The following is a 57,671-nucleotide window of genomic DNA, read 5'->3' on the forward strand; positions in this document are numbered from 1 at the left end:
AAATAGATGATTATCAGTTAGTAGAGCTAAATAAGGAGATAAATAATTTGACAGAAGAAAAAGTTATATTTATCTCTAATTATGTGGGTTATCCGATTAATGAATATATGAAGATTACTATTTCTAATGACAGAATGGAAGCAAAAGTCAGATTTTATCCTCCAAGTAATGATGGTAAGAGAATGGATATAGATGAGATGAAAGGTGATTTGAAAGCGCTTGGTATTAAATACGGAATTGACGAAAGAGTATTTCAAGTTATAAGCAAAACACCTATATATTGTACAGATTTTATTGTAGCCAGAGGTAAGATGGTTAGAGAAGGTACGAATGCCAGTATAGAATATTTATTTAATACAGACAGAAGAATACGTCCTAAACATAATGACGATGGCTCAGTTGATTTCCATCAGCTTAATAATATAAGCCACATAAAAATTGGAGATAAATTAGCTATACTACATATGGCTGACAAGGGCGAAAGTGGAATAGACATCATGGGAGCATATATTAATCCAAAACCTGTTAAAGATGTTAAGTTAAAATACGGTAAAAACATCAAATTATCAGATGATGGATTGAGTATTATTTCAGAAGTAAATGGTCATGCTATTTTAGAAGGCGACAGGGTATTCGTATCGGATTGCTATGATGTGCCGGGTGATGTTGATAACTCCACAGGAGATATCGATTATGAAGGAAATGTAATAATACACGGCAATGTGCGAACGGGCTTTAAGGTCAAGGCAACAGGAGATATCGAAGTAAATGGTTCAGTAGAAGGTGCTGAACTTATTTCCGGAGGTCAGGTAATATTACACCATGGTATGCAGGGAATGGCAAAAGGAAAGATTATTGCAAAGGGAAATATAGTTACTAAATTCATTGAAAGTGCAAGTGTATATTCAGGTGGATATATAGAAGCAGCAGCAATAATCCAGTGTCAGGTATCGGCAAAAGGCGATATAAGAGTAAATGGACAAAGAGGACACATAATAGGAGGACATATAAGAACATTAACTACAGTTGAGGCTAAGACGATCGGTTCAGGGATGGAAATCTCAACAGTTGTCGAAGTAGGTTATGACCCTGAATTACAAGATAAAATAGCTAATATAAAGAAACAGCTGATAGATAAGAATAATGAATATAAGTTAAATGCCCAAAGGGCTGAGGTGCTTAATAAACGCCTTAAATCAGGTATGATTAAAGATGAACAGAAGATAGAACTAAAGACATCATTAGTTAATATGCAGACTCTTCAAAGTGAATTTAATTCATTACAGGAACAGTTAGCAGGACTTGAAGAACAGAATGATAATAATAGTCAGGCATGTATTAAAGTTCAAAATTATATATATCCAGGCACACAATTGATAGTAGCCGGTGAATATTATAATGTCACTAATGAAATAAGTTATTGCGAGTTCAGAAAAATAAATGGCGAAGTTAAAATGCAACCATTATAGGAAAGGATAAGGAAATGATTGGTCCATTAGAATTTAATGGTGTTGTACAAAGAGCACAGGATATTTCGATAATAAAGCAAAATGAGGATATTAAACCCCAGTATGAGCATATGAATGTGCAAAATCAGCAACAACAGAAGTCAATAATAAAACATGAGAATGTGAATAAAAAAGATAATGCTGATGCAAAAGAGAATAAATTCGATGCTAAAGAAGAGGGCAATGGAACATATTATAGAAGACAGTATAATAAAAAGAAAAAAGAAGATGAAGATGGTACTGTTGTAAGAAAACAGTCTGGTTCATTTGATATTACAGTCTGAGCAACATTGTATAAAAAATGTGTTATAAAGTATTTGATAAATCATATAATCTGAGAAATGAAGTGAACTGAAATCAAATCATGCAAAACTAAATCAAATGAAATATCAAAGTGTCAGGAAGCAGAAGAGGTGTTAAAATGGCAGGAATGGAAATTTTTCTCATAATCATAGGAGTTACTGCGATAATCGGCAGCTTTGTTTTTGAAAAAACATTAGAGAAAAATGATAATACTAATGAGAATAACAGTGGTGTAACGGAAGCAATGCTAGAAGAGCAAGTCAGTAAAGCTGTTGATCACATATTAGATGACAGAATTGAAGAAACAGAAGCAAAGATGGATAAATTATCGAATGAAAAGATAATGGCTGTCGGCGATTATTCAGATAATGTCTTAAAGGAAATTGATAAAAACCATGATGAGGTAATGTTTCTATACAGTATGCTTAATGAAAAGGAAAAAGAAGTTAAAAATGCTGTTAATGACGTAGAAAATATAAAGAGAAGTATAAATGTCATAACTGAGAATGAGAAAGCAGATAAAGCTGATAAATCAGAGACATTTGCAAATAATCAGATAAATAATAATATAAAAAATACAAGAGTGAGTAGGGAAACAATTTCAGATGTTTCAGATATGAAAGATGAATTATTGACTCTACAGGGAAAAAAAGCTGAAGAAACTATGGAAATTAATAATGTGAGTGTTAAAGATAATAATAATTCAAATCTAACAATTTCTACAGCAAAAGACAATAGAGATAAAACAGAAAAAAATTTTAATTTGAATACAGGTAAGAAGAATAAAGGTGTTGCAATTGCACATAAAGATGTGAAGAAAAACAACAATAATAAGATTCTTGAATTGTATTCAAAAGGTATGTCAAATATTGATATTGCTAAAAAATTAAACCTTGGAATTGGTGAAGTCAGATTAGTAATTGATTTATATAGGAATAAGAAAAGATAGAACAGAAGATAAATAATGAAAATATAAAATTATTAAGTAAATAAAAAAGTAATTAAAGATTTTATATATAAAATTTAAAAATAATAAAGGAAAAAGTTAAAAAGGTTGAATAGGAAAATGAAGTTTAAATATTATCTGCGAGGGTTTGGAACAGGCGTACTGTTTGCAACAATTATTTGTATGATAGGTATGGCAATCCATAATAATCTTGCATCAAATCAGAAAATACATACAAGTTCTTCAGGAAATGTTATTAAAACAGAGTCGAAAGATAATAAGGCTACAGATGAAAATAACAAAGGTAGTGAAACAAAAGACGAACAGAACAAGACAGAAACAACTCAGAATGAAACAACCACTAATATAGAGACAACTGCACAGAATGAGACAACAACTAAGATAGAATCAACTGATGTAACGACAGAAGGCGTTGCCGGTGGAGAGAATATGCCACAGGATACAACAGATGGTAATATGAATGATTCAGGTGATACAGTTACATTAGTTATAGAATCAGGTATGACATCTAATGAAGTAGCAAGGTTATTAGAAGAATATGGTGTAGTCGAAAGTGGTTATGATTTCAATATGTATATGTACAATAACGGATATGAAAGCAGACTTAGAGTTGGTACATATGAGATAAGAAAAGGTGCATCATATAGTGAGATTGTGACTGCAATTACAAGATAGGGATTGAATTAGATAAGTAAAATACAAGAACGTTTGAAAATGTGAGAAAAATATGAGAAAAAGTAGTAAAAATACTTGAAATCAAAAAAAAATTGTGATAAACTTATAAGGCTGTGTTATAGACACAAATAGCACATATGCTGATTTCTGTATTGGTGCCCATGCTCGGGGTGATACAGAAAGGTGATGTATATGAAAGATTATTAACCAATGGAGGTAGAAAAATGAGCGTTATTTCAATGAAACAGTTACTTGAAGCAGGTGTACATTTCGGACACCAGACAAGAAGATGGAACCCTAAGATGGCTCCATACATTTACACAGAGAGAAATGGTATCTATATCATCGACTTACAGAAATCTGTAGGTAAAGTAGATGAAGCTTATAAAGCAATCTCTGATATCGCAGCAGATGGTGGTACAATCCTTTTCGTAGGAACAAAGAAACAGGCACAGGATGCTATTAAGACAGAAGCTGAAAGATGCGGAATGTTCTATGTTAATGAAAGATGGTTAGGCGGTATGCTTACTAACTTCAAGACAATCCAGAGCAGAATTAAGAGATTAAAAGAAATTGAAAAAATGTCTGAAGATGGAACATTTGATGTTCTTCCTAAGAAAGAAGTTATTGAAATCAAGAAAGAATGGGAGAAACTTGAGAAGAATCTTGGTGGTATCAAAGACATGAAGAATCTTCCAGATGCAATCTTCATTGTTGACCCTAAGAAAGAAAGAATCTGCGTACAGGAAGCTCATACACTTGGTATTCCACTTATCGGTATTGCAGATACAAACTGTGATCCAGAAGAACTTGATTACGTTATTCCAGGTAATGATGATGCAATCAGAGCCGTTAAATTAATTGTATCTAAGATGGCTGATGCAGTTATCGAAGCTAATCAGGGTGCTGAAGCTGTTGAAACAGAAGCAGTTGCTGATGAAGCAGAAGAGAATACAGAAGCATAATTGTTAATTTAATAGTTTAGATTTATAAATATTTGAAATAATAAGAATATCTTGGAGTCGGACAGGCTTTACCTGTTCGACTTTGAACAAAAATAGAAAATATCGGTTCAGGAGGATTTACGTAATGGAAATTACAGCTAAAATGGTAAAACAGCTTAGAGAAATGACTGGCGCTGGTGTTATGGCATGTAAGAATGCTTTAGTTGAGACAGACGGTGATTTCGATGGCGCTATAGAATTATTAAGAAAAAAAGGTGAAGCTACAGCAGTTAAGAAAGCTGGAAGAATTGCAGCAGAAGGAACTGTATTAGCAGTAGTTAAAGATGATAAGACAGCAGCAATCGTTGAAGTTAACTCAGAGACAGACTTTGTTGCAAAGAATGATAAATTCAAGACATTTGTTGCTAATGTTGCGAATCAGGTATTAGCTACATCAGCTAAAGATATCGATACATTTATGGCAGAAAAATGGTTATTAGATACATCTAAGACAGTTAAAGATGAATTAGTAAGCCAGATTGCTGTTATTGGTGAGAACTTAACAATAAGAAGATTTGTAAAAATAGAATCAGAAGGAATAATCGTTCCATATATCCATGCAGGCGGAAAAATTGGTGTTTTAGTAGAAGCAGCAACATCAAATACAAGTGATGAAGCTAAAGAAGCTCTTAAGAACATCGCTATGCAGATTGCAGCTCTTAATCCAAAATATACAAGTAGAAATGATATTTCAGCAGATGAAATCGCTAAATTAAGAGAAATCACAGTAGAAAGTGCATTAAATGATACATTTACACTTCCAAAACCAATTTTAACAAAATTAATTGAAAAAGCAGTTGCTGATAAAGTATGGAGTGATGAAGATATTGCTATCTACGAAGAGAAGAAGAGCAATATGAATTACTTACCAAACTTCCTTTCTAATGAAGCAAAAGCTCAGTTAGCTGAGATTGCTTTAGCTGACAAGGCTGAAATCGCTGAAAACAAAATCTTCAATGGTCTTGTTGAAGGACGTGTTTCTAAACAGCTTAAAGAAATCTGCCTTCTTGACCAGACATATGTTAAAGCAGAAGATGGAAAACAGTCTGTAGCTCAGTATGTAGCTCAGGTTGCTAAGAACTTAGGTTCTGATTTCTCTATCAAGAGCTTTGTTCGTTACGAAACAGGTGAAGGTATCGAAAAGAAGCAGGAAGACTTCGCAGCAGAAGTTGCTAAACAGATGGGAAACTAATCTGCTAGCTTAGCTTAGAATATTTAAAGCCGCTAAATATATGGGAAACTGTGTATTTGGTGGCTTTTTTGTTTTGCCGGGAAATTTCGCTGAAATTGTCATGGTAAGTAAAAAATGCTCTGAGAGGATCGCACTGCGGCGGAGCAGAAAATGTTGCTATAGCAACCCGCCGCAGGCGGAGAATGTCGCGATTGACATTCTTTATTCTGGTGTAGATACTTAAGTTTAATTATGAGTTGTATATTAGCAATTTTTATAGTACAAGCAGAAATTATATGGTATTATATTTAACAGAACTAGTGAAATGGAGGATACAAAGATGAAATATGATGTAATTATTGTTGGTGCAGGTCCGGGTGGAATTTTTTCGGCATATGAATTAATGAAAAAGAAACCAGAGCTTAAAGTCGCAGTGTTTGAAAAAGGTTATTCATTAGAGAAGCGTAAATGTCCAATTGACGGAGATAAAGTTAAGTCGTGTATTAAGTGTAAATCTTGTGCCATTATGAGTGGTTTTGGTGGAGCAGGCGCATTTTCAGATGGAAAATATAATATTACAAATGATTTTGGTGGAACATTATACGAATATATTGGTAAAGAAAAGGCAATTGCTTTAATGAAATATGTTGATGAAATCAACTGTGCTTATGGTGGTGCTAAAACACGTATGTATTCTACAACAGATACAAAGTTTAAGAAGATTTGCATGCAGAATAAATTACAGTTATTAGATGCATCTGTAAGACATCTTGGAACTGACATTAATTATATTGTGTTAGAGAATCTTTTGGCAGATTTAAAAGAAAAGGTTGATTTCTACTTTAATACACCTGTTAATAGCATTGAGAAATTAGAGGCTGGATATAAGGTTATCTATGAAAATGGAGAAGCAGAATGTAGTGAATGTATAATTTCTGTTGGCAGAAGTGGAAGCAAATGGATGGAATCAGTCTGTTCAGACTTAGACATTCCTACAAAATCTAATCGTGTAGATATAGGTGTTCGTGTAGAATTACCGGCAGTAATTTTCTCACATCTTACAGATGAATTATACGAAAGTAAAATTGTCTATCGTACACAGAAATTTGAGGATAAAGTACGTACTTTCTGTATGAATCCATACGGAATCGTAGTAAATGAGAATACAAATGGCATTATTACCGTAAATGGACATAGCTTTGAAGATCCGGCAAAGAGAACGGAGAATACAAACTTTGCACTGCTTGTTGCAAAACATTTTTCAGAGCCATTCAAAGATAGCAATGGATATGGCGAGAGTATAGCAAAATTATCTAATATGCTTGGTGGAGGAGTTATTGTCCAGAGATTTGGAGACCTTGTAAGAGGCAGAAGAAGTAATGAAAACCGTATTAAAGAGAGTACGGTTCGTCCTACACTTGCAGCCACACCGGGAGATTTAAGCCTTGTACTTCCAAAACGTATCTTAGATGGTATTATAGAAATGATTTATGCACTGGATAAAGTAGCACCTGGCACAGCAAATGATGATACACTTTTGTATGGTGTTGAAGTCAAATTTTATAATATGGAAGTTGAACTTAATAATAATTTAGAAACTAAACACAAAGGACTTTATGTAATTGGAGATGGCAGTGGAATAACGCATTCGCTGTCACATGCGTCAGCAAGCGGAATTTATGTTGCTGATTATATCACAGAGTGCGTCTGAAATTACAAAAAAATACCCAAAAATTTTTAAAAAAACATCTAAAATTTTTAAAAAACATCCAAAATTTTTTAAAAAAATTGACAGAAAATATTTTCCTTATTATAATAGCAAAAAAAAAAATAGTGTATATATTTTTGGAGTGATGCAATGGCAGAAAAAGATTTGAAAAGGTTAGGAAGAGCAGAGCTGATAGATATAATTATAGAACTTCAGAAGGAAAACACTGTCCTTACGAATAAGAATAAGAAATTAACCCAAATGCTCAATGAGAAAAATATTATTTTAAATAATGCGGGTTCAATTGCGGAGGCAAGTCTGAAACTGAATAAAGTATTTGAAACAGCCCAGGCTGCTGCTGATCAATATGTAGAATCAGTTAAGAGTATGGCGAGGGAAGAGATAAGAGAATACATGAAGCGAAAAATAGACGGGTGATGACTATGGAGGAAAGTCGTAAGAATAAAAATTTAATACCTATTCCCACACCAGAGGAAGTGAATGCTGAAAAAGAACGCATAGAACATAGAAAGAAGCAATTTAGAATAATATTTAATATAATTTATATTTTAATAGTTATTGTAGCTATTGCCTCTCTTGTAGCTACGTTGGTGCTGCCTGTACTTCAGGTTTCGGGAAAAAGTATGGAGCCTAGCTTAGATGATGACGATATAGTTGTATTGTATAAAACAAATAAATTCAAAACAGGCGATATATGTGGTTTCTATTGGCAAAATAAGTTGTTATTGAAAAGAGTTATTGCAGGCCCTTTAGATGTTGTGGAAATTGACGATGAGGGTAATGTAAAAGTAAATGGAAAAGTAATTGATGAACCATATGTTAATGAGAAGGCATTAGGAGAAAGCAACATTACATATCCATTTCAGGTACCGGAAGATAAATACTTCGTACTCGGTGATAACAGATCAGTTTCAATAGACAGTAGAAATACTATAATTGGCTGCGTTGATAAAGATCAGATTGCCGGTAAGGTAATGATTCGAATTTGGCCTTTAAGAAAATTAGGAAAGGTTAATTAATATTAGTGGTGATAATATGAGAAATATAATTAATGAACAAATCAGTAAAAAGAAAGCTATTAATAGGAATAAACATAGAATTGCAATGTTTATATCAATGCTTGCAATTCTTATAGTAATTGGTGTTTCATGGAGATTGAAAATTATCGGTATATCGATGACTGATGATGCCTCAGCAGAGGAACATATACAAAGTGCTGCAAAAGCAGAATATTTAAGTGCAGTGAATCGTGTTCCACAGGCAGGAGATTCCATATGGCTAGATGTGTCGGGGACGACCTGGTTTACGGATAATGAATGTTATGCAAGAATGTATTATTATAATACTTCGGGTAATCAGGTATATATGGACTGTATAAATGCAGGCAGTAATGGACTATGGGAATTTGTTCTTCCTTCAGATTTTAATAATGGAAGAAAGATTAAATTTGTAAGAAAAAATTTAGCAGGTGAGTATAATTCTACTGCTGATATATCATTAGTGTCAGGAAGTAATTATGTTATATATGCTATGGATGGAGGCGCATTTACAACAGATAAATGGTATTTTGATTATGTAGATACTACTATTTATATAGATAGTGCATCCTTTGGAGATATTACAGATGCTAAGATTACTGTAAATGGTACAGAATATGATATTACAAAGTTAACACCTAATAAAGATGCTTTGGTATTCAGGATATTAGAAAGCTATAAGATTCTTAAAAATGCACAATTGACACTTACTTATGATGGCAAAAGCATAAGCTTCAGTCTGAATAATTTAAGTGGTAATCTTGTTAAACTTAGTGGTGGCAGTGTTGATGCAACTGCCGGTGATTATGTAGCCGGAAGCAGATATATTTATTTTGATGCAACTTATTCACAACTCAAATATTTCTCTACAGATTCAGCATATTGTTACCAGAATGTAATTCCTACATATGGTGTAGATAATAACTCTAGAAAAAATGTAATATGTAAAGCTACAAATTCATTGGGTACAATTACGGTTACAATGAAAGTGGTTGATGGATATGATTCATATGATGGACAACTTATTTATGTAACGAATGATAAGATAGATGCATCATATACTAAATTCCAATTTATGAGTGTGGGAACAAGCGATTGGAATAATAGTGCGAATACTATTATAAGCAGTCCGGATGATGTGACTCAGAACTGCTTCATAGCTGATACAAGTGATACAGTATTATATGATAATAGTTTGAGAGGTGGATATTGGGGAACATTTAATGAAGATACTAATACTTCACAGACAAAAGATGCAGAAAAGGATAGGAATGCTGAGATAGTTAACATAGGTACCGGAACAAAAAATACAGATGGTGGTATCTTATGGGTTAATTCATCAATGTATGACTATTATACAGATTATGAATTAAATGGAAACAACAGAGATGCATATTCTAGTGGCGCATTAGCTAATACAGATGCTAACAACAATCGAAGATATATGCCTTTTAGAGAGTTCAATCAGACGTTAAGTAGTGCATATTCGGATGCAAGTGTAAAATATCCAATATACACAGGACATTTCCAGCCAAGCATCCTTGATTTTGGAACTCCTTACTTTGCAGGACTTAATGATACATTGAATTTATATGGTTCAGATAAAGTTAGTAATTTACCTAATCATAATTTCCTTTCTCTGAATAACTCTATTGAGAATAAAAATGGAGATTATAGAAGTGTTTCTTCAGGATATTATGATTATGCAACACTTGGAATTGTTAAAAGTAATCTGATTAACGGATATCCAATGTTAGAGGGTACAACTAACGATATTATTGATCCACATTTTGATGAAAAATTTCTTAGTGGAAATAACTCTAAAAATGCAGTTGTTGGTAAGTATTATGAAAAAGTAGATTTTCCATTTACAAGAAAGCAGATATTTGATGAGCCTGTTAATTATTGGTGGTTTGATAGTGCTTCAACTTCGTTAGAGCTTAAGAAGAATAGTGAAGTTGAGGGAAGATATCTGTTAGACGGAACAGCAGGAACGGTTAATAATAACAGTTTAAACCTCGATTCAACAGGAAAACCATTAGAGAGCGGGTGTGAGACTAATTCAAATAGAAATAAATATGGTTTCTTCCCATTGAATAATGGCGTTGCAGATAATAACAGCTCATATTACAATTACGGTTTTGGTAATAAAATTACAATTAATTTTAAACTTAACAGCGATGGTACCGTACAGGGAACAGATGGAAACTTTTATTCATCTAAATTCAGATTCTCAGGTGATGATGATGTGTGGGTATTTATCGATGGAAAATTAGTATTAGATTGCGGTGGAGACCATGGATATGTTGCAGGTCTTATAGACTTTGGAACTAATAGTGCATATGTTACAAAAGCTAAAGCAGCAGCTTCAAATAATTCAACATATGATTCATCTTCCGCAAGCCAATATACAATAAATTATATTGCATCAGGTAATAATGCAAACAGAATTATAACAGATAATTATTATTACAGTACATCGAATGTCATAAGTGGTGAACATCCAACAAATTATGATACAGGTAAGACTCATGAAATGGTTATCTATTTTATGGAAAGAGGTCAGTGGGAATCGAACTTATCACTTGCATTCAGTATGAATGTAGTTGATACTCTTGAGGTATCAAAACAGGTTGATTCAACTGATGTAAATACAATATTTAAAGATTATTTCAATAGTAAAATATCATTTGATTATAATATTAAGAATTTGGCAACACATTATGGTGCATATGTTTCAACAGAAAATAGCTTATCAGATGTAACATTTGCAAAGAATTTTACAGGAAATATCACATTTGGAAGTAATATTAGTCAGGGAGTCGGAGAATATCAGACTACAGGAAAGATAAGCTCGTATGATTCACATAGCAATGTAATTAAGTGGACAGCAAGTGGAACGGCATCTGATAATCCAACAAGAAATCGAAGACTCATATCCGTAGGTTCTGATACTGGTGGAAACATAGATATTACGGGAAGAAATTACCTTACATTTGGTGTGGCAACAGAAGGCGGAAAGACAGGACAACTAAAGGATTCGATTTACATAGTTGTTGAAGATGCAAGTGGAAATAAAGCATATGGAAACTTAACAGATGATGTGTGTAGTGGTTCAATATCAGCAGTAGCTACATGGTATAATTTATCAGTGAACCTTACTAAATTAACTGGTTATAATTTGCTTGATACAACTAAGATAAAAACTATTAGTGTTGAAAATGATATTCAGACATATACGTTCTTTGACAATTTTGTATTTAAGAGTTTTTCATTACTTGATGCAGGAAGCCAGAAAGGAATTAAAGATTATGGCTCTGCAAAAAGTGGCAACCTCGAAAATGCTACAGGTGCTGAATATTCTATAGAAGATATTGTAAAGACTTCGAGTAGCTCATCAGGTATGGGAACTGTAGATGAAAACGGAACATTTAATCTGACAACAGGAAAAAAAGCTATATTTAATGAACAGTTTAGAAAGGGAAGTTACATACAGATTAATGAAATCCTTAATGACGCACAGAAAGCATTATATGATACAAATGTAACCGTAGTTAATAATAATACAGATATTACTGAAGGTTATACTTATAGTACACCTTCGAGTTTTGTATTACCATCAAATGGAGGCAACATAACTAAAAGTGTTATTTCTGATGGATTAAATACATTGTTAGGAATTGACGATGGAAGAATCGAAAAGATTCTAAATACGCTTGGTACTGAAACCGGTGCAAATGAAAGTCAATATTCAAAAAATGGTATAGAAGCAAAACCTAGTGATGCCAATACAATAGTGTTCAGGTCATATGATTCACCTGATAGTGATAATAGTGATATTTCAATCAGTTTAAATTACACCAATAAAGTACGAACAGGCAGTTTGAGTATAGAGAAAGCGGAACTTGCTTCTGCACCACTAAATGTTGGAGGAAAATATACATTTACAATTAAATTCAGTAATATTGGTGGAATTGGATTGACAACGGAATCAGGAAAGGCAGAAGTAACAGTTGTAATCGTTGCAACAAAGACTAATACAGGATTTACATATATGCTAGATGGCAGTCCGGTGGCTGGAATTCCGATAATTACGGGGATACCGGTAGGAACAGAATATACTGTTACAGAGTCAACTTCAGATGATACGGGAATCGTTAAAAATACGATACTTGTAGAAAAAAGCAATGGTGACGAAGTAAGGTCAGGAGAGATTACATTTACGAACAATACATTTAGTGGTGTAATCACATATGATGAGACACTTAATACAGGTAACAAAGATGCATATACGGTTGTAAATGCCAAGAAGCCTACAACATCAATTATAATAAAGAAGAATTGGTATAACGATGCCGGACAGATAAGACCTGATAATATATATGTAAAATTACAGGTGTCAAAGGATAAAGGTACAACCTGGTCAGATGTTAAAAATGGTAATTATACTCTTCAGAGTACAGAATCCTATAAAAAGCAGATTGATAATCTTGATGTTTATGATGATTATCTAAGTGTAGACAGAGTGAAGTTAATGTATAGGATTGTAGAATGTATTAAAAGTGGAGATGATTACTATGAAATAAATAATACTACATACAAGCTTAATAATTATGAATATAAGCAGGGAGATGTAGTAGTTGCAGACGAAAATGCTGCTGATGGCAATTCGGGTACTGCAACAGTTAATAACTATTATATAATGCGTTATAATTTACCGAAAACAGGTGGATTTGGCGCTGAAAAACTAGTGTATGCAGGATTTGCAATTATGATAGCAGGCTGTATATGCTACATATATTTGATAAAAGGTAAGAAAGGGAATGATTACAATGAGAATGAAAAAAGGAATTATTAAGGAAATTGTTACATTGGGATTAGCCGTTGTAACAACTCTATCAATGGGAATAGTTGCATCAGCCGCCGATGTAACTATTAAAGGACCTAAAAATGGACATACTTATGAGGTATATCAGATATTTACAGGAGATGTTGATTCAACTAATAAGCTTTCAAATGCTAAATATGGTACTGTAGCAAAGTTAACAGGCAGTGAAAAAGTAGGTGATGCAGTACCATCTGAAACACTTAATAATTTAGCAGGCGTAGCGAGTGCTTCATCTGATAGAGCAAAGTTAGAAGAGATTCTTAAATATGTTGATGAGTCAAAATTAGATGGTACAACCGATAATCTTGCTGCTACGATTACAAATGATAAATTTACTGCAACTGTACCATCTGGTTACTATTTAATTAAAGATAAAGAGAATAGTATTTTAGATAATAATAATAAAGCAGAAGCATATACATTATATTTAGTAGCAGTAGCAGGAACTACAATCACAATTAGTCCAAAGTCAGATGTACCTACAGTAGAGAAACATGTTAAAGAAGATTCTACAGATATATGGGGAAAAGATGCAGATGCAGAGCTTAATCAGAAAGTAGAATTCAAATTAACAGGTACCCTGCCAACAGATTATGCTAATTATGAGTATTATACATATGAATTTGAAGATACATTTACAGGAATGGACTTTGATTCAACAAGTGTAAAGGTAACAATTGATAGTGAAGATGGAACAGATATTACAAGTGCATTTACAGTTGATACATCAGTAACAGGAAAAGTAACAATTACATGTACAAATTTAAAAGATAATGCAGCAACAACAGGATTAACAAAAGACAATAAGATTATTGTAACATATAAGGCTTCTTTAAATGATGCAGCAGTAATTGGTAATCCTGGTAATCCAAACAAAGTTGATTTAGTTTATTCAAACAACCCAAATGTTAAAGCAGATGGTACTAAAAATACAACAGATAAAACACCAGAGGACAAGGTAGTAGTATTTACATACGAAATTGATGTAAATAAATATGATTCAAATACAAAAACTCAACTTGCCGATGCAGAATTTGTATTAATTAATTCAGCAGGTAAATATGCAAAATTAGATGCAAATAATAAAGTAACAGAATGGGTTGCTTCATATGAAGGCGTAACAGAATGTGTATTAACATCATCAGCAACTGAAGCGATAAAAATTATTGGTTTAGATGCAAAAGATGAATATAAATTAAAGGAAATTAAAGCACCAACAGGTGGATATCAGCAGCTTACAAAGGATATTACTATTAAAATTGATGCAACAATAACTGATGCTGCTATTACAGCTATTACAGCAACAGTTGATACACCTGCATCACTTGAGTCTACAGACTATACTAATGGTAAGGTAACAGTTAAAGTACCTAATACAAAAAAATCAAATCTTCCAACTACAGGTGGTATGGGCACAAAGATGTTCTATATCGGTGGTGCTGTTCTTATGGCAGTTGCAGCAATTGCATTGGTTGTTAAAAAAAAATTAAATAGAATATAATAAAAAACAAATAAAAGCAAATAACTAGGAGGCTAAGGTGAAAAAACATTTATCTACAATATTCTTCGGGATAATATTTCTAATTGGCCTCCTACTTGTTTTATATCCAACAGTAAGTAATTTTCTGAGTAATAGAGAACAGAAAAAAGTAATAAGAGAATATAGCAATATTGTAAACAACATGGATAAAGAAGAAAAAGAGGCCATGTATAATGAAGCAGTTGACTATAATAAGGAAATATATGAAAAAGGAATGATTGATTATAGTAATCCTGATGCGGTACAAGGATATAATGATATTTTAGATGTATCCGGCACAGAAATTATGGGATATATTTCCATTCCTAAAATAAATGTGGAACTTCCAATTTATCATGGAACAAGTGATGGTGTATTACAGGTTGCCGTCGGACATCTTGAGGGCTCAAGTCTTCCTGTGGGAGGCGAAAATACTCATTGTGTGCTATCGGGACATAGAGGACTTCCAAGTGCTGATTTGTTTACACATCTTGATAGATTAAATGTTCATGATATATTTACTATTAGTGTTTTAGATAAGACATTAGTATATGAGATTGACCAGATTAAGGTAGTAGCACCGGGGGATACACAGTATCTACAGATTGAAGATGGTAAAGATTATTGTACACTTTTAACGTGTACACCATATGGAATTAATACGCACAGACTTTTAGTCAGAGGTGTAAGAGTAGCAGATTCAGATGATAAAGATAATATATATGTATATGCAGATGCATATAAGATAGATACTAAGACAGTTACTGTATTAATGGCAGTACCACTTACGCTTCTGTTATTACTTGGTATGGTAGTACATATTAGAAGAAATAAAAAAAGAAAACAGGAAATTTTGAAGATAATTAAAGAAAATAATTTAAACATAACAAATGATAAGAAAACAGAAGATAGTTAAAGAAAATGATTTATAAACACAGTAATAGTGATTAAAGAAAGTAATAGTTAAATGAATTAAGTGAATATAGAAAACAATACAATAATGGAAATAAGGTGAATTGAATAATGAAAATAAAAAGAAATAATTTGAAATCGATAGTTATACTGATATTGTTAGTAGCATTTACAGGTAGTATGGTAAAGAACATAAATGCATTTGCAGTAACAGCTTCTGATATAGATACGGATATGAAGGGTAGTATTAATGTGAAATTTAATAGTAAAGGGGATAGGAAAGTATCTGGTGAACTTACTCTTATAAAGGTCGCAGATATCAAGGAAAATGGTGATAATGATTTAGAATATGTCTATACTTCCGAATTTGATAAATGCGGATTAAACATAGATGGTGATATAGATGATACATTTGTAAATGATTTAAAAACATATATTGAAGATAATGAAATTAATGGTTATACAAAAGAAATTGATTCAGATGGAAAGATAACTTTTACAGATTTGGAAATTGGTATGTATTTTGTAATGCAGACTAATACAGATAGTTATTATAAGATTAGTCCATTTGTTGTAACTGTACCGGAAGAAATTGATGGAGAAATCTATTATGATGTAGATGCAACTCCAAAAACTGAGGTATCTAGTGTAGAAATACCTACAGTTCCTGAAGAGACAGAAACACCAGTGGAGACAACAGAAAAGATACCAGAGACAACACTGGAGGAGAAAATTCCACAGACAGGTTTATTGGTATGGCCAGTCGTACTTTTAGTTTTGGTTGGTGCATTAATGATAGGTAGTGGTATTATGTTACAGAGCGGTAAGAGTGAAAGAAAGGAAAATATGGATGAAAAATAAAATTGGAAAGGCTTTAATTGGAATTGGAGTTTTTTTGATTTTGGCTGCATTTATATTAGTTTTATATAATTTTTACCGTGAGTATAATGCAAAGAAGAAAGTGGAAAAATATCTCCCTAAGCTTGAAAAGATAATTAAAGACCATAGTGGAGGGAATAACAATGCTGATAATGAGAAGAGTTCAAAGACAATGAATATTGACGGTATGAATTTCTTGGGAATCTTATCAGTGCCATCGAAGAATTTAGAACTTCCAATTCTTGCAGATTACAGTTACGAATTGCTTGATACAGCACCTTGCAGATATAGTGGTTCTTATGATTCAGATGATTTAGTAATTGGTGGACATAATTATAGAAGCCATTTTAGTAAATTAAAAAGTATTAAAAATGGTGAAGAAATATTTTTTACATCATTTAATGGAACAGTATATAAGTACAGTGTTTTAAGAGTTGAAATCTTAGAACCGACTCAGATAGAGGACTTAATAAATAAGCAAAATACAGATGATTGGGATCTTACGCTTTTCACTTGTACATCCAGCGGGGCAGCAAGATGTGTAATCAGATGTAAATCAGAATAAAAATATTATTGGAGATTATAATGGCAGAAGAACAGGTACACAAAAGAAGAGTCAGATATAAAGGGACTCATCCAAAAAATTATAAAGATAAATATAAAGAATTAAATCCTGAAAAGTATAAAGATGATGTTGAAAAAATAATGAAAAAAGGCAAGACGCCTGCAGGAATGCATATCTCAATTATGGTTAATGAGATTCTTGAGGTTCTACAGATTAAACCTGGTGAAACAGGATATGATGCAACGCTAGGTTACGGAGGTCACACTCGCAAGATGTTAGAACAGTTAAAAGGCGAGGGTCATATGTTTGCAACTGACGTTGACCCCATTGAATCTGTAAAGACTAAAAAACGTTTAGAAGAAGCGGGTTTTGGTGAAGATATTCTAACCATTAAAAATATTAATTTTGCTAATGTTGATGAGGTAAGTACTGATAAGAAATTTGATTTTGTATTAGCAGATTTAGGAGTTTCATCTATGCAGATAGATAATCCTGAAAGAGGTTTTTCGTATAAGATTGATGGACCATTAGACTTAAGATTAAACCCACAAAAGGGCGTATCGGCAGCAGAACGTTTAAGGAAATTATCAAAGGATGAATTTATCGCTATGCTTATAGAGAATTCGGATGAACCATATGCAAATGAGATTGCAAAGGAAGTATTTGATACATTTAGAAAAGGAAAAGAGATAAAAACTACAAGTGATTTAACAGAATGTGTTAAAAATGCTCTCAGGTTTTTACCAGAAAGCGAACAAAAAGAGGCAGTTAAGAAATCTTGCCAGAGAACATTTCAGGCTTTGCGAATAGATGTAAATAGTGAATTTGAAGTTCTATATGACTTTTTAGAGAAGTTGCCTGCGGTATTAAATAAAGGTGCAAGAGTTGCTATCCTGACTTTCCATTCAGGTGAGGATAGATTAGTAAAGAAAGCATTTAAACAGGGATTAAAAGATGGTGTATATAAAGAAATTTCAAAAGATGTTATACGCCCGAGTGCCAGAGAGTGCTTTGAGAATCCAAGGTCTAAATCTACAAAACTTCGCTGGGCAATAAAGAGTTAAGATAATAATTTGAATGGAGATTTTATATGGAAGAATATTTAATAAAAAATACAACCCGTGAACAACGTGAACGTATCGTAATGGAATCACTTGGTAATATAGATGCTTTGTGTGATGGCTGTGCATCAGGAATTATAGAAATGTATGAACCATATATAGAAGGAAAGATGGAATTAAGAGAATGTACAATGAAGTTCAATGCCAGATATGTTAAAGATATGGAAAGAGAACAGAAAAGCAGTTGTAATATGTAAAAAAAACTATTGACATGTATAAATATTATGCTAGAATTGTTAGGAAGCTAACAATTACAAATCATTAAAGTACATAAACATTGTTTTATGTACTTTAATTTATTGTATAATAAGCTTTAAAGGTTAGATAACATATTTGAGGGTACAGAATACCAAATTCAAAACTAAGAGGAGGTCTGGTCTTGAGAAACAATGAAATAGGATTTGAAATAAAGGCATTAAATAACCTTATCAAAAGGCGTGTGGAGATGTCAGAGACTAAGGAAGAAGTCGAACATCTGACAGGGGTACATGGTTTTGTGATAGGCTATATTAGTGACCATGATGATGAAGATATATTTCAGCGTGACATTGAGGAGAAGTTTGAAATCAGACGTTCAACAGCAACAGGTATAATTAATCTTATGGAGAAAAACGGGCTTATTATCAGAGAGAAGGTCGATTATGATGCCAGACTTAAAAAGCTTGTACTTACAGATAAGGCAAGGGAGATTAATAAACTTGTCGAGGATGATATAAGCAGGATTGAGAAGACGATTACGAAAGGAATTGATGAAGCGGACTTAGAAATATTTTGCAGAGTTGTGAATAAGATGAAAGACAATTTGAATAATGATATGAAGAAAAAAGGAGGCAGATGTAATGCTTAGGACATTAGGAAAACAGATAAAAGAATATAAAAAAGCGTCTATACTGACCCCTGTATTTGTTACCTGTGAAGTTATAATGGAACTTTTAATTCCTATACTTATGGCAAAAATCATTGATGATGGAATAGGAAAGGGCAATGACACACTCGTATATAAAGTAGGTGCGTTGATGGCGGTACTTGCGATGCTTTCGCTGCTATTTGGTATATTGAATGGAAAATATGCAGCAGAGGCAAGTACAGGATTTGCAAAGAATTTAAGAAAAGGAATGTATGAAAATATACAGAATTTTTCTTTTTCAAATATTGATAAATATTCTACGGCAGGACTTGTTACAAGAATGACTACAGATGTTACTAATGTGCAGAATGCTTATCAGATGATAATAAGAATGTGTGCGAGAGCACCAATGATGTTGATAATAGCTGTAATAATGTCTATATCAATCAGTCTTAAGTTAAGCATGATATTTATTGTAGCAATTATATTTCTAGGTGGATGCCTTGCACTTATAATATATTCTGCATTTGGCGTGTTTGATAAAGTATTTAAGAAATATGATAATGTAAATGCAAGTGTTCAGGAAAATGTAAATGCGATAAGAGTTGTAAAAGCATATGTAAGAGAAGATTATGAAAATAAGAAATTCAACAGGGCGATAGAAGAAGTATACAGATTATTTGTAAAGGCAGAATCAAGAGTTACACTTAATAATCCGGTAATGATGGTAACTGTGTATGGTTGTATACTTGCACTTTCATGGTTTGGCGCTAAAATGATAGTCGTAAATGAACTTACAACAGGTGAATTAGTCAGCTTATTCAGTTATATAATGAATATAATGATAAGTCTTATGATGATTTCAATGGCATTTGTAATGATTACCATGGCAAGAGCTTCAGCGGAAAGAATTGCGGAAGTATTAAATGAAAAGAGTGATTTAACTAATAATGATAATCCGGTTTATTCAGTAAAAAATGGTGATATTGATTTTAATCAGGTTAATTTTAAATATAAATCAACAAGCGAGGAAATGGTTCTTTCAGATATAGATGTTCATATTAAATCAGGTGAAACAATCGGAATAATCGGTGGAACAGGAAGTTCAAAATCAAGTTTCGTTAATCTTATTTCAAGATTATATGATGTTACGGATGGAGAAGTTAAAGTCGGAGGAATAAATGTAAAGGATTATGATATTGAAACACTTCGTAATGAGGTTTCAGTTGTACTTCAGAAAAATGTGTTGTTCAGTGGAACAATCAAAGAGAATTTAAGATGGGGCAATAAAAATGCAACTGATGAAGAGTTAGTTACAGCGTGTAAACTTGCGTGTGCAGATGAATTTATAGAAAAATTTCCTGACGGATATGATACTTATATAGAACAGGGCGGAAGCAATGTATCCGGTGGACAGAAACAGAGATTATGTATTGCCAGGGCATTACTCAAAAAGCCTAAGATACTTATTCTAGATGATTCTACAAGTGCTGTTGATACAGCAACAGATGCGAAGATAAGAGCAAATATGAAAAAGAGTATTCCGGGAACAACAAAGCTTATAATTGCACAGAGAATATCAAGTGTCCAGGAATCTGATAAGATAATTGTATTAGATGACGGACATATAGATGGCTTTGGAACACATGAGGAATTACTTGCTAATAATGAGATTTATAAAGAAGTATATTATTCGCAGACGAAAGGAGATGAATAATATGTCTGAAAAAGTTACTAAATCAAATGACACAGTCAAAACAGATAATATAACAAGTCACGCTAGTCCAAAACATAAAAATAATATGTCAGGTATGAAGAGAAGACCACAGATAAAAAGTGGCAAATCACCATTGTCAATTGCTAAAAGACTTATGGGTGAAATTCTTAAAGAATATAAATTACATTGTATAATAGTTCTTATATGTATATTTGGTTCAGCATTTGCAAATGTAAAAGGAACACTTTTTATGCAGAAACTTATAGATGACTATATTGTTCCAATGCTTAATAATTCATCTAAAGATTTCGGACCATTGGCGGCAGCGATAGGTAAAATTGCCATAATATACGGAATTGGTGTTGTTATGATGTATGCATACAACAGAATTATGGTAAATGTTACACAGGGTACGATGAAACGTATTAGACAGGAAATGTTTGAACATATGGAGAGTCTGCCGATTAAATATTTTGATACTCATGCACATGGTGATATTATGAGTATTTATACAAATGATACAGATACACTCCGTCAGATGATTGGACAGAGTTTACCGCAGTTGATAAACAGTGTGGTTTCAATCATAAATGTATTAATAAGTATGATAATTCTTAATATTCCACTTACAGTTATAACACTTGTAATGGTTTCGTTTATGTTATTTACAACGAAGAATATTGCTGGCAAATCAGGTAAATTCTTCGTCAAGCAGCAGAAAGATTTAGGCACTGTAAATGGTTATATAGAAGAAATGATGGAGGGACAGAAAGTAGTAAAAGTATTCTGCCACGAAGAAGAGAGTAAAGAGAGATTCAATGAATTAAATGATGAATTATTTGATGCGGCAAATAAAGCTAATGCCTATGCTAACATCTTAATGCCTATTAATGTCAATCTTGGTAATTTAAGTTATGTAGTATGTGCGATAGTCGGCTGCATATTAGGAATCAAAGGAATTTCAGGGATGACACTTGGAACACTTGCAAGTTTCCTTACACTTAATAAGAGTTTTAATCATCCTATAAGTCAGATTTCAATGCAGTTAAACAGTGTGGTAATGGCACTTGCCGGAGCAGATAGAATTTTCACGTTATTAGATGAAGAACCAGAAGTAGACAATGGATATGTAACACTTGTAAATGCTAAAGAGGATAGCAATGGTAACATTACAGAATGTGAAGAAAGAACAGGAATGTGGGCATGGAAACATCCTCATAAAACAGGCGAGACAACTTATACTAAACTTACAGGAAATGTAGTATTTAATGATGTTGATTTTGGATATGATGAGAAGAAGATAATTCTTCATAATATCAAATTATATGCAAAACCTGGACAGAAGATTGCTTTCGTAGGTGCAACCGGAGCAGGTAAGACGACAATTACTAACCTTATTAACAGATTTTACGATATACAGGATGGTAAAATCAGATATGATGAAATAAATATTAATAAGATAAAGAAGGCAGATTTAAGGCACTCACTTGGCATTGTATTACAGGATACACATTTATTTACCGGAACAGTAAAACAAAATATCCGCTATGGTAAATTAGATGCAACAGATGAAGAGGTTATAAATGCAGCAAAATTAGCAAATGCACATGGATTTATTAAACATTTGCCACAAGGCTATGATACAATGCTTACAGGTGATGGAACAAATTTAAGTCAGGGACAGAGACAGTTAATTGCTATAGCAAGAGCAGCAATAGCAGATCCACCAGTACTTATCTTAGATGAAGCTACATCTTCCATAGATACAAGAACAGAGAAGTTAGTCCAGGCAGGTATGGATAAACTTATGCAGGGACGCACAACATTTGTTATAGCTCACAGATTATCAACAGTAAGAAATTCAGATGCAATCATGGTATTAGAAAACGGAAGAATTATTGAAAGAGGTAATCATGATGAACTGATTGCACAAAAAGGTAAGTATTACCAGTTGTACACGGGAGCATTTGAATTAGAATAAATATAGACGATTAGGCAAAGGCGTCAGTTTATGATACACTCCCTCGTATTTCTTAATCAGGTGTGAATAAATGTCGTAACCTACAAAATTAATTGCAGTGCAGTAAATCAAAAGCGTTTCACTAGAACGGTAATTTGCTGCACTGACTTTTATATATTTATTTTTAGACTTTTCAATTTGTAAGTTGTGTGATAAAATACTATGCGTATTGTTATCGAACGAATAAAGAATCAGCAAGAGAAAAAACATTCAGCAAGTAATAATATGAAAGGATAAATATATATGGAAAAGTTAAACAGAGTATTACTTAAACTTAGTGGTGAGGCATTAGCAGGTGATAAGAAAACAGGTTTTGATGAAGAGACAGTTATTAAAGTAGCTAAACAGGTAAAAGTGCTTGTAGATAATGGAACTCAGGTAGGAATTGTCATCGGTGGTGGTAATTTCTGGAGAGGAAGAACAAGCGAGAAGATAGATAGAACAAAAGCAGATGCAATAGGAATGCTTGCAACAGTTATGAATTGCATTTACGTATCAGAAATCTTTAGAACAGAAGGAATGATGACACAGGTGCTTACACCATTTGAATGTGGTTCATTTACAAAGTTATTTTCAAAAGACAGAGCTAATAAATATTTTGGAAAAGGAATGGTATGCTTCTTCGCAGGTGGAATTGGTCACCCATATTTCTCAACAGATGTTGGAATGGTATTAAGAGCAATCGAGATAGAAGCTGACTGTATACTTGCAGCTAAAGCTATTGATGGCGTATATGACAGTGATCCTAATAAGAATCCTGATGCTAAAAAATATGACAGATTATCTATTTCAGAAGTTGTAGAGAAGAAATTGGGTGTTATCGATTTGGCAGCTTCAGTTCTGTGTATGGAAAATAAGATGCCAATGAAGATTTTTGGCTTAAATGAAAAAGATAGCATAATTAATGCTGTAAATGGTAATTTTACGGGAACAATTATAGAATAGAATTTAATATAGCAATAATAAGCAATATATGCGTTAAATGGAGGATTTTATGGAAGAAAAATTAGTACAATTTGAAGAAAAAATGAGCAAATCATTAGACAGCCTTTACAGTGATTATTCAACAATACGTGCAGGCAGAGCTAATCCACATGTTTTAGATAAGATAACAGTAGATTATTATGGAACACCATCTACATTACAGCAGGTTGCAAACGTATCTGTTCCTGAAGCAAGAATGATTCAGATTCAGCCTTGGGAATCAAGTCTTATTAAGGAAATTGAGAAAGCAATTCTTTGCTCTGATTTAGGTATCACACCTACAAATGATGGTAAATGCATAAGAATAGTATTTCCTGAATTAACAGAAGAAAGAAGAAAAGAATTAGTTAAAGATGTTAAGAAAAAGGGCGAAAATGCTAAAGTTGCAATCAGAAATATCAGAAGAGATGCTAATGATACATTTAAGAAAGAAAGCAAGGTAAATGAAGTATCAGAGGATGAATTAAAACAGATAGAAGACAAAGTCCAGAAATTAACTGATAAATATATTGCTGAAGTAGATAAGGCAATTGAAGAAAAATCAAAAGAAATACTTACAGTTTAGTAAGAAGATAAAAGGGAGGCTTAGTATGTAAGCAATCCCTTTTAGCATATATAGAAATGAGGATTATTAATGGCTAAAAAAGAAGAATTAAGTAATTTGAATATACCTAATCATGTGGCTATTATCTTAGATGGTAATGGAAGATGGGCAAAAAAGAGATTCATGCCTAGAAATTACGGACATATGCAGGGGGCAAAGGTAGTTGAACAGATTTGTGAAGATGCAGACAGTATAGGAATAAAATATCTAACTGTATATGCATTTTCAACTGAGAACTGGAACAGACCACAAGATGAAGTAGAGGCATTAATGAAGCTCCTCCGTAATTACCTTAAAGACTGTATTAAAAGAGCTAATAACAATAATATGAGAGTAAGGGTTATCGGTGAGAAGTCCAGATTAAGCGATGATATAAGAAGTAAAATCGAGGAACTTGAAGAATGCTCTAAAAATAATACAGGACTTAATTTTACGATTGCACTTAATTATGGAAGCAGAGATGAGATTGTCAGAGCAGTAAGAGAAATCTCTAAAGATGTTAAAGACGGAAAGATTAGTGAATCAGATATTGATGATAAGATGATTTCAGATTATCTTGATACCAGAGGAATACCTGACCCTGACTTACTCATAAGAACAAGTGGTGAAGAAAGACTTTCTAACTTTTTGTTATGGCAATTAGCATATACAGAATTCTATTTTACTGATGTATTATGGCCTGATTTTAATAAAAAGGAATTAATAAAAGCAGTTGAAAAATACAACGAAAGAGATAGAAGATTCGGAAAGGTTAAATAGGTGTTAATATGTCAGCAATTAAGAAGCTTATGACAAAATCGTTTTTAGAACGACTTATAAGTGGAATAATCTTAGTGATTATTGCACTTGTTACCATAATTCTTGGTAAAGATGTGTTACTTGTGACAGTTGTGGCAATATCAGTAATAGGTTTTTATGAACTTGCGAAAGTCTATGGACTTCAATGGAAGCTTCCAGGAATATGTGGATATATCGCAACAATTGGATATTATGCATTAATCAGAATGGATTACAAAGAATATATTATAGTATTCTTTATTGCTTATCTTATCGTACTTATGGGAACTTATGTATTTACATTTCCTAAATTCAAAGCAGAAGATGTAATGGTATGTTTCTTTGGAATGTTCTATGTAATATTGATGCTTTCGTACATTTATCAGGTAAGAATGATGCAGGACGGTGCATATATCGTATGGCTTATATTCTTATGCTCATGGGGATGTGATACATGTGCATACCTTGTCGGTGTAATGTTTGGTAAGCATAAAATGGCACCTGTACTTAGTCCTAAGAAATCTATCGAAGGCGGAATCGGTGGTGTAGCAGGAGCAGCACTTTTAGGCTTTATATATGCTACAATATTCAAAGACAAGATTACAATTGATAATGCTAATATTATCTTTCCTATAGTTTGTGCAGTAGGTGGAATTATTTCACAGATTGGTGACTTAACAGCCTCAGGCATTAAGAGAAACCATGATATTAAGGATTATAGCAGACTCATACCGGGACATGGTGGAATATTAGACAGATTTGACAGCGTAATTATTACAGCACCGATTATATATTATCTTGTTGCATTTTTAACAAAATAAAGATAAATGCTTAGAAATGAGGATTAGTATGAAAAATATAGCAGTTCTTGGCTCAACTGGTTCTATTGGAACACAGACTCTTGAGATAGTAAGAGCAAATGATGATTTAAATGTTGTAAGCCTTGCAGCAGGAAGCAACATAGAAATGTTAGAAAAACAGATAAGAGAATTTAAACCACAGGTCGTATGTGTATACAACGAGAAAAAAGCGGAAGAATTAAAGATAAAAGTAAGTGATACTGATGTTAAAATTGTAACAGGTATGGACGGTCTTATAGAAACAGCGGTAATTAAGACAGCAGATATTGTTCTTACAGCAGTTGTTGGAATGATTGGCATAAGACCTACAATTGCAGCAATTAAGGCGGGCAAGGATATAGCACTTGCTAATAAGGAAACACTTGTTACGGCAGGACACATTATTATACCGCTTGCAAAAGAATATGGAATTAGAATATTACCGGTAGACAGTGAACACAGTGCTATTTTTCAGTCATTACAGGGTAATAAAAAGAGTCAGTTAAGTAAGATCCTTTTAACAGCATCAGGTGGACCTTTTAGAAATACACCTAAGGAAGACTTGAAGAATGTAACTGTTAAAGATGCATTAAAGCATCCGAACTGGTCAATGGGAAGAAAAATAACCATAGATTCAGCTACAATGGTAAACAAAGGATTAGAAGTTATAGAAGCAAAGTGGCTCTTTGATGTAGATATTGATAATATTGAAGTAGTAGTCCAGCCACAGAGTCTTATTCATTCAATGGTAGAATATGTAGATGGTGGAATTATGGCACAGCTTGGAACTCCTGATATGAAACTTCCAATCCAGTATGCATTATTCTATCCTGACAGACGCACGTTAGATGGTAAAAGAGTAAATTTCTTCGATATAGCAAATATTACATTCTTTAAGCCTGACAGGGATAAGTTCAAAGGCTTTGATTTAGCATTCAAGGCAGGGAAGACAGGCGGCTCTTTGCCTACAATATATAATGCTGCAAATGAACTTGCAGTAAGCAAATTCCTTAATGAAGAAATAAGATTTCTGGATATTCCGGAATTAATAGAAACGGCAATGAATAATCATAAAGTTATAGATAATCCGTCTCTTGAACAGATACTTGAGTCAGAGAAGGAAGCATATGAAAGTGTAAACATAGCATTATCTAAGCGATAATAATGTTGTGTGTTTAGAAATAATGACATCATGTTAAATTTAAAATAATAACATATATTGGAGGGTAGATTTAGAATGAGTATTATTTTATCATTAATAGTATTTAGTGTGCTGGTTCTTATTCATGAATTCGGACATTTTCTGTTAGCTAAGAAAAATGGCATCGGTGTTACTGAATTCTCATTAGGAATGGGACCTAGAATTGTAAGTTTTAATAAAGGCGGAACCAGATATTCGTGGAAGCTAATTCCTTTTGGCGGTTCGTGTATGATGGTAGGGGAAGATGATGAAAGTGAAAGAGAAGATGCATTTGGCAAAAAGTCCGTATGGGCAAGAATTTCAGTAGTTGCAGCAGGACCAATATTTAACTTTATTCTTGCATTTGTGTTGTCAGTTGTATATATCGGATTAGAAGGATATGACCAGGCAACCGTAAATGTGGTAAATGAGGGTTATGCCGCTGAGTCAGCAGGACTTAAAGAGGGTGATGTAATTACAGAATATGATGGCAAGAAAATCGTAATATACAGAGATTTATGGTTGTACCAATACGTTAATCCTGTTGATAAGAATCCTGTGAAGATTAAATATGAGAGAAATGGCAAAGAATATTCTACAACCATAACTCCTAACGAATATTACAGCATAGGTGTATCATATTATGCTGATGATAACGAGTGTAAGATAACAGTTGTCAAAGATTCACCGATGGCTGATGCAGGTATTGAAAATGACGATATTATCACGGCCGTAAATGGTGAGAAGATAGGTTCAGGTAAAGAGCTTAATAAATATATGGCAGCTACTCCTATGGATGGTTCTGACATTAAGATAACTGTTAAACGAAACGGGGAAGAACACGAATATACTGTAACTCCTAAGAAAGCTGGATATACACAAGGCTTTGATTATGGAAAACGTGTGAAAGCTAATCCATTACAGGTTATCAGATACAGTTTTACAGAATTAAGATATGATATGGAAGCTACATTTACAGGATTTAAGATGTTATTTACCGGTAAAGCAAGTAAAGATGATGTATCAGGTCCTGTGGGAATTGTTAAGATAGTTGGAGATTCGTATGAGCAGACTAAAGATTATGGTGCATATTATGTATTTTTACAGATTTCATATCTTGTAATTTTATTCAGTGTGAACTTAGGTGTACTAAATCTGTTACCATTCCCGGCACTTGATGGTGGACGACTGGTATTTTTGTTTATCGAGGCTATCCGAGGTAAGGCAGTGCCGAAAGAGAAAGAAGCTATAGTACATTTTGCAGGAATGATTATATTAATGCTTCTTATGGTACTGATACTGTTTAATGATATAAGTAAATTTTTCTAGATAAATGTCAGGGTATTGTATACCCTGACTAAGTCTGACTAAAAATATTTATAAAAATTAATAAGAATATTAACAAGAAAATTAACAGGAATATTAATATACGATATTAAGAAAAGAGGAAGTTATGTTTCGTGATAATACAAAAGTAGTAAGAATAGGTGATAAAGTAATTGGTGGAGGCAATCCAATTCTTATCCAGTCAATGACTAATACTAAGACGGAAGATGTGGCTGCAACTGTTAACCAGATTAAAGAGCTTACAATTGCAGGCTGTGACATAATAAGATGTGCTGTTCCAAATATGGAGGCGGCACTTGCATTTAAGGAGATTAAGAAGCAGATTTCCATTCCTATTGTGGCAGATATACATTTTGATTACAGACTTGCGATTGCTGCAATGGAGAATGGGGCGGATAAAATTAGAATTAATCCCGGTAATATTGGTTCAATTGACAGAGTTAAAGCCGTAGTTGATGTTGCTAAGGAGAGAAATATTCCTATCAGAGTCGGTGTTAACAGTGGTTCACTTGAGAAAGAGATATTAGAGAAATATGGACATGTAACAGCAGAGGGAATAGTTGAAAGTGCTTTAAATAAGGTGAAATTAATAGAAGACCTTGGCTATGACAATCTGGTAATAAGTATTAAATCATCAGATGTCCTTATGTGTGTTAAAGCACATGAATTAATTGCCACTAAGACGAATTATCCACTGCATGTCGGTATAACTGAATCAGGAACACTTTATTCAGGTAATATCAAATCATCAGTAGGACTTGGAATTATTCTGCATGAGGGAATCGGTGATACAATAAGAGTTTCGCTTACAGGTGCACCTGTAGAAGAGATTAAGACAGCTAATCTTATCTTGAAAACACTAGGAATTAGAAAAGGTGGAATAAGTGTTGTATCCTGTCCTACCTGTGGAAGAACACAGATAGATTTAATCTCACTTGCTAATAAAGTAGAGAAAATCGTAGAAAAATATAATGCGGACCTGAAAGTTGCAGTAATGGGTTGTGCGGTTAATGGACCGGGAGAAGCTAAGGAAGCAGATTTAGGTATTGCAGGTGGAAAAGGTGAAGGATTGATTATTAAAAAAGGTGAGATAATTAAGAAAGTACCTGAAAGCTCATTATTAGCTGAATTTGAAGAAGAACTTAAGACTATGTGCGGACATTAATTTTTTAAAAGGTGTCGTCTAAGTAAATATATTAAAATATTAGAAATATAAGCCTATTACAGGCAGCAAAAGAAGTTAATAACATAGGCAAGCAGTAGATGAAAGGTTGAGAAATTTTGGAAAGCAAAAGGTTTTTTGAAGTTTTTGATGGCATAAAAGTAGACGAAGAATTGTTAGAACTCTTTAGTGATATTATGGTTAAGCGAATAGTTAATAACCGTGCTAAGAGTTCTATTCGCATTTATATAGAGAGTAACAGGTTAATACATAAATCAGATATATATAAGATAGAGAAAGCTGTTGCTTCAATGTTTAATGGCAGACTTTCAGTAAAAATCATTGAACATTATAATTTATCAAGCCAGTATAATTCCGAGAATTTATTTAATATGTATAAGGATAGTATTATGCTTGAATTGTATAATTACAGCATAATGGAGTATAGCATTTTAAATAAAGCAGAGATTACATTTGATAATGATATTATGAATATTAAGCTAGATGATACGGTTATTGCTGAAGAGAAATCATCTGAATTAAAGAGAATCTTAGAGAAAATATTTAATGAAAGATGTGGAATAACCACGGAGGTCAGATATAATTTTGAGGAAGTTACCGAGCTTAAATATGAAAAGATTAATGAATTAAAGATGCAGCAGGAGGTTGCATCTATTATTTCTAATATAAAAAGCAGTAAAAGTAATAAAAATGCTGATGCTGTTACAAATGGCCAGAGCGATGAAAAATTACCAAAGTCAGATAAGGTTAAAAATGATAATTCTATAGCAGATAAAAAGAATAATAATTCTAATAACTCTAATGGCAACGGTTATGATAAATCTGAAGGTGGCTTTAAGAAGAGAGAGGGAGGCTTTAACAGAAGTTTTAGACGTTCAGATAATCCGGATGTCTTATATGGCAGAGACTTTGAGGGACAGAGTATTACTCTTCGTGAAATTGAGGGAGAGATGGGAGAAGTAATAGTCCGAGGACAGGTAATTGATATAGAAGAACGTCCAATAAGAAATGAGAGAACTATTCTTAGCATTGTTATATCAGATTTCACAGATTCAATTGTTATTAAACTGTTTATGCACGATGAGAATCTTAAAGAGTTTATGGATAAAGTCAAAAAGGGAATGTTTATCAAAGTAAAGGGAATCACCACAGTTGATAAGTTTGATAATGATTTGATTATTAATTCAGTATCAGGAATTATGAAGATTTCAGACTTTACGGTTAAGAGATTAGATACAAGTGTTGAGAAAAGAGTTGAACTCCATTGTCATACGAAGTTAAGTGATATGGATGGTGTGGCTGATGTTAAGGATCTGATTGCAAGAGCGAAAGAATGGGGACATACTGCGATGGCAATTACTGACCATGGTGTGGTCCAGGGTTTCACAGAAGCGTGGCATGCACTTCAGAAATTAGAAGGTAAGTTCAGTTTCAAAGAAATGTTTGACTTCAAGATGATATATGGAGTTGAGGCATATTTAGTAGATGATTTAAAGACAGTTGTAACTAATTCTAAGAATCAGAGTCTTGATGATGATTATGTTGTATTTGATATTGAGACCACAGGTTTCAGTCCGTTATATAATAAGATAATTGAAATCGGAGCTGTTAAGGTGTCTAAAGGGGAAATTGTTGATAAATTCAGCACATTTGTTAATCCTGAAGAACCTATTCCATATAGAATAGAGCAGCTTACCAGTATAAATGATGGTATGGTAATTGATGCACCTGCAATAGATAAAATTCTCCCTGAATTTCTTAAGTTCTGTGAGGGTGCAGTAATGGTGGCACATAATGCAGATTTCGATATGAGCTTTATAATAAGTGAGGGTAAGAAACTTGGTATAGAAAGAGATTACACTATTGTGGATACTGTTGCACTTGCTAGAATGTTACTGCCTCATATCAGTAAATATAAGTTAGATAATGTAGCTAAAGCATTGAATGTATCATTAGAGAATCACCATAGAGCTGTTGATGATGCAGGCTGTACAGCAGAAATCTTCGTTAAATTCATAGAGATGTTAAAGGTAAGGGATATATTTACCCTTGACGGAATAAATGAAATGGGAACTACAAGTGTGGAGAGAATTAAGAAGCTTCCAACCCATCATGCAATTATATTAGCGACTAACGAAGTGGGACGAGTACATCTGTATGAGCTTATTTCTAATTCAAATATAGAATATTTCAACAGACAGCCAAGAATACCTAAGAGTGATTATTTAAAGCATAAAGAGGGACTTATTATAGGTTCTGCCTGCGAAGCAGGAGAGCTATACCAGGCGTTAGTCGGTGGCAAAAGCGAAGAAGAGATTACAAGATTAGTAGAATTCTATGATTACCTTGAGATACAACCTATTGGCAATAACGAATTCATGTTAGAAAGTGATAAATATTCAGTAACTACTATTGAAGAATTACAGGATATAAACAGAAGAATTGTTAAATTAGGTGAACAGTTTAATAAGTTAGTTGTAGCTACCTGTGATGTGCATTTTCTAGATCCTCAGGACGAGGTGTACAGAAGAATTATAATGGCATGCAAGGGCTTTAAAGATGCAGATAAACAAGCTCCTTTGTATTTCAGAAGTACTGACGAAATGCTAGAGGAATTCAAATATTTAGGAACTGATAAGGCATATGAAGTTGTAGTTACTAATACAAATAAGATTGCAGATATGGTTGAGAATATGTTCCCGGTCTGTCCTGATAAATGTCCTCCTGTAATCGAGAATTCCGACCAGATTCTAAGAGATATCTGTTATGATACGGCACATAAAATGTATGGCGAAAATCTTCCTGAAATAGTTACTGAGAGATTAGAGCGTGAGCTTAATTCAATTATTTCAAATGGTTTCGCAGTTATGTATATTATTGCACAGAAGCTTGTGTGGAAATCAAATGAGGACGGCTACCTTGTTGGTTCGAGAGGTTCAGTTGGTTCTTCGTTCGTTGCGACAATGGCAGGTATAACGGAGGTTAATCCTCTAAGCCCACATTATTACTGTAAGAAATGTCATTTTTATGATTTTGATTCACCGGAGGTTAAGAAATATACCGGTGGTGCAGGTTGTGATATGCCTGACAGGAAGTGTCCTGACTGTGGTGAAGAATTAGTTAAGGCAGGATTTGACATACCATTTGAGACTTTCTTAGGTTTCAAGGGTAATAAAGAGCCGGATATTGACCTTAACTTCTCCGGTGAATATCAGAGTAAGGCACATGAATATACGGAAGTTATCTTTGGTAAGGGACAGACTTTCAGAGCAGGAACAATCGGTACAGTTGCCGAGAAAACCGCTGAAGCATATGTTAGAAAATATTGTGAAGAGCGTGGAATTAAGAAGAGAAGATGTGAAGTAACAAGAATTTCTAAAGGCTGTACGGGAGTCAGAAGAACAACCGGACAGCATCCAGGAGGAATTATAGTTCTTCCAATCGGACATAACATTAATACATTTACACCGGTACAACATCCTGCAAATGATATGACGACTAAGACGGTAACGACACATTTCGATTACCATTCAATTGACCATAACCTTTTGAAACTTGATATTCTCGGACACGATGATCCTACGATGATAAGAATGTTAGAGGATATTACGGGCTTAGATGCTAAGAATATCCCGCTTGATAATAAAGAGGTTATGTCATTATTTGCAAGTACAGAAGCACTTGGAATTAAGCCTGAAGATATCGGCGGATGTCCGTTAGGTGCACTTGGAATACCTGAGTTTGGTACAGATTTTGTTATCCAGATGCTTATAGATACTAAGCCACAGACTTTCTCTGATTTAGTAAGAATCTCGGGATTGTCACATGGTACAGATGTATGGCTTAACAATGCACAAACCGTTATCTTAAATGGTGATGCTACGATTTCTACAGCTATTTGTACCCGAGATGATATTATGATATATCTTATTAATAAAGGTTTAGAGTCCGAGCAGTCATTTACCATTATGGAATCCGTCCGTAAAGGTAAGGGACTTAAGCCGGAATGGATTGAAGAAATGAAGAAACATGATGTTCCGCAATGGTACATAGATTCATGTCTTAAGATTAAATATATGTTCCCTAAGGCACATGCGGCAGCATACGTTATGATGGCTTACAGAATTGCATATTTCAAGGTGTTTTATCCGCTGGCATATTATGCGGCATATTTCAGCATAAGAGCATCGGCATTCAGCTATGAATATATGTGTATGGGACGTGAACGTCTTGAATATTATATGGCAGATTTTAAGAAACGTAAGGAAACAAAACAGCTAAGTAATAAAGAAGAGGATATGCTTAAGGATATGAAACTTGTTCAGGAAATGTATGCAAGAGGCTTTGAATTCGAACCGATAGATTTATACAGAGTTGCTGCACATAAATTCCAGATTTTCGGTAACAAATTAATGCCTGCATTAAGTACAATCGAGGGAATGGGAGACAAGGCGGCGGATGCGGTAGTAGATGCTGCACTAGACGGACCATTCTTATCAAAAGATGATTTAAGAGAGCGTTCGAAAGCAAGTAAGACGGTTGTAGATTTAATGGATGATTTAGGAATACTTGGAGATATTCCTGAGTCCAACCAGATTTCATTATTCGATTTTATGTAGTGAAATATGAATAAACTTTAATAAATTAAAAGGTAATAAAATACAATGAATAAAGAGCAGTTTGAATCAGCTAAAAACAAAATAATCGGAATTAAACGAAACAGAAATGGAATAGGAACCCTTAGTGAGAAAACAGTTCACGCAATTCTTAAGAATTACTATGAGCCTGATGAGGATTACCATGAAATTCCAGTAAACGGTTATGTTGCAGATATCTACAGAGATGGAAATATCATAGAGATTCAGACTGCTAATTTTAATAAATTAAGAAATAAACTTGATGTCTTTCTTAATGATTATCAGGTAACGGTGGTATATCCGATGCCATATATCAAGTGGCTTAGCTGGTTAGATGAAGAGACTGGTTACATCGGTCCTAAACGTAAATCACCTAAGAAAGGTAATCCATATGAAGCATTTTATCAGTTATATAAGATAAAAAGTTATCTGACCAATCCTAATATACGGATTAAAATTATTATGATGAATATGGAGGAAATAAGACTTCTAAATGGCTGGAGTAAGGATAAGAAGAAAGGCTCAAGCAGATTTGACAGAATTCCTACAGAGATTGTAGAAGAGATTGACTTATACAGTTTAGAAGATTATATGCAGATGGTACCGATAGAATTAGCAGAAACATTTTGCTCGAAAGATTATGCTAAGGCATCTCATCTAAGCATCGGAATGGCACAGACCGCACTTAATATTCTTACATATACAGGGACAGTTAAGAGAATCGGCAAACGTGGCAATGAAATTCTGTATAACATAAATGAAAATGTATGAAATGAACGATAAAAATGTATAAAATGCACAGTTTTTATTGCTAAAAACACGAAAAAATGGTAAAATTGTTGTATGTTCAGTTGGTATTACATACACTGGAAATATCTGAAAATAATCGTGGAAAGGAGACTATCATTATATAAATGATAGTGATACTGTTTATGCAGTATTATGGGTGTAGATTATGAGATTAATAACAAGATCTGATTTTGACGGATTAGCTTGTGCTGTATTTTTAAAAGAGGCTGGAATTATTGACAGTTATAAATTCGCTCATCCAAAAGATTTACAGGATGGACTCATAGAAGTAACTAAAGATGACTGCCTTGCAAATGTTCCATTTGTAGAGGGCTGCGGATTATGGTTTGACCATCATTCAAGCGAGCAGGAGAGAAATGCTTATAAAGGTAAGTATGAAGGCTGTTCAAAGTCAAGTCCAAGTGCAGCACACGTTGTATATGATTATTATGGAGGTAAAGAAAGATTTCCTAGATTTGATGACTTATTAGCAGCAGTTGACAAGGTAGATTCAGCTAATCTTACAAAGGATGAGATATTAAATCCTACTGACTGGGTTCTTTTAGGATTTATAATGGATCCAAGAACAGGTCTTGGAAGATTCAGAAACTTCACTATAAGTAATTACCAATTAATGGAGAAATTAATTGACTGGTGCAGAGAGATGACAATAGATGAGATAATGAATATTCCTGATATTGTTGAAAGAAAAGAATTATATTTTGAACAGACGGAGAAGTTCATAGATATGATTAAGGATAATACTGTTTTAAGAGATAAAGTTATTATTACAGATTTGAGAGGTCAGGAGACAATCTATACAGGCAACAGATTTGTAATATACAGTTTATATCCCGAAGCTAATATATCCTGCTGGATAGTATCCGGTAAAGGTGGACAGGGTTGCTCTTGTGCTGTAGGTTACAGTGTTCTTAATAAGACAAGTAACGTAGATGTCGGAGCATTAATGCTTAAATATGGTGGCGGCGGTCACAAAGTAGTAGGAACATGCCAGTTCTCGGATGAGAAAATGGAGGAAATGATTCCAAAATTATTAGATGAACTTACAGAATTAAACAGATAATTACTAGTGGTTTTAAAGTCATATTCTGCTGTATAAGAATTTTATAAGAATTTTATAAGAATTTGAGTATATACATAAAAACAGAATATGGCTTTTAAAAACAGAATTATCAGGCATTTATCGGAACAAGTAATAATGTACTTAAATAAATACATAATATAGATAAAAAAAGACTTGCAAAATCAAAAAGTATACTATATAATACCAAAGTACGGTTTCGTATGGCTCGTTGGTCAAGCGGTTAAGACGTCGCCCTCTCACGGCGAAAACAGGGGTTCGATTCCCCTACGAGCTGCTAATATATACTTATATAGTTGTCGCATCTTTGGTGCGACATTTTCTGTATATAACAGATTTTAATGTGAAGTACATGAAGTAGAACTAATCTTAAGATTAAGCAATTTAGAAAGATGAAATATTGAGGTGTACGTATTGAAACAAGGTTTGGACGTTAAACACATAAATCCATTTTTGCAATCAACAATGAAGATTTTTGAGAATGCGGCACAGATAAAACTTGTATTAGGTAAACCAAGTGTGGCGGTACTTGATTTCCCTGACCATATCCTCGCATTACAGGTTGGTGTGACGGGTGATCTGAAAGGACAGGTTTTGTTGGTAATGACAATAGATAATGCTAAGACAGTTGCTAGTAAGATGATGTTTGGTATGCCGGTTACTGAATTAGATGAGATGTCTACATCGGCACTTAGTGAACTTAGCAATATGATAATGGGTAATACGGCTACATTGTTTTCAACACAATCAATCCGTATCGACATAACACCACCTATGGTAATGTTAGGAACACAGATGCATATTACTTCAGAGGCACAGGCACTTAAAGTTCCTCTTATATTTGAGGGCAATGAATTAGTAAGCTTATATATATGCGTGGCGAAAGAGTAGTAAAATATAAAAACGAAATATAAAAAATAGTGAAAAACACTTGCAATAATATACAATATATGTTAATCTAAAAAAGCTGTGAGAATGGATGGTCCTCTGCTACATATGTATTAAGAACATCTAAATATTAAGGAGGTCACACAATGAACGAAATTATTAAAAATATTGAAGCTGCTCAGTTAAAAGAATCAGTTGCAGATTTTAAAGTAGGCGATACTGTTAAAGTATATGCAAAGATTAAAGAAGGAAACCGTGAAAGAATCCAGGTTTTCGAAGGAACAGTTATTAAGAGACAGGGTGGAAGCTCTCGTGAAACATTTACAGTTAGAAAATTCTCTAATGGTATTGGTGTTGAGAAGACTTGGCCATTACACTCACCAAACGTTGATAAAATCGAAGTTGTTCGTTTAGGTAAGGTTAGAAGAGCAAAACTTAACTACTTAAGACAGAGAGTTGGTAAGGCTGCTAAGGTTAAAGAATTAGTTAAATAATTCTTAATATGAGAAGATTGAAAAGGACAAGTACTTATAGTATTTTGTCCTTTTTTTGACAAAAAAAGATTATGATATGATGTTGGTGCAATGTTTTTTTGACACCCTGTTTAGTAAAGAAATACCGAAATAATATTACCATTGAATGGAGGGTATTTGAATGAGATTTTATAATGCAATGCCTGATAAAAACATTTTTGTTGATAGAATATTAAAATGGATTGTTGATGTGATTGTTGTAATTGTATTGGCATTATTTTTTATGAATTATTTAGGACAGCAGTCGAAAGTTATTGGTAATTCGATGAATGACAGATTAAAGAATGGTGATAAGGTAATGATTAATACATTAGCATATGATATGCATTCGCCAGAGAGATATGATGTTATTATGTTTAATAAGAAAGAAAAAAACGGTGATAAGGTCGAATATATAAAACGAATAGTAGGTCTTCCGGGAGAAACAATACAGATTAAAGATGGAAGAATTTATATAAATGATAAAGAATTAAAATATAATGAAAAAATGGATGATATCGTTAATCCAGGTCTTGCAAGCCAGAAAATAAAGTTAGAATACGATGAGTATTTTGTAATTGGTGACAATTGGAACAGTAGTGAGGATAGCCGTTCTAATACAGTAGGAAATGTAAAGCTTAGTGAGATTAAAGGCAAAGTCTGGCTGATATCGTGGCCATTTGCAAGTATTAAAATTGTGAAATAGATATGAGATAAATATGGAGGTGCTAATGAAGTACTTGAATATAATTGATGAGATATTTTCTTCTGATATTGGGTTTTTTATGTTTGGTGGACTGATAGTTGCCATGGTTATTAGTATATGTTTAAAAATGACTAAGAAAATTATAGCTGGTGGATTTATAAGTTTGTTGATTTATGTATTATGTGAAATTGGATTAAATATTTCAGCAGATTATAAGAAGTGTAAATTAAGAAATCAGAAAAGCAATATTATAATGAATTGTAGATAATTTAAATTATTATAAATATTTGGTAAGGCTTATAAAAGAGAAAGGAGAATCCGGATATATTTAATAATAAATGTATCGTATCAGAATATTATGAAGTTAAAAAATATAATTTTTTATCAGATGATGCAAAAATTATTAGAAAACAGGTATTTATGGAAGAACAGGGGTTTAAAAATGAATTTGATGATATAGATAATATTTCATTTCATATAGTTATGTATGACGAAACCAGACCGGTTGCTACTTGCAGAGTATATGAAGATATAGTGAAAAATGAGTATATTTTAGGCAGATTATCAGTTGTTAAGGAGTATAGAGGAATGAGCCTTGGAGCCAAAATGATAGGCGAAGCAGAGAGAATTGTAAAGGAGGAAGGTGGAACGTCAATCAGGCTGCATGCACAATGCAGGGTAACACCTTTTTATGGACAACAGGGTTATAAAGAATATGGAGTCATAGAAGATGATGAGGGGTGTCCACATATATGGATGAAGAAACAATTATAGTAGAACGAAGAAGGATGAGCATAGGCTCATATAGACAATTGTAAGCGTGATTTTCTTTGCTAAGGATAAAAAGAAATATCAATATGCTTAATTAAAAAATATAATAAAAAATACAAATAGCTTAGTTAAAAAATACAAATATGCGTAATTAATATATGGTTAACTTAGGAAAAATATGGTATTATAAAGATATCAATTTTTGGAGGTTTTTGACATGGAAGCAATTGAATGTATTAAGACAAGAAGAAGTATTAGAAAATATGAGGACAAGCCTGTTGATAAGTCTTTAATTGAAGAGATTATTGAAGTTACAAGATTTGCACCAAGCTGGAAGAATTCCCAGACAGTAAGATATATAGCAATCTATGATAATGATATCAAGACAAAGATTGCAGAAGAGTGTATTATGGGACACGCAGGCAATAAGAATAATATAATGGGTGCACCTGTATTAATGGTTGAAGTTACTGTTAATAAGAGAGCAGGATATGAAAGAGACGGAAGCTATTCGACATCTAAGAAAGACCATTGGCAGTCATATGATGCAGGAATGTCGGCAGAAGTATTTTGCCTCGCTGCTCATGAAAAAGGACTTGGAACTGTTGTTATGGGAATATATGAAGAAGCTAAGGTGAAAGAGGTTCTTGGAATTGGTGAAGATAAATCAGTTTCAGCATTGATTGCTTTAGGATATCCTGCTGATGCTCCTGCTGCACCAAAGAGAAAAGAAGTAGCAGATATACTTACTTTTATGTAAAGAGTTTCGAATATCAATTAAAGTGTAGATGTGATTTATAAATTATAGCTTATTATAAGCCGGATAATGTGATATAATGCATTGTCCGGCTTGTTTGTAAGTTTGGGAGGATAGTTTTATGGTAAGTCAGGATTAATTATAAACACGTTTTGCCATACAATTTATTTTTATCCTATAAATTGAAATGAGATTGTTATGAGTTAGAGAATTGATGTTATAATTTATTGTTATATGATATAATATATTGCAAATGTTAAATGTATGCATTGGATGAGACAAGTAAACCACATTACTACGATAAAAAGAACGACGTATATTGGGTTAAATATGGAAATACAATAACAGAACATATTAACAATATATTAAAAAGTGGTGAACTTGAAACTGACACCGTCGGAAAAATCGACGTTGATAATTTTAAAAACTGTAAAGATATATAATTATGATATGATTATTGAAGTTGGATAGCAAAATTGATAGAGAATGGAAGTGGAAAAAATGAATAATGAAAATAAAACCAATATTAACTGGTATCCCGGACATATGACCAAAGCTAAAAGAATGATGGAAGAGGATATAAAACTTATTGATTTAGTAATAGAATTAGTAGATGCCAGAGTTCCTATGAGCAGCAGAAATCCTGATATAGACAGAATAGGTAAGAATAAGGCAAGACTTATATTACTTAATAAATGCGATTTAGCTGATGAGAGAATAACTAAAGAATGGGCAGAATATTTTGAAAATCAGGGATATTTTGCAGTAATGGTTAATTCTAGGAATGGAAATGGTCTTAAAGCCATTAACAATGTTGTAAAAGAGGCTTGTAAAGAGAAGATAGAAAGAGACAGAAAGAGAGGTATACTTAACCGTCCTGTTAGAGCAATGGTAGTTGGAATACCTAATGTCGGAAAATCTACTTTCATTAATTCATATGCTAAGAAAGCTTGTGCTAAGACTGGTAATAAGCCGGGAGTTACTAAAGGAAAACAGTGGATTAAATTAAGCAGTACACTTGAATTACTTGATACACCGGGCATTTTATGGCCTAAATTCGAGGATCAGACAGTAGCTATGCGACTTGCCTTAATCGGTTCGATTAAAGATGAGATTCTGAATACCACAGAGTTAGCAATGGACTTATTGAAATTCCTTACAGAGAATTATAATGGAATTCTGAATGAGAGATATGGAATTACCGAGAGTGATGATACATTACAGATGTTAAATGACATTGCATTTAACAGGAAATTCCTTTTAAAAGGCAATGAATTAGATATTGATAAAGCATCAAGAATTCTTCTTGATGAATTCAGAAATGGTAAACTTGGAAGAATTAGTTTAGAAAAGAATATATAGACAGAGGAACAACAGATGGCAGGAATAAAAATATCTGATATAAAAGAAGAATTTGCAGCCAGTAATAATATAGAAGGATATGCTGATTTAATAGCAAAATATTCTGATGATGAGCGTGCAGGAGTTATTAATTTAATAAAAAGATATCAGAAAGAAATCGATAAACATAATAAAGAAGTAGAACGAACCTATAATATGCAGGCATTTGAAAGAAAATACGGTGAATATCAGTATATTTGCGGGATTGATGAAGTTGGAAGAGGACCACTTGCGGGACCTGTATGTGCAGGTGCAGTTATTCTGCCTAAAGATGTAGATATTTTATATATAAATGATTCTAAGCAGTTAAGCGCCGCTAAAAGAGAAGAACTCTATGACATTATTAAGGAAAAGGCAATAGCTGTCAAAACAGCATATTCAAGTTCTGAGGTAATTGACGATATTAATATTCTTCAGGCTACATACAGAGCAATGCGTGAAGCTATTAATGAATTAGATGTAAAACCCGATATATTATTAAACGATGCAGTTAATATTCCAGAAGTGAATATAAAGCAGGTGCCTATTATTAAAGGTGATGCAAAGTCGATTTCTATTGCAGCAGCAAGTATTATTGCAAAAGTAGAGAGAGACAGGCTTATGGTAATGTATGATGAATTATATCCTGAATATGGTTTCGCCAAGAATAAAGGATATGGTTCTAAAGAACATATAGAGGCACTAAGAAAATATGGTCCCTGCCCAATTCATAGAAGGAGTTTCATAAAGGGGCTGATTTAAAGTGAATATAAATATATCTAATTATTATACAGATTCTCAATCTGCTTCAGATGCAGTTTCTAATTCAGGTTCTAACAGAAATGAAGCTGTCGACAGAAGTGTACAGAACCAGAATGTTCAGAATATAAATAGCCAAAATAACACTGGTGGAATAAATTTGAGAGATTTAGCTGCCGGTGATGTTTTTCGTGGTGAAATAATTAACATTAATAACCAGAATGTGGAAATTCTGTTAGACGGAAATGAACACATTAATGCAACTATGCAGCAAGCATTAGGACTTAATATTGGCGAAAAATTATTATTTCAGGTCAAAGATAATAGTGACACACAGTTAGTTATAAGACCGATAGCTAATAATGAAGTATCTTCTGAACTTGTTAATAAATCACTTCTCACAGCAGGATTAACAATTAATGATAAAAATATTGCGATAGTAAAAGAATTAATAGCTAATGGACAACCGATAGATAAGCAGTCAATCATAAATATGATTAAACTATCATCAGTTTATGCTAATGAGTCAATAGATAAACTTATTGATATGACGAAGAATGGAATAGAAATCAATAGAGAAAATCTAGATATGTATGATGCTTATACCACATCAAGTCATTATATTTCTGAGAATATTATGGAGATAGGAGATGGCATCTTAGAAGTATTTGAAAAACTATTAGAAAGTGATGTTAATTTTAGTGATTTCACAGAGAATAATGTTAACATAGAAGATACTACAGGAAATACTACAACAAATGATATTACTTCAGGTAATTTTAATGAAAATAGTATTAATCCGGAAAATTTAATGGGAAATACTATTAGTTCAGACAGTTTTACAAAAATCAATACAATTTTAGAAGATTTATCTAATATATTTGATGCAGATAATGATAATAAGCAGATTTCAGAAAGTATAAATGTGGATAAAAACAATATCTATAATAAAGAAAGTATACAGGAAGCTTCAAAGGAGAGCACAAAAGATTTTCTTAAAATGATAGACAGTTCTGATACTTTTAAGGAATTATCTGAAGTGCTTAAAAATATTGGTGAAAATATGCCAAAAGAAGCGTTTAATAATATAATAAAGTCACCTGTATTTAAAGAGAAAATCACGAAACTACTTATGGATAGGTTATATCTTAATCCCACTAAGTTAAGTGAAGATAAAAAGATTGTTAAGAATGAAGTAGATAAAATATATGATAAATTAAATAAGCTTACTGAAATGATTAAGAATATGCCTGAGAATGTTAAGAGTGAAAATCTGTCACTTGCGGGCGACAAACTAAGTAAGAATATGAATTTTATGAATGAATTAAATAACATAGAAGCATATGTCCAGGTTCCGGTTAAATTTTCAGAGGGAAATAAGAACGGAGACTTGTATGTCTATAACAGGAGAAGGAATAAGAAAATTAATGATGATACATTGACAGCATTTTTGCATTTGCAATTAGATTACCTGGGTGCAACAGATATAAATATATCGCTGAAGAAGAACAGTGTAACGGCTAAATTCACATTAGATGATGAGACTTCTAGAAATCTTGTAGAAGATAATCTTGGGGAATTAGCAGAAAGATTAGAGAAAATTGGCTATAATGTTACGATAAGTACAGAATTAAGTGAGAAGAAATCACAGGAATTCAATGCGATATTACCTATAACTTCTAATAATGAAAATGCTGTATCAATAAAGAGATATATATTCGATATACGCACATAATTTAAGTAGTTAAAGAAGCTGATTATTTATAGCTTAAAGTGTATAGAAGTCAATAAAGTATTCAAAACACAGACTCGAAAAGGAATTATTTATATGGAAGATAATGAGAAAGCTAAGAAGAAAACAGCAGTAGCACTTCAATATAATCGTGGAGATGAAGCACCAAAAGTAATAGCAACAGGAAAGGGAATACTTGCTGAGAAGATTTTGGATAAGGCTAAAGAATCAGATGTGCCTGTATATGAAGATGAAAAATTAGCAGGAACACTTTCTAAGTTAGAGATTGGTGATATGATTCCACCTGAATTATATGGAGTAGTGGCTGAAATATTAGTATTTGTTGATAAAATGGACAGGATACGCAAGAAGATATCATAAGAGGGGTATAGATAAATGAGATATAAGGATGAGAATTATAGAATAAATAATAATAAACCAAAGAATAGCAAGGCAGGGAATAGCAAGGTAAGAGATAGTAAATACCAAAATAATAATATTGATTATTATAAAATAAACAAAAGAGCCCTTGGTGAAGAATATGAGAAAATCGCAGGTGAATATATTAAGGAACTTGGATATGAAATTATTGAATATAATTACAGATGTCATTATGGGGAAATAGATATCATTGCAATGGATAAGTGTGACCTTGTATTTATAGAGGTGAAATTTAGGCATAGCGGAAAATTTGGAACACCATTCGAAGCAGTTAACAAACAGAAACAGAATACAATAATGAAAACTGCGACATATTATATTTTAGAAAATGATATACAGGAAAATACATATATAAGATTTGATATTGTTGGAATAGAAGATGACAATATTGTACTGATTAAAAATGCATTTGGAGGAATATAGACTTGAATAAGTATTTGGATAATTTAAAACAAAAATTTAATGAAGATAATAGCGATTTACCATTAATCAGATTCGAAAGTTTTGAGAAAATTCCATTTATTGAGCATGGTTTCACTACAAGATTAGGTGGTGTAAGTAAAGGGATTTTTTCAACACTAAATCTTTCATTTGCAAGAGGCGATGAAAAGGAAAAAGTTTTAGAAAATTACAGAATTGTTGCCAGAAAGATAGGTTATGATATAGATGATTTTGTGGCTTCACACCAGACACATACTACCAATATAAGAATTGTCGGTACGGAAGATAAAGGTAAAGGTATCATAAGGGAACGCGATTATGAAGACGTTGACGGACTTATGACTAATGAACCGGGCATAGTGCTATTTACATACTATGCTGACTGTGTGCCGCTTTATTTTGTGGATACGGTTAAGAAAGTAATTGCACTTTCACATTCAGGCTGGAAAGGAACTGTAAACAGAATGGGCAAAGTTACAGTTGATAAAATGGTGAGTGAATATGGCTGCGACAGAAAAGATATAATATGTGCAATAGGTCCATCTATCTGTCGTAAGTGTTATGAAGTAAGTGAAGATGTAGCGATAGAATTTAAGAAGAATTTTTCTGAAAAAGATGTGGAACAATTTCTTGATGATAAACATAACGGTAAATATCAGCTGGATTTGTGGAAAGTCAATGAACTGATTCTTAAAGAGGCAGGAATATCAGAAAATCATATCGAGAACAGGAGAATATGCACCTGTTGTAATAAAGATGTTTTGTTTTCACATCGTGGACTTAATGGACAAAGAGGAAATCTTGCTGCATTTATGGTAATAAAATAATAGAACTTTACAAATATTTAGATTACTGATAAACTAAAAGAGTATGCATTTAGAAAGCAGGAAGATTTATTAATGAAAAAAAATGAGCATATTATAAAAGAAATTAAGGAAGGTTCGATAGCCGAAGAGTTCGATTTAGAGCCAGGAGATGTCATTTTAAAGATTAATGATAATGACATTGAAGATATATTTGATTATCAGTATTTTGTTGAGGATGAATATATCGAGGTTTTAGTAAGAAAAACTGATGGTGAGGAATGGCTCTTAGAGATAGATAAGGATCCTGATGAAGATTTAGGTATAGTGTTTGAGAATGGTCTTATGGACAATTACAGAAGTTGTCAGAATAAGTGTATGTTCTGTTTTATCGACCAGATGCCTAAAGGCATGAGAGAAACATTATATTTTAAAGATGATGATTCGAGACTATCATTTCTACAGGGTAATTATGTTACACTCACTAATATGAGTATGAAAGACATTGATAGAATTATCAGATATCATTTAGGACCTATAAACATTTCTGTTCATACAACTAATAAAGAGTTGAGATGTAAAATGCTTAATAATCGTTTTGCAGGAGATGCTTTAGATAAAATCAGAATTTTATATGAAGCAGGAATTGAAATGAATGGACAGGTTGTTCTGTGCAAAGGTGTTAATGATAAAGATGAACTTAAGAGAACAATTGAAGATATAGGAAGTTATCTTCCTATAATGAGAAGTGCATCAGTTGTTCCGGCAGGACTTACAAAATACAGAGATGGTTTATATCCGTTAGAAAGTTTTAATAAAGAAGATGCCTGTGAAGTTATTGATTTAATAGAGAGTTATCAGAAAATATTCTATGATAAATATGGACTCCATTTTATTCAGGCAAGTGATGAATGGTATATATTAGCTGAAAGAGATTTTCCAGAAGAAGAAAGGTATGATGGATATATACAGCTTGAAAATGGTGTTGGAATGATGAGGCTTCTGTGGAATGAATTTATGGAGTATTACGAAAGTCTTGAACCTGTTGAAATTGAGAAAGAATTAGTGGTCTCTTTAGCAACAGGAGTTTTGGCCTATGATATGATTAACAAGATGGCAAAATTAATCGAGAAAAAGATTAAAAATGTCAAAGTGAATTGTTATAAGATAATAAACAATTTTTTTGGAGAAAAGATTACAGTATCAGGTCTGATTACGGGAACGGATTTAATTGACCAGCTTAAGGATAAAGAACTTGGCGACAGGTTACTGCTTCCTAATAACATATTAAGAAGTGGTGAAGATGTATTTCTAGATGACTACAAATTACAAGAAGTCAGTGATAGATTAGGTGTTCCGATAGTTATAACGAAATCTGATGGAGAGGGTTTTGTTAATGCCATTTTAAATGGTGATGGCCAGAATAAAGATAATGGTAATTTTGTATATATTAAAGCATATGATAACGATTAAGACTTATAGAAAAGGAGAATATATAGATGAGTAAACAAGTAGTAGCAATCGTAGGCAGACCAAATGTCGGTAAGTCCACATTGTTCAATGCATTAGCAGGTGAAATGATATCGATTGTTAAAGATACACCTGGTGTTACAAGAGATAGAATCTATGCGGACGTAACTTGGTTAGATAAAACATTTACGCTTATTGATACTGGTGGAATTGAACCAGACTCTAATGATGTAATACTTTCACAGATGAGAGAACAGGCTGAAATTGCGATAAATACAGCAGATGTTATTGTATTTATTACAGATGTAAGGCAGGGACTTGTAGATTCTGATGCTAAAGTAGCTGATATGTTAAGAAGAAGCAAGAAGCCTGTAGTACTTGTTGTCAATAAAGTAGATAGTTTTGAAAAATTTATGCCTGATGTGTATGAATTCTATAATCTTGGAATCGGTGATCCAATTCCGGTTTCGGCAGCCTCAAGACTTGGAATCGGCGATATGTTAGAAGAAGTGTGTAAGCATTTTAATGATGATGACACTGAGGATGAGGAAGATGACAGACCTAGAGTGGCAATAGTTGGTAAGCCAAATGTTGGTAAATCTTCTATTATTAATAAATTACTTGGTGAAGACAGAGTTATTGTCTCTAATATCGCAGGAACTACAAGAGATGCAGTAGACACAGAGATTAAGAGAAATGGAAAAGAATATGTATTTATTGACACTGCGGGACTTAGAAGAAAATCTAAAATCAAAGAGGAATTAGAAAGATACAGTATTATACGAACTGTTACCGCTGTAGACAGAGCTGATGTGGTCGTAGTAGTAATTGATGCAACTGAGGGGGTAACCGAACAGGATGCAAAGATTGCGGGAATTGCACATGAGCGTGGTAAGGGGGTAATAATTGCGGTTAATAAATGGGACGCAATTGAGAAAAATGACAAAACAATATATGAACATACAAATAAGATAAGAGAAGTCCTTGCATATATGCCTTATGCAGAAATGATATTTATCTCGGCGCAGACAGGGCAGAGACTTAATAAATTATTTGATTTGATTGATATGGTTATTCAGAACCAGAATTTAAGAATTGCCACAGGCGTACTTAATGAGATTATGGCAGAGGCAGTTGCATTACAGCAGCCACCATCTGATAAAGGTAAGAGATTAAAACTCTACTATATGACACAGGTTGCGGTTAAACCGCCGACATTTGTTATCTTTGTTAATGATAAAGAACTTATGCATTTCTCATATACAAGATATATTGAGAATAAAGTGCGTGAGGCATTTGGATTTAAGGGAACAGCCTTAAAATTTATTATAAGAGAACGTAAAGATAAAGAGGATTAATTATGGAACGTATTATTTGTATTGTAATAGGATATATATTTGGATTATTCCAGACAGGATATATTTATGGTAAGTTAAATCATGTTGACATAAGAGATTATGGAAGTGGCAATGCAGGAACAACTAATGCAATGCGTGTGCTTGGTAAAAAAGCTGGAATAATTACATATTTAGGCGATTGTTTAAAAGCCGTTGCAGCAAGCTTAGTTATATATTTCCTGTTTAAGTCACAGCCTTCTGATTATCTGTTTATGTTAAAGATTTATGGTGGACTTGGTGTTGTACTAGGACATAATTTTCCGTTCTATATGGGATTTAAAGGTGGAAAAGGAATTGCAGCATCATCAGGTGTTATACTTGGTTTAGGAGATATGAAGCTTACACTTATTGCATTATTTACATTTGTTATTGTAACTGTTCTTACTAAATATGTATCAGTAGGTTCGCTTACGATGATGGCAGGTTTCTTTGTTGAATTTATTGTTTTCAACGAACTTAAGATTATTGGTTTCAAAAATAATATGCATTTTATGGGAAATGAAAGAATAGAAGTATATATACTTGTATTTGTAATATCAGCATTGGCATTTATTAAACACAGAGCTAATATCCAGAGATTGATTGCTGGTAATGAAAGAAAGATTGGACAGAAGAAAGATTTGTAATAAATAAATGAAAAATTTGTAATAAATAAATGAAAAATTTGTAATAAATTATTCTGACATAAATTGGCAATATCTGTAATAACAGAAATATGCGTGCATCATATAATGGCACAGAAATGAGGTAAAATTATGGCAAAAGTATCTGTATTAGGAGCAGGTGGCTGGGGTATCGGCATCGCCGTATTACTTAATAACAATGGTCATCAGGTTACTATCTGGTCAGCAGTTGACAGAGAAGTAGAAATGTTAAAAGAGAAAAGAGAGAATACAATAAGTCTCCCTGGTATTGTAATAGATGAGAATATCAAGATTACAAATAATTTGAACGAAGCTATAGATGATGAAGATATAATTGTTATGGCAGTTGCTTCATCATTTGTAAGAAGTACATCAGCAAAATTAAAAGGCTTAATTAAAGATGGACAGATTATTGTAAATGTCGCAAAGGGTATTGAAGAAGAGACTCTTATGACACTTACTGATATAATTAAACAGGAAGTGCCTAATGCAGATGTAGCGGTTCTGTCCGGACCGAGCCATGCTGAAGAAGTAGGAAGAGGCATACCTACAACCTGCGTTGTCGGTGCAGATACAAAGAAAACGGCAGAGCTTCTTCAGAATGTGTTCTCCTCACCAGTATTCAGAGTATATACAAGTCCTGATGTATTAGGAATTGAATTAGGCGGTGCTTTAAAGAATGTTATAGCTTTGGCAGCAGGAATTGTTGACGGCTTAGGATATGGAGATAATACACAGGCAGCACTTTTAACAAGAGGTATCGCTGAAATCGCACGACTTGGCGTGGCAATGGGAGCAAAACCACTTACACTTTATGGCCTGTCAGGAATTGGTGACCTTATTGTTACCTGCGGAAGTATGCACAGCAGAAACAGAAGAGCCGGAATACTTATCGGACAGGGATATTCAATGTCAGAGGCAATCAAAGAAGTCAATATGGTTGTCGAAGGCGTATATGCCGCTAAATCAGCTAAAAAATTAGCTGCGAAATATAATGTTAAGATGCCTATAATAGATACTGTAAATATGGTTTTATTCGAAGGAAAAAATGCAAGAGATGCAGTTAATGAGTTAATGGTGAGAGATAAAACGAATGAAAATGTAGATTTAGATTGGTAAACTACAGGAATTGGAGGGTGTATGGCTGTTGTAAAGAGATACAATCCAAATAAATTTTATTTTTCAGACCGGCTTACAGAGAAACTAGAGTCGATTTGCGAAAGCAATCTTACAGTTGTAGAAGCACCAACAGGTTTTGGTAAAACTACTTCTGTCAGAAATTTTCTAAATAATGTAGATGAACCTGTGTTATGGATGACTATCGAAAATGATGACAGGGAATATTTCTTTGAGGAAATATGTAATCATATACATAATATTGACAGTGTTATAGCAGGAAAGTTAAGGGCTGTTGGTTGTCCGGAAGACTTAGAGATGTCTAATAAAATAGCAGGTATATTATCTGAACTTGATTTACCAGAGAAATATATAGTTGTATTTGATAATTTTCAGTATATTTCTAATACGATAATAGGAAAAACGATTATTAAATTATTAGATGTGTTTGAGGATTCGGTAAGGTTTGTCGTACTTACACAGACTGTTAAATCAACATCGATGATTGACCTGATTTTCAATAACAGAATTAATTATATCGGTAAGAGTGATTTAGAATTCAACCACGAAGAAATTAAAATGTATTTCAGGGAATGTGGAATTAAATTAGATGACAATGAAGTGGATTATCTGTTCAAGTATACAGAAGGTTGGATTAGTGCAATCTATCTGCAAATGTTACATTATCTGTCTAATAATGAATTTGAACCGGATGCAGGAATAGATAAGCTTGTATGTAAGGCAATCTGGGATAAGATATCTATAGAAGAACAGGACTTTCTGATTTTAATATCAATTTATGACAGTTTTTCGCTTAAACAGGCATTATTTATCGGTGGAGATGAATTAACTGCTGACGAAATCAAGAAATTATTAAAATCTAATTCGTTTATAAGGTATGATTCCAGGGATAGAAAATATTTCACACATTCAATTTTAAGATATTATCTTAAGTCAGAATTTGATAAATTAGATATAATAGTTAAGAAACGTGTTTATGAGAAAGCTGCAAAATGGTATGAAGAGAATGAGAATTACTATCAGGCTCTTGAATATTATTATAAGATAAGAAAATATGATGATATTTATTATATGAGCATTTCATTAGAGGATATTGTTCCACACCTTACTAAAGATAATAAGAATATGTTTCTACAGATAGTATCAGGTGTGTCATTAGAGACTAAGGAACAGAATCTAAGAAGAAGTATTATTTTTTCATTTGCATTATTTATATACAATGAGAAAGATTTCTTTAATAAAGAATGTGAAATAATTACTGAGATGATAGATAATTCTAAGTATTTAAGACAACGTGAGAAAGACATTTTACATGGCGAAGTTATGTTCATTAATTCTTTTGGTAAATATAATGACCTTAATAAAATGTATGATATGTATGTGAAAGCATATGAATATATGCAGTCACCATCGTCAATATATTCAGATAAGATAAGTATCATTTTCAAGAACCCATCGGTGCTTGGCTGTTTTCATAGTAAGAGTGGCGAAGCAGTAAAAGAGTTAGAGAATTTTGAAAAAACAATGATTTATTATTACAAACTTACGGCGGGTAACAGCAAAGGTTTAGAGGCAGTAATGAGAGCAGAAATATTGTTCAATCAGGGCAATTTTCAAGATGCTGAACTGTTATGCCAGAAGGCATTATATATGGCAGAGACAAGAGGGCAGGTTAGTGTATACATATGTACGATGTTTCTGATGGTAAGGATATCAGGTTTTCAGGGTGACTATGATAATATTAAATATAATTTCCAGAGTATCAGAAAGAAGATTGAGAATACCGGAGAAAATGATAAATCATCTATGGCTGATTTGTGTGAGGGATATATGTATATGCTTATCGGAAAGCCAAGTTCAATACCTAACTGGCTGAAGGATGAGAAGAGTATAGAAGTAAGATGTCCGATTTTACCCCTTGTAATGGCAAATATTATCTATGCAAGATACTTGATTTCTAATAATGAATATTCTAAATTCTTAGGAATAAGCGGACAGATGTTAGGTTCTACAAAGGTATATAATAATATACTCTTTGAAATCTATTTATACATATTTATTGCACATGCTAATTATAAATTAGGTAATAAAGTTAAGGCAATCAAGTTCTTAAATGAAGCAGTAGATATAGCTAAGAATGATAAGTTTATTATTCCTTTTGTGGAGAATTATTCTTTGATAGAAGATATATATGAAGCCGATGCAAAACATCAGGACAGAATAGATTTTATGAATGATGTAATCGCATGTTACCGTAAATATGACAGAAAGTTCAAAAGTGTCCAGAATTCATACAGAGAAGATATGGACTATGGACTTACTAACAGAGAACTTCAGATTGCCAGACTTGCAGCTGACAGGTTATCTAATAAGGAGATTGCTGACCAGCTTTATATCGCAGTTGGTACTGTGAAGAGTAATCTTAAGACTATTTTCAGTAAATTGCAGATTAAATCAAGGTCAGAGCTTAAGAATTTCTTTGATTAGTTTTGTGCTTTTTTCGCTAAAAATACCTCTAAAAGTGGGTGGATATTATTGAAAAAATATTTTATTATTATAATATAAAATTATAGGAGGGATTTTTATGGCTAAGATTAGAGATGTTGAAGCAAAGTATGGATATCGTCTGTTAATTGAACTGGATAGCGGAAATGTTATATATCTCAATTTGGCAGATAAGGTCGAAACTGTCAGATTTTATGATTTAAAAGATGTGAAATTATTTGACGAAGTTGAAACTGATGGCTATTCAATATATTGGGATTACAAAAGAATAGTAATAAGTTTATCAGAGATTTTTGAGATTACTAGTGTTAGGCATAAAGAAGAGATGGAAAATAAGCAAAATGCCATATGATATATTGGCATATATAGTATAACAGAATATATATGAAGGTGTCACCAATAGGTGGCACCTTTGTTGTATTTAGGAAAAAATAAAAAAATAACAAAAAAGCTCATATTATAGTAGGAAAATTTATTAATACGTGTTAGAATAGGAGATAGTTATTAATTTAACAAACTATGAGCTTTGATATTAGAAAGGAGTTCTAATATGGTATCTAATGACGCTACTATTTTAAAAATTAAGCATGATTTACTTTATGAGGTTGCGAAACTTGCATATGCCGGTGAACTTGACGATATGAAAGAGGAACTTCCATATAAATTAATTCCGGGACCACAGGCACATTTCAGATGTTGTATTTATAAGGAAAGAGAAGTAATCAGACAGAGAATAAGACTTGCTGAGGGTAAATGTCCGGGAGAGAAGCACAGTAAGAATATTGTACAGGTTATTAATTCCGCGTGTGAAGGATGTCCGATTTCAAGATATGTTGTAACAGATAATTGTCAGAAATGTATGGCAAAGGCCTGTCAGCAGTCTTGTCATTTTGGGGCAATATCAATGACAAGGGACAGAGCATATATAGATCCATCTAAATGTAAGGAGTGTGGACAATGTTCAAAGGCATGTCCATATAATGCGATTGCAGATCTTATGAGACCTTGTAAGAGAAGCTGTCCTGTTGATGCAATAACTATGGATGAGAATGGCCTGTGTGAAATAGATGAGACAAAATGTATCCAGTGTGGTAAATGTATTCACAGTTGTCCATTCGGTGCAATCAGTTCTAAATCATTTATAGTAGATATTATAAATGATATAAGAGCAGGAAAAAGAGTTGTTGCTATGTTAGCACCTTCTACTGAGGGACAGTTTGGTGATGATATTACGATGGCAAGCTGGAGAACAGCACTTATGAAGATTGGTTTTGCTGATATGGTGGAAGTTGGTTTAGGTGCAGATATGACCGCAGCTTCAGAAGCAGAGGAGTGGGCGGCAGCGTTTAAAGAGGGCAAGAAGATGACAACTTCATGCTGTCCAGCATTTGTTAATCTTATTAAACAACATTTTCCAACATTGTTAGAGAATGTTTCTACTACAGTATCACCTATGTGTGCAGTTTCAAGAATGTTAAAGGCACAGGATCCAGATGTGGTTACTGTATTTATAGGACCGTGTGTGGCTAAGAAGAGCGAGGCAGCAGATGAAAGTCTCGAGAATAATGCAGATTATGTGCTTACATTTGGTGAGATAAGAGCGATGTTAAGAGCTAGAGATGTAACGCTTATGCCTGAAGAGAATACATTGCAGGAAGCAAGTGTATTTGGTAAGAGGTTTGGTAATGGTGGTGGTGTTGCTAATGCTGTTACGGAATGTCTGAAAGAGACAGGTGAAAATGCAGATATAAATGTTATGAAATGTGATGGAACTGCAGAATGCAAAAAGGCTTTATTGTTACTTAAAGCAGGCAGACTTCCGGCAGATTTTATAGAAGGAATGGCCTGTGAGGGCGGATGCGTAGGTGGCCCTAGCAGACATGCAGATGTACTTAAATCAAAAAAATCCAGAGATAAACTTATTAGTCAGGCAGACGAACGTAATATTCACGATAATTTAAAAAACTATGAAATGAACAGTTTTTCAATGCATAAATAGATATAGCCTAAAGGAATTTTTAATATCCTAAAATGAAAATTAAACATAAATCAATACCCTCTTGCATATATTGTATAAGCATAGCAAGGGGGTATTTCTATGGAGAAATCGAATTTATATGATGTATATAAAGATATTAATAAGAGAACAAATGGAGAAATCTATCTTGCAGTAGTCGGACCTGTAAGAACCGGAAAATCAACATTTATTAAAAGATTTATGGACCTGATGGTAATTCCGGAGATTAAAGATGAGAATATCAGGGAAAGAACCAAAGATGAACTTCCACAGAGTGCAACGGGAACGACCATAATGACTACAGAGCCTAAATTCATTCCTAAAGAAGCTGCCAAAATTGAGATATCTCCTGAAATGACAGTGAAAATAAGACTGATTGACTGTGTAGGATATATGACAAAGGGTGCAACCGGTCATATTGAGAATAATGTGGAGAGAATGGTCAAAACACCTTGGTTTGACTATGATATACCATTTACAAAGGCAGCGGAGATTGGAACTAAGAAAGTAATTAATGAACATTCTACAATAGGTATTGTAATTACGACAGATGGTTCGATCGGTGAGATTCCGAGAGAGAACTATGTAGAGCCTGAGGAAAGAACTATTAACCAGCTTAAAAGCCTAGGAAAGCCATTTGTAGTCCTGCTTAATTCAGAAAAACCATATGCTAAGGAGACAATTAGTCTTGCTGAGGATATAGCTTCAAGAAATCAGGTATCGGTAATTCCTATAAATTGTGCACAGCTAAAGAAAGATGAGATAAATAAAATATTAGAAATGGTTCTGTACGAATTTCCTATTTCAACGATAAGCTTCAGAATTCCTAAATGGGTGGAAATGTTAGATGATGAACATTATTTTAAGAAAAGTATAATTGATACTGTAAAAGAATTTATCTCTAATATGAGAAGTGTAAAAGACACATTCAGGCTTAAGGATATAACTTCAGAATATATTAAACATTCTAAGATTGATAAGAAAGATTTATCGACAGGAAATATTGATGTTAATCTTGAAATGGAAGATAAACATTATTATACGGTTCTTAGTGATCTGACAGGAATGGAGATTGATAATGAATATAATCTTATCAATGCCTTAAAGGATTATTCAAGCCTTAAGAATGAATATGATAAGTTTTCAAATGCGATGGCAGACGTTAATTTCAGAGGGTATGGTGTCGTTACACCGTCTAAGGAAGAAATAGTATTAGGTGAGCCTGAGATAATTAAGAATGGAAGTAAATACGGAATCAAGATAAAGGCAGAAGCACCATCAATTCATATGATAAAAACACAAGTGCTTACAGAAATTGCACCAATTGTCGGTAATGAGGCTCAGGCAAAAGATCTCATTGATTACATAAAATCTAATGGTGAAGAGAATGAAAATGGAATATTTGAAACTAATATATTTGGCAAATCTATCGAACAGATTGTAGAAGAGGGTATTCGTAATAAATTAGAGAAGCTTTCAGATGAAACTCAGAATAAACTAAAAGATACATTAGAAAAGATTACAAATGAAAGCAATGGCGGGGTTATATGTATAATTATATGATATATAAATATAGAGTATAGGTTTATAAAAAAATAGCATTTTATTTAACTATTTTTCATAAAATATACTTTTTCTTGCAAATGTAAAAACTTCATAGTATACTCATTGTAGACCGCTTTTTAAGGAAGCGGTTTTACAATTTAAAAAGGAGGAAGTTTGAATGTTAGAAAGATTTTTCAAACTAAAGGCTAATAATACAACTGTTAAAGTTGAAGTATTAGCAGGTATTACTACATTTATGACAATGGCTTATATCATTGCTCTCAATCCTAATTTATTAACAGGTTTTGGAGTCGGGGGAGCTACTTGTCCGACAGATGGTACAGGCGGTTTATGGAATGCAGTATTCCTTGCAACTGTATTATCATCAGCAGCAGGTACATTGATTATGGCATTACTTGCTAATAAGCCATTTGCATTAGCACCTGGTATGGGACTTAACTCATACTTTGCGTCAGTAGTAGTTGCAATTTGTTCAGCAGCAGGTTATACATCTTATGAAAAAGGTTTTGGTGCTGCATTATCAATTATTCTTATTTCAGGTATCTTATTTACTATTTTAACATTACTTAAAATAAGAGAGAAGATAGTAGATGCTATTCCACTTGCAGTAAGACTTGGTATTCCGGCAGGTATTGGTATGATGCTTATTCATATAGGTCTTACAACTAACTGGAGTATTTATGATGATAAAGGTAATTTATATACAATGTTAGATACTTTCTTCAATGCAGGTCCAAGTGATACTAAGAAAGCAATGGGTCCAGAATTATATAAATTAATGGTAATCGGTGTAATTGCTACGTTTGTAGGAATTATAGTAATTGCAGCATTAAGTCATAAGAAGATTAAAGCATCAATTTTACTTGGTATGGTTGCAAGTACAATCATTTATTGGGCAGGAGAATTTATATTCTTAGATGTTAACCCATTTGATGCTCTTAAAGGCAGAACATGGTTACCACCTTTCAAAGATATGGCACATTACACATTATTCAAATTTAACTTTGGCGGATTATTTGAAATCGGTGTATTCTCAGCAGTTATGACAATTATTACATTCTGCATGGTAGATATGTTCGATACGATCGGAACATTATATGGAACAGCTAAGAAAGCTAACATGCTTGATGAATCAGGAAATATGCCTGGTATGAATAAGGCAATGCTTTCTGACTCATTAGCAACATGCGTAGGTGCATGTACAGGTACATCAACAGTTACAACATTCATTGAATCAGCTTCAGGTGTTGAGGCAGGTGGACGTACAGGTCTTACATCGCTTGTTACAGGATTATTATTCCTTGCATGTATGTTTATTGCACCAATAGCAGGTATTATCCCGGCACCAGCTACATCAGCAGCTTTAGTATATGTTGGTTTTCTTATGATTAGCTCATTAAAAGAAGTTGATTATTCTGATATGGCATCAGCAGCACCTGTA

51 protein-coding genes and 1 tRNA gene (1 of these 52 cut by a window edge) are annotated in these 57,671 nt (G+C 33.1%); all 52 read left to right on the forward strand.

The genetic code is table 11. The annotated features are described in order from the left end of the window. Window positions 1-1,469: FapA family protein (locus OCV48_RS06435; protein ID WP_262559272.1), on the forward strand; the 1,469-nt coding region annotated here is incomplete at its 5' end. Window positions 1,470-1,483: 14 nt separating this feature from the next. Continuing rightward, window positions 1,484-1,792 carry a hypothetical protein gene (locus tag OCV48_RS06440; RefSeq protein WP_021983623.1) on the forward strand — a complete coding sequence of 103 codons (309 nt, stop codon included), beginning with the start codon at window positions 1,484-1,486 and terminating at the stop codon, window positions 1,790-1,792. Between the two features lie 137 nt (window positions 1,793-1,929). Then, entirely contained in the window at window positions 1,930-2,760 is an 831-nt protein-coding gene (locus tag OCV48_RS06445) for a DUF6115 domain-containing protein (RefSeq protein ID WP_147591434.1), read from the forward strand. A gap of 117 nt (window positions 2,761-2,877) precedes the next feature. Continuing rightward, window positions 2,878-3,453, forward strand: a complete 576-nt coding sequence (locus OCV48_RS06450) for an MltG/YceG/YrrL family protein (protein ID WP_021982794.1) — start codon at window positions 2,878-2,880, stop codon at window positions 3,451-3,453. Between the two features lie 224 nt (window positions 3,454-3,677). Next, window positions 3,678-4,418 carry a 30S ribosomal protein S2 gene (gene rpsB, locus OCV48_RS06455; protein WP_021982795.1) on the forward strand — a complete coding sequence of 247 codons (741 nt, stop codon included), beginning with the start codon at window positions 3,678-3,680 and terminating at the stop codon, window positions 4,416-4,418. A gap of 124 nt (window positions 4,419-4,542) precedes the next feature. Next, a complete protein-coding gene (gene tsf, locus OCV48_RS06460; protein WP_021982796.1) occupies window positions 4,543-5,649 on the forward strand; it encodes a translation elongation factor Ts in 1,107 nt (368 codons plus the stop codon). Between the two features lie 319 nt (window positions 5,650-5,968). After that, window positions 5,969-7,339 (forward strand): NAD(P)/FAD-dependent oxidoreductase, encoded by a 1,371-nt coding sequence (locus tag OCV48_RS06465; protein ID WP_021982797.1) that lies wholly within the window; start codon window positions 5,969-5,971, stop codon window positions 7,337-7,339. A 147-nt stretch (window positions 7,340-7,486) separates the two neighbouring features. After that, window positions 7,487-7,774 (forward strand): hypothetical protein, encoded by a 288-nt coding sequence (locus tag OCV48_RS06470; RefSeq protein ID WP_021982798.1) that lies wholly within the window; start codon window positions 7,487-7,489, stop codon window positions 7,772-7,774. 5 nt (window positions 7,775-7,779) lie between these two features. After that, window positions 7,780-8,376 carry a signal peptidase I gene (gene lepB, locus OCV48_RS06475; RefSeq protein ID WP_147591436.1) on the forward strand — a complete coding sequence of 199 codons (597 nt, stop codon included), beginning with the start codon at window positions 7,780-7,782 and terminating at the stop codon, window positions 8,374-8,376. A gap of 16 nt (window positions 8,377-8,392) precedes the next feature. Continuing rightward, on the forward strand, window positions 8,393-13,252 hold the full coding sequence (locus OCV48_RS06480; RefSeq protein WP_147591437.1) for a PA14 domain-containing protein: 4,860 nt from the start codon (window positions 8,393-8,395) through the stop codon (window positions 13,250-13,252). After that, complete coding sequence (locus OCV48_RS06485) at window positions 13,218-14,783, forward strand: isopeptide-forming domain-containing fimbrial protein (protein ID WP_147591438.1); 1,566 nt, start codon at window positions 13,218-13,220, stop codon at window positions 14,781-14,783. The genes OCV48_RS06480 and OCV48_RS06485 overlap by 35 nt, the downstream gene beginning before the upstream one ends. A gap of 37 nt (window positions 14,784-14,820) precedes the next feature. Continuing rightward, a complete protein-coding gene (locus OCV48_RS06490; RefSeq protein ID WP_147591439.1) occupies window positions 14,821-15,717 on the forward strand; it encodes a class C sortase in 897 nt (298 codons plus the stop codon). Between the two features lie 107 nt (window positions 15,718-15,824). Continuing rightward, on the forward strand, window positions 15,825-16,574 hold the full coding sequence (locus OCV48_RS06495) for a SpaA isopeptide-forming pilin-related protein (protein ID WP_147591440.1): 750 nt from the start codon (window positions 15,825-15,827) through the stop codon (window positions 16,572-16,574). Continuing rightward, window positions 16,564-17,157, forward strand: coding sequence for a sortase (locus OCV48_RS06500; protein WP_147591441.1), 594 nt, complete (start codon window positions 16,564-16,566; stop codon window positions 17,155-17,157). Before OCV48_RS06495 ends, OCV48_RS06500 begins: the two co-directional genes overlap by 11 nt. Before the next feature lie 20 nt (window positions 17,158-17,177). Beyond that, entirely contained in the window at window positions 17,178-18,221 is a 1,044-nt protein-coding gene (gene rsmH / locus OCV48_RS06505; RefSeq protein ID WP_147591442.1) for a 16S rRNA (cytosine(1402)-N(4))-methyltransferase RsmH, read from the forward strand. 26 nt (window positions 18,222-18,247) lie between these two features. Further along, the gene (locus OCV48_RS06510; protein WP_021982806.1) at window positions 18,248-18,475 is read left to right on the forward strand and encodes a hypothetical protein; all 228 of its coding nucleotides are present in this window, start codon (window positions 18,248-18,250) and stop codon (window positions 18,473-18,475) included. 182 nt (window positions 18,476-18,657) lie between these two features. Beyond that, window positions 18,658-19,125 (forward strand): MarR family winged helix-turn-helix transcriptional regulator, encoded by a 468-nt coding sequence (locus OCV48_RS06515; protein ID WP_147591443.1) that lies wholly within the window; start codon window positions 18,658-18,660, stop codon window positions 19,123-19,125. Further along, the gene (locus OCV48_RS06520; RefSeq protein WP_021982808.1) at window positions 19,118-20,842 is read left to right on the forward strand and encodes an ABC transporter ATP-binding protein; all 1,725 of its coding nucleotides are present in this window, start codon (window positions 19,118-19,120) and stop codon (window positions 20,840-20,842) included. Before OCV48_RS06515 ends, OCV48_RS06520 begins: the two co-directional genes overlap by 8 nt. 85 nt (window positions 20,843-20,927) lie before the next feature. Next, a complete protein-coding gene (locus tag OCV48_RS06525) occupies window positions 20,928-22,823 on the forward strand; it encodes an ABC transporter ATP-binding protein (RefSeq protein ID WP_147591553.1) in 1,896 nt (631 codons plus the stop codon). Between the two features lie 282 nt (window positions 22,824-23,105). Next, window positions 23,106-23,807, forward strand: coding sequence for a UMP kinase (pyrH, locus tag OCV48_RS06530; protein ID WP_147591444.1), 702 nt, complete (start codon window positions 23,106-23,108; stop codon window positions 23,805-23,807). Between the two features lie 49 nt (window positions 23,808-23,856). Next, window positions 23,857-24,411, forward strand: coding sequence for a ribosome recycling factor (frr, locus tag OCV48_RS06535; RefSeq protein WP_021982811.1), 555 nt, complete (start codon window positions 23,857-23,859; stop codon window positions 24,409-24,411). 69 nt (window positions 24,412-24,480) lie between these two features. Then, window positions 24,481-25,209 (forward strand): isoprenyl transferase, encoded by a 729-nt coding sequence (locus OCV48_RS06540; protein WP_147591445.1) that lies wholly within the window; start codon window positions 24,481-24,483, stop codon window positions 25,207-25,209. 8 nt (window positions 25,210-25,217) lie between these two features. Then, the gene (locus OCV48_RS06545; protein WP_021982813.1) at window positions 25,218-26,048 is read left to right on the forward strand and encodes a phosphatidate cytidylyltransferase; all 831 of its coding nucleotides are present in this window, start codon (window positions 25,218-25,220) and stop codon (window positions 26,046-26,048) included. Between the two features lie 28 nt (window positions 26,049-26,076). After that, window positions 26,077-27,228, forward strand: a complete 1,152-nt coding sequence (gene dxr, locus OCV48_RS06550) for a 1-deoxy-D-xylulose-5-phosphate reductoisomerase (protein ID WP_147591446.1) — start codon at window positions 26,077-26,079, stop codon at window positions 27,226-27,228. Between the two features lie 75 nt (window positions 27,229-27,303). Beyond that, on the forward strand, window positions 27,304-28,575 hold the full coding sequence (gene rseP / locus OCV48_RS06555) for an RIP metalloprotease RseP (protein ID WP_147591447.1): 1,272 nt from the start codon (window positions 27,304-27,306) through the stop codon (window positions 28,573-28,575). A gap of 124 nt (window positions 28,576-28,699) precedes the next feature. Further along, window positions 28,700-29,758: a flavodoxin-dependent (E)-4-hydroxy-3-methylbut-2-enyl-diphosphate synthase gene (gene ispG, locus OCV48_RS06560; protein WP_147591448.1), complete on the forward strand. Its 1,059-nt coding sequence runs from the start codon at window positions 28,700-28,702 to the stop codon at window positions 29,756-29,758. 116 nt (window positions 29,759-29,874) lie between these two features. Then, window positions 29,875-34,395 (forward strand): PolC-type DNA polymerase III, encoded by a 4,521-nt coding sequence (locus OCV48_RS06565; protein WP_147591449.1) that lies wholly within the window; start codon window positions 29,875-29,877, stop codon window positions 34,393-34,395. A gap of 45 nt (window positions 34,396-34,440) precedes the next feature. Then, on the forward strand, window positions 34,441-35,184 hold the full coding sequence (locus tag OCV48_RS06570; protein ID WP_147591450.1) for a hypothetical protein: 744 nt from the start codon (window positions 34,441-34,443) through the stop codon (window positions 35,182-35,184). Between the two features lie 184 nt (window positions 35,185-35,368). Next, the gene (locus tag OCV48_RS06575) at window positions 35,369-36,286 is read left to right on the forward strand and encodes a DHH family phosphoesterase (protein WP_021982819.1); all 918 of its coding nucleotides are present in this window, start codon (window positions 35,369-35,371) and stop codon (window positions 36,284-36,286) included. Window positions 36,287-36,509: 223 nt separating this feature from the next. Beyond that, window positions 36,510-36,581: transfer RNA gene (locus OCV48_RS06580), tRNA-Glu, on the forward strand. A 137-nt stretch (window positions 36,582-36,718) separates the two neighbouring features. Further along, a complete protein-coding gene (locus OCV48_RS06585) occupies window positions 36,719-37,195 on the forward strand; it encodes a chemotaxis protein CheX (RefSeq protein ID WP_147591451.1) in 477 nt (158 codons plus the stop codon). A 143-nt stretch (window positions 37,196-37,338) separates the two neighbouring features. Next, entirely contained in the window at window positions 37,339-37,686 is a 348-nt protein-coding gene (gene rplS / locus OCV48_RS06590; RefSeq protein ID WP_021982821.1) for a 50S ribosomal protein L19, read from the forward strand. Window positions 37,687-37,846: 160 nt separating this feature from the next. After that, window positions 37,847-38,410, forward strand: coding sequence for a signal peptidase I (lepB, locus tag OCV48_RS06595; RefSeq protein WP_021982822.1), 564 nt, complete (start codon window positions 37,847-37,849; stop codon window positions 38,408-38,410). Between the two features lie 25 nt (window positions 38,411-38,435). After that, entirely contained in the window at window positions 38,436-38,678 is a 243-nt protein-coding gene (locus tag OCV48_RS06600) for a hypothetical protein (protein WP_147591452.1), read from the forward strand. 152 nt (window positions 38,679-38,830) lie between these two features. Next, a complete protein-coding gene (locus OCV48_RS06605; protein WP_147591453.1) occupies window positions 38,831-39,184 on the forward strand; it encodes a GNAT family N-acetyltransferase in 354 nt (117 codons plus the stop codon). Window positions 39,185-39,398: 214 nt separating this feature from the next. Further along, on the forward strand, window positions 39,399-39,941 hold the full coding sequence (locus tag OCV48_RS06610) for a nitroreductase family protein (RefSeq protein ID WP_021982825.1): 543 nt from the start codon (window positions 39,399-39,401) through the stop codon (window positions 39,939-39,941). A gap of 257 nt (window positions 39,942-40,198) precedes the next feature. Beyond that, a complete protein-coding gene (locus OCV48_RS06615) occupies window positions 40,199-40,381 on the forward strand; it encodes a hypothetical protein (RefSeq protein ID WP_021982826.1) in 183 nt (60 codons plus the stop codon). 58 nt (window positions 40,382-40,439) lie between these two features. Then, window positions 40,440-41,300 carry a ribosome biogenesis GTPase YlqF gene (gene ylqF, locus OCV48_RS06620; protein WP_021982827.1) on the forward strand — a complete coding sequence of 287 codons (861 nt, stop codon included), beginning with the start codon at window positions 40,440-40,442 and terminating at the stop codon, window positions 41,298-41,300. A gap of 15 nt (window positions 41,301-41,315) precedes the next feature. Next, on the forward strand, window positions 41,316-42,080 hold the full coding sequence (locus tag OCV48_RS06625) for a ribonuclease HII (protein WP_147591454.1): 765 nt from the start codon (window positions 41,316-41,318) through the stop codon (window positions 42,078-42,080). 1 nt (window position 42,081) lies between these two features. Further along, window positions 42,082-43,812, forward strand: coding sequence for a flagellar hook-length control protein FliK (gene fliK, locus OCV48_RS06630; RefSeq protein WP_147591455.1), 1,731 nt, complete (start codon window positions 42,082-42,084; stop codon window positions 43,810-43,812). Window positions 43,813-43,905: 93 nt separating this feature from the next. Next, window positions 43,906-44,190, forward strand: a complete 285-nt coding sequence (locus tag OCV48_RS06635) for an EscU/YscU/HrcU family type III secretion system export apparatus switch protein (protein WP_147591456.1) — start codon at window positions 43,906-43,908, stop codon at window positions 44,188-44,190. A 15-nt stretch (window positions 44,191-44,205) separates the two neighbouring features. After that, the gene (locus OCV48_RS06640) at window positions 44,206-44,673 is read left to right on the forward strand and encodes a YraN family protein (RefSeq protein ID WP_147591457.1); all 468 of its coding nucleotides are present in this window, start codon (window positions 44,206-44,208) and stop codon (window positions 44,671-44,673) included. Between the two features lie 2 nt (window positions 44,674-44,675). Next, window positions 44,676-45,518 carry a peptidoglycan editing factor PgeF gene (pgeF, locus tag OCV48_RS06645; protein ID WP_262559290.1) on the forward strand — a complete coding sequence of 281 codons (843 nt, stop codon included), beginning with the start codon at window positions 44,676-44,678 and terminating at the stop codon, window positions 45,516-45,518. A 72-nt stretch (window positions 45,519-45,590) separates the two neighbouring features. After that, a complete protein-coding gene (locus OCV48_RS06650) occupies window positions 45,591-46,967 on the forward strand; it encodes a DUF512 domain-containing protein (RefSeq protein WP_021982833.1) in 1,377 nt (458 codons plus the stop codon). A 26-nt stretch (window positions 46,968-46,993) separates the two neighbouring features. After that, window positions 46,994-48,322 carry a ribosome biogenesis GTPase Der gene (der, locus tag OCV48_RS06655; protein WP_021982834.1) on the forward strand — a complete coding sequence of 443 codons (1,329 nt, stop codon included), beginning with the start codon at window positions 46,994-46,996 and terminating at the stop codon, window positions 48,320-48,322. A gap of 2 nt (window positions 48,323-48,324) precedes the next feature. Then, the gene (gene plsY / locus OCV48_RS06660) at window positions 48,325-48,987 is read left to right on the forward strand and encodes a glycerol-3-phosphate 1-O-acyltransferase PlsY (protein ID WP_021982835.1); all 663 of its coding nucleotides are present in this window, start codon (window positions 48,325-48,327) and stop codon (window positions 48,985-48,987) included. Between the two features lie 129 nt (window positions 48,988-49,116). Beyond that, window positions 49,117-50,124 carry an NAD(P)H-dependent glycerol-3-phosphate dehydrogenase gene (locus OCV48_RS06665; RefSeq protein WP_021982836.1) on the forward strand — a complete coding sequence of 336 codons (1,008 nt, stop codon included), beginning with the start codon at window positions 49,117-49,119 and terminating at the stop codon, window positions 50,122-50,124. 21 nt (window positions 50,125-50,145) lie between these two features. Next, a complete protein-coding gene (locus OCV48_RS06670; protein WP_021982837.1) occupies window positions 50,146-52,629 on the forward strand; it encodes a helix-turn-helix transcriptional regulator in 2,484 nt (827 codons plus the stop codon). 97 nt (window positions 52,630-52,726) lie between these two features. Next, complete coding sequence (locus OCV48_RS06675) at window positions 52,727-52,999, forward strand: DUF2442 domain-containing protein (protein WP_147591459.1); 273 nt, start codon at window positions 52,727-52,729, stop codon at window positions 52,997-52,999. Between the two features lie 198 nt (window positions 53,000-53,197). Continuing rightward, window positions 53,198-54,646, forward strand: a complete 1,449-nt coding sequence (locus OCV48_RS06680) for a 4Fe-4S dicluster domain-containing protein (protein ID WP_147591460.1) — start codon at window positions 53,198-53,200, stop codon at window positions 54,644-54,646. Between the two features lie 99 nt (window positions 54,647-54,745). Beyond that, on the forward strand, window positions 54,746-56,227 hold the full coding sequence (gene spoIVA, locus OCV48_RS06685) for a stage IV sporulation protein A (RefSeq protein WP_021982840.1): 1,482 nt from the start codon (window positions 54,746-54,748) through the stop codon (window positions 56,225-56,227). Window positions 56,228-56,387: 160 nt separating this feature from the next. Continuing rightward, window positions 56,388-57,671: the 5' portion of an NCS2 family permease gene (locus OCV48_RS06690; RefSeq protein ID WP_021982841.1), read on the forward strand. It continues 171 nt past the right edge of the window; the window shows 1,284 of its 1,455 coding nt (coding positions 1-1,284); it begins with the start codon at window positions 56,388-56,390; the stop codon falls past the right edge of the window.

Source organism: Bovifimicola ammoniilytica (genome assembly GCF_025567085.1).
GTDB lineage: Bacteria > Bacillota > Clostridia > Lachnospirales > Lachnospiraceae > Bovifimicola > Bovifimicola ammoniilytica.

Excerpts from the sequence above, each read along its gene's own strand:
- OCV48_RS06440 (WP_021983623.1), top strand. The coding sequence starts at position 1,484 with ATGATTGGTCCATTAGAATTTAATGGTGTTGTACAAAGAGCACAGGAT.
- OCV48_RS06445 (WP_147591434.1), top strand. The coding sequence starts at position 1,930 with ATGGCAGGAATGGAAATTTTTCTCATAATCATAGGAGTTACTGCGATA.
- OCV48_RS06450 (WP_021982794.1), top strand. The coding sequence starts at position 2,878 with ATGAAGTTTAAATATTATCTGCGAGGGTTTGGAACAGGCGTACTGTTT.
- rpsB (WP_021982795.1), top strand. The coding sequence starts at position 3,678 with ATGAGCGTTATTTCAATGAAACAGTTACTTGAAGCAGGTGTACATTTC.
- tsf (WP_021982796.1), top strand. The coding sequence starts at position 4,543 with ATGGAAATTACAGCTAAAATGGTAAAACAGCTTAGAGAAATGACTGGC.
- OCV48_RS06465 (WP_021982797.1), top strand. The coding sequence starts at position 5,969 with ATGAAATATGATGTAATTATTGTTGGTGCAGGTCCGGGTGGAATTTTT.
- OCV48_RS06470 (WP_021982798.1), top strand. The coding sequence starts at position 7,487 with ATGGCAGAAAAAGATTTGAAAAGGTTAGGAAGAGCAGAGCTGATAGAT.
- lepB (WP_147591436.1), top strand. The coding sequence starts at position 7,780 with ATGGAGGAAAGTCGTAAGAATAAAAATTTAATACCTATTCCCACACCA.
- OCV48_RS06480 (WP_147591437.1), top strand. The coding sequence starts at position 8,393 with ATGAGAAATATAATTAATGAACAAATCAGTAAAAAGAAAGCTATTAAT.
- OCV48_RS06485 (WP_147591438.1), top strand. The coding sequence starts at position 13,218 with ATGATTACAATGAGAATGAAAAAAGGAATTATTAAGGAAATTGTTACA.
- OCV48_RS06495 (WP_147591440.1), top strand. The coding sequence starts at position 15,825 with ATGAAAATAAAAAGAAATAATTTGAAATCGATAGTTATACTGATATTG.
- OCV48_RS06500 (WP_147591441.1), top strand. The coding sequence starts at position 16,564 with ATGAAAAATAAAATTGGAAAGGCTTTAATTGGAATTGGAGTTTTTTTG.
- rsmH (WP_147591442.1), top strand. The coding sequence starts at position 17,178 with ATGGCAGAAGAACAGGTACACAAAAGAAGAGTCAGATATAAAGGGACT.
- OCV48_RS06510 (WP_021982806.1), top strand. The coding sequence starts at position 18,248 with ATGGAAGAATATTTAATAAAAAATACAACCCGTGAACAACGTGAACGT.
- OCV48_RS06520 (WP_021982808.1), top strand. The coding sequence starts at position 19,118 with ATGCTTAGGACATTAGGAAAACAGATAAAAGAATATAAAAAAGCGTCT.
- OCV48_RS06525 (WP_147591553.1), top strand. The coding sequence starts at position 20,928 with ATGTCAGGTATGAAGAGAAGACCACAGATAAAAAGTGGCAAATCACCA.
- pyrH (WP_147591444.1), top strand. The coding sequence starts at position 23,106 with ATGGAAAAGTTAAACAGAGTATTACTTAAACTTAGTGGTGAGGCATTA.
- frr (WP_021982811.1), top strand. The coding sequence starts at position 23,857 with ATGGAAGAAAAATTAGTACAATTTGAAGAAAAAATGAGCAAATCATTA.
- OCV48_RS06540 (WP_147591445.1), top strand. The coding sequence starts at position 24,481 with ATGGCTAAAAAAGAAGAATTAAGTAATTTGAATATACCTAATCATGTG.
- OCV48_RS06545 (WP_021982813.1), top strand. The coding sequence starts at position 25,218 with ATGTCAGCAATTAAGAAGCTTATGACAAAATCGTTTTTAGAACGACTT.
- dxr (WP_147591446.1), top strand. The coding sequence starts at position 26,077 with ATGAAAAATATAGCAGTTCTTGGCTCAACTGGTTCTATTGGAACACAG.
- rseP (WP_147591447.1), top strand. The coding sequence starts at position 27,304 with ATGAGTATTATTTTATCATTAATAGTATTTAGTGTGCTGGTTCTTATT.
- ispG (WP_147591448.1), top strand. The coding sequence starts at position 28,700 with ATGTTTCGTGATAATACAAAAGTAGTAAGAATAGGTGATAAAGTAATT.
- OCV48_RS06570 (WP_147591450.1), top strand. The coding sequence starts at position 34,441 with ATGAATAAAGAGCAGTTTGAATCAGCTAAAAACAAAATAATCGGAATT.
- OCV48_RS06575 (WP_021982819.1), top strand. The coding sequence starts at position 35,369 with ATGAGATTAATAACAAGATCTGATTTTGACGGATTAGCTTGTGCTGTA.
- rplS (WP_021982821.1), top strand. The coding sequence starts at position 37,339 with ATGAACGAAATTATTAAAAATATTGAAGCTGCTCAGTTAAAAGAATCA.
- lepB (WP_021982822.1), top strand. The coding sequence starts at position 37,847 with ATGAGATTTTATAATGCAATGCCTGATAAAAACATTTTTGTTGATAGA.
- OCV48_RS06600 (WP_147591452.1), top strand. The coding sequence starts at position 38,436 with ATGAAGTACTTGAATATAATTGATGAGATATTTTCTTCTGATATTGGG.
- OCV48_RS06605 (WP_147591453.1), top strand. The coding sequence starts at position 38,831 with ATGGAAGAACAGGGGTTTAAAAATGAATTTGATGATATAGATAATATT.
- OCV48_RS06610 (WP_021982825.1), top strand. The coding sequence starts at position 39,399 with ATGGAAGCAATTGAATGTATTAAGACAAGAAGAAGTATTAGAAAATAT.
- OCV48_RS06615 (WP_021982826.1), top strand. The coding sequence starts at position 40,199 with ATGTATGCATTGGATGAGACAAGTAAACCACATTACTACGATAAAAAG.
- ylqF (WP_021982827.1), top strand. The coding sequence starts at position 40,440 with ATGAATAATGAAAATAAAACCAATATTAACTGGTATCCCGGACATATG.
- OCV48_RS06625 (WP_147591454.1), top strand. The coding sequence starts at position 41,316 with ATGGCAGGAATAAAAATATCTGATATAAAAGAAGAATTTGCAGCCAGT.
- OCV48_RS06635 (WP_147591456.1), top strand. The coding sequence starts at position 43,906 with ATGGAAGATAATGAGAAAGCTAAGAAGAAAACAGCAGTAGCACTTCAA.
- OCV48_RS06640 (WP_147591457.1), top strand. The coding sequence starts at position 44,206 with ATGAGATATAAGGATGAGAATTATAGAATAAATAATAATAAACCAAAG.
- OCV48_RS06650 (WP_021982833.1), top strand. The coding sequence starts at position 45,591 with ATGAAAAAAAATGAGCATATTATAAAAGAAATTAAGGAAGGTTCGATA.
- der (WP_021982834.1), top strand. The coding sequence starts at position 46,994 with ATGAGTAAACAAGTAGTAGCAATCGTAGGCAGACCAAATGTCGGTAAG.
- plsY (WP_021982835.1), top strand. The coding sequence starts at position 48,325 with ATGGAACGTATTATTTGTATTGTAATAGGATATATATTTGGATTATTC.
- OCV48_RS06665 (WP_021982836.1), top strand. The coding sequence starts at position 49,117 with ATGGCAAAAGTATCTGTATTAGGAGCAGGTGGCTGGGGTATCGGCATC.
- OCV48_RS06670 (WP_021982837.1), top strand. The coding sequence starts at position 50,146 with ATGGCTGTTGTAAAGAGATACAATCCAAATAAATTTTATTTTTCAGAC.
- OCV48_RS06675 (WP_147591459.1), top strand. The coding sequence starts at position 52,727 with ATGGCTAAGATTAGAGATGTTGAAGCAAAGTATGGATATCGTCTGTTA.
- OCV48_RS06680 (WP_147591460.1), top strand. The coding sequence starts at position 53,198 with ATGGTATCTAATGACGCTACTATTTTAAAAATTAAGCATGATTTACTT.
- spoIVA (WP_021982840.1), top strand. The coding sequence starts at position 54,746 with ATGGAGAAATCGAATTTATATGATGTATATAAAGATATTAATAAGAGA.